The sequence below is a fragment of the Streptomyces sp. NPDC102270 genome (assembly GCF_044766405.1).
Taxonomy (GTDB): domain Bacteria; phylum Actinomycetota; class Actinomycetes; order Streptomycetales; family Streptomycetaceae; genus Streptomyces.
In genome coordinates this window covers 393617-450146 of sequence record NZ_JBIWLX010000002.1, presented here as the reverse complement: position 1 = coordinate 450146, position 56530 = coordinate 393617, and the positions used below count along the sequence as shown (strand labels likewise).

Below are 56530 nucleotides of genomic sequence, written 5' to 3'. Positions count from 1 at the left end.
GTGCGTCCGGCAGGTCGTCGCACATCGCCTCCAGCAGCACCCGGCCGAGCAGCATGGGCGCGCAGGCGGTGTCGAAGGCGAGGCCGGTGCCGACGGCGGCGGGCAGCAGCAGGTCGGAGACCTTGGCGACCGGGGCGAAGGCGGAGTCGGCGACCGTGACGACGCTCAGGCCCGTCTCCTTGGCGTAGGCGAGGGTGTCGACGACCTCGCGGGGATGCCGGGGCAGCGCGAAGCACAGCAGGGCCGAGGCGCCCGCGCGGACGGCGGCGTCGATCCGGTCGTGGATCATCGTGCCGCCCTCGTTGAGCAGCCGTACGTCCGGATGGACCTTGGCGGCGAAGTACGCGAAGCCGTACGCCTGCGAGGCGGCGGCCCGCAGCCCGAGCACCGGCAGCGGGCGGGAGGCGGCTAGCAGCCGCCCGGCCCTCTGCACCGGGCGGGGGTCGGCGAGGACCTCCGCCAGATGCCTGAGGTTCTCGATCTCGGCCTCGACGGCCTGCTGGTACTCGTTGTACGACGCGGAGGCCACGGTCTGTTCGGCGGGCGCGACCTCGCGCAGGTGCCGGCGCAGGGCGGGGTAGCCGTCGAAGCCGAGGGCGACGGCGAAGCGGGTGACGGAGGGCTGGCTGACCCCGGCCAGTTCGGCCAGCTCCACGCTGGACAGGAACGGCACGTCGGCGGCCCGCCGCACCATGCTGTGCGCGATGCGCCGCTGGGTCGGCGTGAGCCGGTGCCCCTCGAACAGTGCCTGAAGCCGTCCCGCGGGCGTGTCCGTCACACCCGCCCCGCCCATCGCCCCGCCCATGTCGCTCATGCCTCGATCCCCCTCCAGATGTCCGTGAACCGGTCGAGCAGCGCGGCCGCCGCCGTCACGTCGCCCGTGAGCGGCCGGTCGGCCGGGTCCTCTTCGAGCACCGCCTCGGCGAGTTCCAGCGCGCGGCCCACCGGGAGGTCCGGGTCGGGCCGGAGGTCGCGCTGGCGCAGCGCCCGTACGGCGGCGACGAGTTCGCAGCCGACGACGAGACGGTACGCGCCGCACGCGCGCAGTGTCTGACGGGCGGCGAGCGAGGCGAAGCTGGCCTGTTCCTCGACGCCCCGGGAGAGTACAGCGTGGCCGAGCGAGGCGGGCGCGGAGAAGGCCCGCAGATCGCCGAGGGCGGCTCCGGCGGCGTACTCCAGGATCATCACGCCGGAGGAGGCGGGCTCCGGGTCGGCGAGGAAGGGCCTGAGGCGGGTGAAGGCAGGTTCGTTGAGCGTGGAGAGCCGGGACGTGGACAGGCGGGCGACCTGGGTGAGGGCCAGCCTGAAGTGGTCCAGGGCGAGGGCGAGTTGGGCCTGGTAGAAGCCGCCGTGGTGGTAGGCGGCCATGTCCTCGGGACAGATGAGGGGGTTCTCGGCGGCCGCGTTGATCTCGATCGCGAGGACCTCCTCCAGGGCGTCGGCCGCGTCGTGGGCGGGCCCGTGGATCTGGGGCAGGCACCGGAAGCCGTACGGGTCCTGGATGCGGCCCAGCGGTGGGGTGGGCCGGTCCTCCGCCCCGATCAACTTCCGCATCCGCCGGGCCACTTCGACGGACCCGCGGTGCGGCCGGGCCGCGTGCACGGGAGCGGCGTACGCCTCGTGCGACCCGTCCACGGCCAGCAGCGACAGCGCCCCGACAACCTGCGTGGCTTCGACGAGCCCGCGCAACTCGTGCAACGCGAGGGCGGCCTGGGCGAGCGTGAGGGCGTTGCTGCTGATGAAGGCGAGGGCGTCGTTGTTGTCGAGGAGCTGGGGCTCGGGGGCGCCGGCCTCCCTCCAGGGATGCTCCCCCGCCAGCGCCAGCCCCACCTGGGCCAGTGCCGCGATGTCCCCGGTTCCCACCGAGCCGAACTCGTTGACGACCGGGTACGCGCCGTTCTCCAGGGCCTCGCACAGGGCCGTGACGACGGTCGGCCGCAGTCCGGCGCCGCCCGCCAGGAGTTGGTTGGCGCGGACCGCGAGCATCGCCCGGACCTGCCGGGCCGGGAGTTCCTCGCCGATCGCGCCGGCGTGGCTGCGCAGCAGCCGCAGCCCGTGTTCGGCGGCCGCCTCGGTGGGCACGTCCTCGTTCCGGTTCGCGCCGACGCCGGTCGAGCGGCCGTAGACGCGTCCGGTCGCGGCGATCTGGCGGGCGGCGTCCCAGGACTCCGTGACGCGCTTCATCGCGTCGGTCCCGGGGACCGGCCGCGCGCTCCCGTCGGCGAGGCGGACCACGTCCGCGACGTCGAGTGCGATCCCGTCGAGGACCACCAGACCGGTGTGCCCGACCGCGACGGGATCCGACGCGTCCACGATCCGAGACGACATCTAGCTCAAACTCCCCTCAAGCGGACATCTGATCTTGCCTGGCGGTCATCCGTTACCTCGGATTAACACCGAACCGTTGACAACCTATTCAGCTACCGAGAACTCTGCATGACGTTATACAGCCGGGCAAGGGACATCTCATGATCCAGTTCGACACGGTCCACAAGCGCTTCCCCAACGGCACGACAGCAGTGCACGATCTCACCCTCGACATGCCGGAAGGCGGCGTGACCGTCCTCGTCGGATCCTCCGGTTGCGGCAAGACGACCACCCTCAGAATGATCAACCGGATGGTCGAACCGACCTCCGGCACCATCAGGGTCGGCGGCAAGGACGTCACCGACCAGGACGCGGCCGAACTGCGCCGCTCCATCGGCTATGTCATCCAGCAGTCCGGCCTCTTCCCGCACCGCACGGTGCTGGACAACATCGCCACCGTCCCGCTCCTGCTCGGCCACGGCCGCAGGAAGGCCCGGGCCCGGGCGGCGGAACTGCTGGAGACCGTCGGCCTGACCGCCGAGGCCGGCAAGCGCTACCCGCACCAGCTCTCCGGCGGCCAGCAGCAGCGCGTCGGGGTGGCCCGCGCGCTCGCCGCCGACCCGCCGGTCCTTCTCATGGACGAGCCGTTCGGCGCGGTCGACCCGGTGGTACGCACCCAGCTCCAGGACGAACTGCTGCGGCTCCAGAAGGAGTTGAACAAGACCATCGTCTTCGTCACCCACGACATCGACGAGGCCGTCCGCCTCGGCGACCGCATCGCGGTCTTCCGCACCGGCGGTCACCTCGTCCAGTGCGCCCCGCCCGCCGAACTCCTCGCACGCCCGGCCGACGACTTCGTGGCCGACTTCCTCGGCGCCGAGCGCGGCCTGAAGCTGCTCTCGCTGAAGACGCTGGGGGAGGTCCCGCAGGGCCCGGCACCGGAGGGGGACACCTGGGCCCTCGTACTCGACGAGGCGGGCAAGCCCCTCCACTGGGCCTCGCAGGTGACCGAGGTCCCCGTACGGCCGCTCAGGGACGGCGACTCCCTGCTCGCCGCCCTCGACGAGTCCCTCGCCTCCCCCACCGGCCTGGTCGCCCGCGTCGACGCCGACGGCGTCCTGACCGGTGTCACCTCCCGCGACGACATCCACCGGCACGCGGGCCGCGCCCACTCGGAAGCCCGGGTGGCCGCATGACCATCGACTGGTCGTGGATATCCGGCCACACCGACGACCTGACCACCCTCACGGTCTCCCACCTCCAGGCAGCCCTGAGCGCCGTCTTCTTCGGCCTGCTGATCTCGCTGCCCCTCGCGGTGGTCGCCCACCGGATCCGCCCCCTGCGCGGCTTCCTGCTCGGGCTCTCGAACGTCCTGTTCACGATCCCGTCCATCGCGATCTTCGTACTCCTGCTGCCGGTCAGCGGCCTGACCCGCACCACGACCGTGATCGGCCTGACCGTCTACACCCTGGTCGTCCTGCTGCGGAACACCGTCGAGGGACTCGACTCGGTCCCCGCGAAGACCAAGGAGGCCGCGAAGGCGATGGGCACGCGCCCCCTGCGCACGCTCCTCACCGTCGAACTCCCCCTCGCGCTCCCGGTGATCATGGCCGGCGTGCGGATCGCGACCGTCATGTCCATCTCCCTGGTCTCGGTCGCCACCTACATCGGCGACGGCGGCCTCGGCCAGCTCTTCACCGACGGCTTCCAGCGCGACTTCCCGACCCCGGTGATCGTGGGCGTGGTCCTCACGCTCCTGCTCGCCGTGGTCGCGGACGCCCTGCTGGTGGCCCTCCAGTACGTCCTGACCCCGTGGCGGCGGAGGCGAGCCTGACATGTACGAACTCATCAAGAACCTCGGCTCCTGGCTGACCAGCGGCTCTCAATGGACGGGAACGGACGGCATCGCCCATCGCCTCGCCGAGCACCTCCAGTACTCCCTCCTCGCGACCCTCGTCGCGGCCGCGATCGGCCTCCCCCTCGGCCTGCTGATCGGCCACACCGGCAAGGGCGCCTTCCTCGCGATCAACCTCGCCTCCTTCGGCCGCGCCCTGCCGACCGTCGGCCTGGTCGTGCTGGTCTTCCTGGCCGGCGGCCTGTCCATGCTCCCGGTCTACGTCGCCCTCGTCGCCCTCGCGGTCCCGGCGATCGTCACCAACACCTACGCCGGCATGACCGCCGTCGACCCGGACGTACGCGACGCCGCCCGCGGCCAGGGCATGCGCGGCCACCAGGTCCTCTTCCGGATCGAACTGCCCCTCGCCCTCCCCCTGATCATGACCGGCCTGCGCCTGGCACTGATCCAGGTCGTCGCCACCGCGACCATCGCGGCCTACGTCTCCTTCGGCGGTCTGGGCCGCTACGTCTTCGACGGCCTCGCCCAGCGCGACCTCGTGCAGGTGCTCGGCGGGGCGGTGCTGGTCGCCGTGATCGCCGTGACCCTCGACCTCTCGCTCTCCGCCCTCCAGCGCTTCCTCTTCCGCCACCGCACCGCGTAAGGACCCCCGATGAACCGACGCACCCTCCTCGGCGGCCTCTTCGCAGCGGCCTCCGTCCCCGCCCTCGCCGCCTGCTCCAGCGGCGTCACCTCCCTCGACGGCGGCGGCACGGCCGCCGGCGGGAGCGGCTCCAGCAAGGGCGGAGTCACCATCGGCACCGCCAACTTCACCGAGAACCAGGTCCTCGGATACCTGTACGCGGCCGTGCTCCAGCAGGCCGGCGTGAAGGTCAAGGTCCGCCCCAACCTCGGCACCCGCGAGATCGTGATCCCGGCCCTCAAGGCGGGCGACATCGACCTGCTGCCCGAGTACCAGGGCGCCCTCCTCAACTACCTCGCCCCGAAGGACGCCTCGTCCGAGCCCGGCACCATGCAGAACGCCCTCACCCTGGCCCTGCCCGCCGGACTCCAGGTGCTCCCGTACGGCCAGGCGGCCGACTCCGACTGCTTCGTCGTCACCCGGGCGACCGCACGGAAGTACGGCCTGACCACCCTCGCCGACCTCGCGAAGCAGAACGGCGAGCTGGTCATCGGCGCCGCCCCCGAGGTCAAGAAGCGCCGGGTGGGCGCGGTCGGCCTCAAGGACGTGTACGGGATCGAGTTCAAGGAGTTCAAGTCCCTCGACTCGGACGGCCCCCTGGTCAAGGGCGCCCTCAAGAAGGGCGACGTCGACGTGGCGAACCTCTTCACCACCGACACCGACATCGCGGCCCACGACTGGGTCGTGCTGACCGACCCCAAGAACCTCATCCCCAGCCAGCACATCGTCCCCCTCATCGCCGACCGCAAGGCCGACGACACCGTCCGCAAGGCGCTCGCCCGCCTCGGGAACGTCCTCACCACCGAGCAGCTCACCCGGCTCAACAGCCAGGTCGACAACGACAAGAAGGACCCGGAGGACGTGGCGAACGCGTACGCGAAGCAGCACGGCCTGACCTAGGAAGGACCCCCGCCGCAACAGGGGGGATAACCCCAGTGCAGCGGGCGTTGCGGCTGCCTACCGTGGGTTCCATGACCCCAATGGATGAGCGGGACCCCGAACTCAAGAAGGAACTCAACGCCACCCTGCAGGCCCGCAGGGAACTGGGCGAGGAGTACGAGTCCGCGCTGGTCGACTCGTTCCTGGAGAAGGTCGACCAGCGGATCGACGGCGCCGTGGACCGCCGCTTGCGCCGGCAGCTCGCCGAGCAGCAGATGGTGACGGCCCGGGGCGCCCGCTCGCCCAGGCCCACCGACTCCTTCGGCGAACGCTTCGGCTTCGCCATCGTCTCCCTGGTGCTGGCGATCCCGCTCTCCGCGATCGGCGGCGGTGTCGCCCACCTGCCCGGCCTGCTGGTCTCCTGGGTCGGCATCGTCGGCGTCAACGCCTTCCAGGCGCTCCGCGTCAACCCGGACCTCTTCCGGGGCCGCCGCGCGAAGCCGTCCTCCCGGAGCAGCGACTGGGAGGGCTGACCCGACGCTCACACCTGCGCGGTCGGCAGCACCATGACCTGCCGCAGATTGACGTGCCGCGGCCGGCTGGTGACGTAGGCGACGAGGTCGGCGAGCTCCGTGGCCGCCAGCGTGCCCATCGCCTCGGCCATCCCGACGACCTGCTCCCGCAGCCCGTCGTCGTCGATGTGCGTGGCCAGCTCGCTCTCCGTCAGCCCCGGCTCGATGTTGGTGACCCGCACCCCCCGCGGCCCGAACTCGTTGCGCAGCAGCGCCGAGAGATGGGTGACCGCGGCCTTCGTCGCCCCGTACACCGCGTAGTTGGTGAAGCTGGTGACGTGCGCGCCGATGGACGAGATGTTCACCAGGTCCGCGCTGCGCCCCTGCGCGGCCGCCTCGTTCAGGTCACCTGCGAGGGCCCCGATGACGCGCAGAACACCGGTGACATTGGTGTCGATCATCCGCTGCCACTCGTCGACACGGGCGCTGGCGATCGGGTTCGGCAGCATCACGCCCGCGTTGTTGACCACCAGGTCGACGGTCCCGTACGCCGTGTGCACACGCTCCACGGCGGCCGCCACGGACGCGTCGTCGGTGACGTCGGCCACCACGGCCAGCGCCTGACCGCCGTCGGCCCGGATCTTCCCGGCGATCGCCTCCAGCCGCTCACCGCGCCGCGCGAGCAGCGCGACCCGCGCCCCCTGCGCGGCCAGCAGCACGGCCGTGGCCTCTCCGATGCCGCTCGCCGCTCCGGTGACGACGGCGGTACGTCCGGCCAGATTCTCGTACGACATCGCTGTGCTCCTCGGTGGGATGTCCGCCGGGGTCGCTCCCCGGCCTCGTCCACCACCCTGCGGCGTCCGGGCAGCCGTACCCAGGGATGCGCTTTTCCTGGGTCTGCCAGTACCAGGTTCGAAACCGGGAGCTCCCCTACGATCGAACCCATGGACGGGGACCTCGGAGACTTCCTGCGCTCACGCCGCGCCCGCATCCGGCCCGAGGAGGTGGGGCTGCCCTCGCACGGCAGGCGCCGCGTGCCCGGTCTGCGCCGGGAAGAAGTGGCGCAACTGGCCGGAGTGAGCGTGGACTACTACATCCGGCTGGAGCAGGGCAGGGGCCCTGGGGGCCCCTCCCGGACGAAGTCCGGGGGAGTTTCCGACGCGGTCCTGGACGCGGTCGCCCGCGTGCTGCGCCTGGACGAGACCGAGCACGCCTATCTGCGTGCGGTGGCCCGGCCGACGAGGAAGAAGGCGGGCCCGCGCCGCGAGGCCGCGCCACGCGTGCGCCCCGGGGTCCAACTGCTGCTCGACAGCATGGACCGCACCCCCGCCTTCGTCCTCGGACCCAGGATGGACGTGCTTGCCTGGAACGCCCTCGCCGACGCGCTGAGCGGCTACAGCCGCATGGCTCCCGCACGCCGCAACATCGTCCGCCAGCTCTTCCTGGAGCCCGAGGGCCGCGACCTCTATCCCGACTTCGCCGCGGTCGCCTCCCAGAGCGTGGCCCATCTGCGCCTCAACGCGGGCGCCCACCCCGACGACCCCGCACTGCGCGACCTCGTCGGCGAACTCTCCCTCAAGAGCGAGGACTTCCGCCGGTTGTGGGCCGACCACCAGGTCAAGGCGTGCATGTACGGCGTCAAACGCGTCCGGCACCCGGTGGCGGGCCTGCTGACCCTGCCGTACGAGTCCCTGGTCCTGCCGGAGACCCCCGACCGGACGCTCGTGGCGTACACGCCGGAGCCGGGGTCGGAGACGGCGGAGAGGCTTGCGCTGCTGGCCAGTTGGGCCGGCACGAGCGCGTAGAAAAGAGCAGCAAAGAGCAGAAAGGATATGCGCGGGGACCGCCGCACCCCCGTTACCGGGGGGCGGGACGACGGCGGTCCCCGCGAGGGACGTGGACCGGGTCAGGCCAGGTCTCACGTCCGGCGTCCATGGAGGTCCGGGAGCCGCTCCGGAGGTCCTTGGACGTTCGGCGCCGGCCGGGGCGGGGAGCCGCTCCCGCCCTGCCGACATCCACCAATGTGCCGGACCCGTGTTAAGCGTGTGCTGCGCGGACGTGACGCCCTCGTACCAGTTCCGCGAAGTCCGGTCGTTCCCCGGCCCGGACGTCAATCCGCGGCACGGCTCGTCACCCGATCTGCTGGTTCAGTCGGCCATCCACTCACCAGCCATGCCCTCCACCTGCATATTTCGAGGTATCCGAACCGTTCATCCCATCTCGAAGAGGTATGCGTATGTCCGGCTGGTCGAGGAGCTTCCTCAATCCCTCACTCGTCTCGGCTCTGGAAGCGGGGCGCAGCTTCGAGGAGTGGCTCGGCGGCCGGATACCCGGAGTGGACTACGCCCGGATCAGTGCCGACCAGAGCACACGGTCCGCCGTCCTGGCCACGGGGCGCGAAGCCGGGACAGGCATTCGTCATCAGCACGAGGAGAACATCGAGACGGCCGACGCGTTCGGGGTGGCCATCGTCCGGTTCTACGAGGACAACGGCCTGACAGCGGCACAACCCGCTGTCGTACGACCGGCGTTCGTGGAGGTGGTCGACGCGCTGCACTGCCGGAGAACCGCCGACGGCCATCCCGTCCAGGCCCTCTGTGCACTGCCCTGGACTGCGGAGGCACCGCTCGCAATGTCCGTGACGTCGACCGCTATCTCGAGGAGATCGTTCTTTCCTTGCTGGGCGAACAGCGCAGCAACGCCGATGACAGGCAGCCGGAGTGGGCCGGTACGGCGCTGCTGCAACGCCTTGTCGGACAGCGCGAATCTCCCGCTGTCGAGATGACCGATCTTGAGGCCCGTATCTCCGGTCTGGAAGCGGCTCGGGCGGAACACCGACGGAACATGCAGGCCGCTTCGGCGGGCAAGGACCCCTCACGATGGCCCGTGATGAGCCTCGCTCAGCGGCGGGCGGCGATCGCCGGCGTCCTGGAATCGGTGACCGTCCTGCCGCTTCCGCCCGGACGGTCGCGTCGTGCCCCGTTCGATCCCGCACTGCTGCGGATCAGGCGCTCGGCATGAGCTGACGGGTCACGACGGGTGTTGCCGTCCTCGCGTGCGAAGACAGTGAGGACGGCGAACACTCCCGCGCGTCACTCCGCCGCGCGCGCCATGTAGGCCAGCAGGTCCTGACGGGTCACCACTCCGGTCGGCTTGCCCTCGACCAGCACCATCGCCGCGTCCGCGCGGCCCAGGATCGACATCAGATCCACGACGGGCTCACCGGAACCCACGAGCGGCAGTGGCGCCGACATGTGCTTCTCCAGCGGGTCCGTGAGATTGGCACGCTGGGTGAACAACGCGTCCAGAAGGTCCCGTTCGACGATGGAACCGACCACCTCTGCCGCCATCACGTCGGGGTGCCCGGCGCCCGGCTTCACCACCGGCATCTGCGAGACGCCGTACTCGTGCAGCACCTCGATGGCCTGGCCGACCGTCTCGTCCGGGTGCATGTGGACCAGGTGGGGAATCGCGCCTTCCTTGTACTTCAGGACGTCCCCGACGCGCGCGGTCGGACCCGTCTCCTCGAGGAAGCCGTAGGACGCCAGCCACTCGTCGTTGAAGATCTTCGAGAGGTACCCGCGTCCGCTGTCCGGGAGCAGGACCACCACGACGCCGTTCTCGTCCAGGCGCTCGGCGACGCGCAGGGCCGCGACGACGGCCATGCCGCAGGAGCCGCCCACCAGCAGGCCCTCCTCCTTGGCGAGGCGGCGGGTCATCTGGAAGGAGTCCTTGTCCGACACCGCGACGATCTCGTCGGCGACGGTCCGGTCGTAGGCGGTCGGCCAGAAGTCCTCGCCGACGCCCTCGACGAGATACGGCCGCCCGGACCCGCCGGAGTACACGGACCCCTCGGGGTCGGCGCCGATCACCTGGACCTGGCCGTCGCTGGCGTCCTTCAGGTACCGGCCGGTGCCGGAGATGGTGCCGCCGGTGCCGACGCCCGCCACGAAGTGGGTGATCTTCCCCTCCGTCTGCTCCCACAGCTCGGGGCCGGTGGAGTGATAGTGCGAGAGCGGGTTGTTGGGGTTGGAGTACTGGTCGGGCTTCCACGCGCCGGGCGTCTCGCGCACCAGCCGGTCGGAGACGTTGTAGTACGAGTCCGGGTGCTCGGGGTCCACGGCGGTCGGGCAGACCACGACCTCGGCGCCGTACGCCCGAAGGACGTTGATCTTGTCGGTGGACACCTTGTCGGGGCACACGAAGATGCACTTGTACCCCTTCTGCTGCGCCACGATGGCGAGCCCGACCCCGGTGTTGCCGCTGGTCGGCTCGACGATGGTGCCCCCGGGCTTCAGCGCCCCGCTCTCCTCCGCCGCCTCGATCATGCGCAGGGCGATGCGGTCCTTCACGGAGCCGCCGGGGTTGAAGTACTCGACCTTGGCCAGGACGGTCGCCTTGATGCCCTTGGTCACGCTGTTGAGCCGCACCAGCGGGGTGTTGCCGACGAGGCTGATCATCGAGTCGTGGAATTGCACCGTTGTCTCCGGATGCTTGCAAAAGAAGTGGTCCTAGTGGTCCAGCCAGCCTATGGCCTGATCGGGCGCCATGACGGCCGTTCACTCACCGTGGGGATTGGGCCACCGTCCGTGCGGGGCAAGGAGTGGGTGTATCGGGTACGACGGAGGTGGCGGCGACGTATGACGAGCATGTCGAGGGCGAGGGTGGCCCGGCGGATCGCGGCCGGCGCGGCATACGGCGGCGGCGGGATCGGTCTGGCCGGCGCGGCGGCCATGGGTCTGCTGCTGGCGGAGGTGCGGCTGGCGAGGCGGCAGGTGGGCAACGGCACGACGCCGCACGTCCCGCAGGCCGAGGGCCGGTACGGCCACGTCTATGCCGGCGCGGGCGATCCGCCCCTGCGGCTGACCATGCTGGGCGACTCGACGGCCGCGGGCCAGGGGGTGCACCGGGCGGGCCAGACGCCGGGCGCGCTGCTGGCGTCCGGGCTGGCGGCGGTGGCGGAGCGCCCGGTGGAACTCCGCAATGTCGCCCTCCCCGGGGCCACCTCGGACGACCTGGACCGGCAGGTGGCGCAGACACTGGCGGACCCGGAGCGGATCCCCGACATCTGCGTGATCATGATCGGCGCGAACGACGTCACACACCGGATGCCGGCGACGCGTTCCGTACGGCATCTGTCCTCGGCGGTACGGCGGCTGCGCACGGCCGGGGCCGAGGTCGTGGTCGGCACCTGTCCCGACCTGGGCACGATCGAGCCGGTCCAGCAGCCGCTGCGGTGGCTGGCCCGCCGGGCCTCGCGTCAGCTGGCGGCGGCCCAGACGATCGGCGCGGTGGAGCAGGGCGGCCGCACGGTGTCGCTGGGCGATCTGCTGGGCCCGGAGTTCGAGGCGAATCCGCGCGAGCTGTTCGGCCCCGACCACTACCACCCCTCGGCGGAGGGTTATGCGACGGCGGCGATGGCGGTGCTGCCGACGGTGTGCGCGGCCCTGAGCCTGTGGCCGGCCGACGAGGACCGCCCGGACGTCTCCCGCCGTGAGGGCTTCCTGCCGGTGGCGAGGGCGGCGGCGGAGGCGGCCTCGGAGGCGGGCACGGAGGTCGCGGCCGCGATGCCGACGGGTCCGACGGGGCCCTGGGCACTGCTGAAGCGCAGGCGGAGGCGGCGGGTGCGGGCGACGGAGCCGACTCCTGCCGCGAACGCCGGTCCGGGCGATCCCCGTCCGTCGGGCGTGTGAGCGGCGGGGGGTTTGGGTGGGGGTGGCGGGGCGGCCGAGGTGAGGAAAGCAAGCGCTTAGACATAGGTCACACCGTCATCCCCGTGACCCAGGCCATACGTACGGGTAACTTCCCAAGCAGCCCAGTCGGAAGAACCCCGTATGCCAATGGAGCCGTGATGCCCGAAGCCGTGATCGTCTCGACCGCCCGCTCCCCCATCGGCCGCGCAGTCAAGGGCTCGCTCAAGGACCTGCGCCCCGACGACCTCACCGCCACGATCATCCAGGCCGCCCTCGCCAAGGTCCCCGAGCTGGACCCGCGCGACATCGACGACCTGATGCTCGGCTGCGGCCTCCCCGGCGGCGAGCAGGGCTACAACCTGGGCCGCATCGTCGCCGTGCAGATGGGCATGGACCACCTGCCGGGCTGCACGATCACCCGTTACTGTTCCTCCTCGCTGCAGACGAGCCGCATGGCCCTGCACGCCATCAAGGCCGGCGAGGGCGACGTCTTCATCTCGGCCGGTGTCGAGACGGTCTCCCGCTACGCCAAGGGCAGCTCGGACGGTCTCCCGGACACCACCAACCCGCTCTTCGACGAGGCACAGGCCCGCACCGCGGCCACCGCCGCCCAGGAGGGCACGACCTGGCACGACCCGCGCGAGGACGGTCTGCTCCCCGACCCGTACATCGCGATGGGGCAGACCGCCGAGAACCTGGCCCGCCTCAAGGGCATCACCCGCCAGGACATGGACGAGTTCGGTGTCCGCTCGCAGAACCTCGCCGAGGAAGCCATCAAGAACGGTTTCTGGGAGCGCGAGATCACCCCGGTCACGCTGCCCGACGGCACGGTCGTCTCCAAGGACGACGGCCCGCGCGCCGGTGTCACGCTCGAAGGCGTCCAGGGCCTCAAGCCGGTGTTCCGCCCCGACGGCCTGGTCACCGCCGCCAACTGCTGCCCGCTCAACGACGGTGCCGCCGCGGTCGTGATCATGTCCGACACCAAGGCCCGCGAGCTCGGTCTGACCCCGCTCGCCCGCATCGTGTCGACCGGGGTCTCGGGCCTGTCCCCCGAGATCATGGGTCTGGGCCCGGTGGACGCGTCGAACCAGGCTCTGCGCCGCGCCGGTCTCACGATCGACGACATCGACCTGGTCGAGATCAACGAGGCGTTCGCCGCCCAGGTGATCCCCTCCTACCGCGAGTTGAACATCCCGCTGGAGAAGCTGAACGTGAACGGCGGCGCGATCGCCGTCGGCCACCCCTTCGGCATGACCGGCGCCCGGATCACCGGCACGCTCATCAACTCCCTCCAGTTCCACGACAAGCAGTTCGGTCTGGAGACCATGTGCGTGGGTGGCGGCCAGGGCATGGCGATGGTCATCGAGCGCCTGAGCTGATTCCCAACTCTCCGTGTACGCACGGGGACTGAGCGTCACTCTTCGGCCCAGAACCTGGGAAACTCCAAGGTTCTGGGCCGATTTGTGATCCAATCTCCCTCAGGATGTGACCTATCTCCCTCCCCAGAGGGATTTGCGCAGCTCAGAGCCGTTTCACCACGAACCCCGGACCCAAAGCCCTGTCCGATTCGTGACGTTACGCACTGACAGCTGGATAGTCCGCCCTTCAAGCTGATGTAGGAAGTCGGGGGTCGACTTTGAACCGGGAGTACGTCAGTGAGCGCCATGCCGATCGCCTTGCTGGTCACCACGGCCGCCACGGGCGCCGTGGGCGTCGCTGTTCTGCGCACCCTCATGGTGCTGCGCCGACAGGTCGCCGCCCTGCACACCGAGCTCGCCAGGAACAACCCCGCCTCGGTACGGGGTCTCGTACCGGCCGCCCGTCCCGCCGCTGACGTCGACGAGATACGCGCCGCCGTGGCCGAGGCCCTCGCCGAGGAGCGCGAGCGCGAGCTCGCCGAGGCGCGGGCGTTCTGGGCCGCCCAGGAGGCCCGTGAAGCCTCCGACGCGCCCTCGCTGCTCGGCCTGCCCGACAGCGAGCTGTTCCTGCCCCGGCAGGCCGATTTCGTGGGCCTGGAGCCGCTGGAGTCGGTGTCGGAGTCCTCGGCCGACGCGGACGAGTTTGCCGGGGAGAGTCCCGAACTGGCCGCGGCCCGGCGCCGCCACCCCTCCCACCCGGACTTCGTGCCGGTCGGCTCACCGACCGTGGGCGACCACGAGCGCACGGTGGCGACCCTGGAGGAACTGGCCGCCTCCGGCACCGAGCTGGCCGATGTCCGCCCGGGTCCGCTCGGCACCTTGGACGTCTACGTCTTCGCCGACGGCACGACCCTCTGCATGACCCCGGGCCACCGCGAGACGGCCGAGCGCCTCTCCGCGGCCCTGCGCGGGGGCGAGACCCCGGTGCTGCTGGGCGGTTCGGGGGTCTCGGGCGCGTACACGCTGACGTTCGCCTGCGGCGAGGAGAACGTCTACATCCTGGCGGACCGGGTCATAGCGTCCCTGTAGGAGGCGGGCTGCGGCGCAGGAGTCACACTCCGGCACGCCGCTGGGCCTGCGCCACCAGTTCCAGTGCTTCTTCCACTTGGCCCTCGTCCGTCAGGACGAGGGCCAAGTCGTGCACGGCCACGGTGATCTGGTCGGCGGCGGCGAACATGCCCACGTCCGGCATCTCGCGCGGCTCGGTCCCGGGCTCCTCCAGGGCCTGCGTCCGGCGGGCGAACTCCCGGGCCAGGCCCAGTGCTTCGGCGGCGGCGCCCCGTTGCAGCCGGCTCTGCGGAGCGGCCCGCAGACGGTCGGCGAAGTGGTCCACAGCCCGGGTCAGACGCGAAGTATCAGCCACCGGCCAACCGTACGTGTCCCACCGGGACTGTTGCCAACGGGCGAAGGCTCAGGCACGGTGACCTGAAGGACCGGCTTACATCCCCTTTGCGTCCGGAGGCGCCGATGTCCCACGTCCTCTCCGAGGAGACCCACCGCAACATGCTCGCCCGCATCCCCCATTGCACCGGTCGTGAAGTCTCCGACTGGCTCCGCACCGTCGACGAAGGCCCGGCGCTCTTCCGCTTCGAGGAAAAGGTCAGCTGGCTCCGCCACGAACACAACCTCGCGTACGGCCACGCCAAAGCGATCATCCACGAGTACGACCTGAGGAGGGCCGCGCGCAGGTACTTCTGAGCTGCGCACATGCCGAAGGGCCCTCGGTCGCGACCGAGGGCCCTTCGCCGTACGAACCGTGCGACCGTCGAGGACTAGTCGCTGCTGTTGAGGATCGCCACGAGTCGCAGGAACTCCATGTAGATCCACACCAGCGTCAGCGTGAGACCGAACGCGGCCAGCCACGCCTCCTCGCGCGGGGCGCCGTAGGCGATGCCGTCCTCGACCTGCTTGAAGTCGAGGGCGAGGAAGCACGCGCCGAGCAGGACGCCGATGATGCCGAACAGGATGCCGAGGCCGCCGCTGCGGAAGCCGAGGCCGTCACCGCCGCCGAAGGCGGCGAAGAGCAGGTTGACCACCATCAGCAGCATGAAGCCGAGCGCGGCCGCCATGACGAAGCCGTAGAACCGCCGGTTGACGCGGATCCAGCCGGCCTTGTACGCCACGAGTACGGCGGCGAAGACCGCCAGCGTGCCGATCACGGCCTGCATGGCCGCGCCGCTCGCGATGCGGTTGTCGACGATGCTGGAGATGACGCCGAGGAACACACCCTCGAACGCGGCGTACGACACGATCAGCGCGGGCGAGGCCTTGCGCTTGAAGGACTGCACGAACGCCAGGACCATGCCGACCAGCGCGGCGCCGATGCCGATGCCGTACGAGCGGCCGATGTTGGCGTCGTCGACGGGCAGCAGCGCCCAGGCGAGCGCGGCGGTGACGATCAGGATGCCGAGCGTGGTGCCGGTGCGCAGGACGACGTCGTCCATCGTCATCCGGCCGGTGGTCACCGGGGTCTGCGGCGGCGCGCCCTGCTGAAGGTCCTGGGCATAGGGGTTGGTCGCGTACGGGTTGCCCTGCGGCTGCGCGTAGGGGTTGCCCTGCGTGCCCACGGCTGCGGCCCCGGCCTGCGGCGCGGTGTTGAAGCCCGCGTAGCCGTTGTCGCGGCTGAACCCCCGTCGCGAGAAGACCGGGTTGCTGCTCCTCATTTCACTCCTCCATGGCCACCGTGTGTGGACCTTGCCCTCAAGAGTAATGGGTAGGCAAAGGAATGACCCTAGTGCTTGAGGAGGATCTTCCCTCGATGTGCTGGCCAACACGCTACGCGTACGCGTGATTCCCGGCACCGGAGGGGCCTCACTCGAAGGGGAAGCCGGTGTAGCCCTCGGCGAGGTCGGTCTCGGCGGCCCGCGACCCGGCGATCCGCTCCAGCCGGGCCCGCTGCATCCGGTCCTCGAAGGGGGTGGCGTCGGGCGCCCGGTGCAGGAGGCTCGTCATGTCGTACGAGAACCGTTCGGCCTGCCAGACCCGGCGCAGGCAGGTCTCCGAGTACGCGTCGAGGCGCTCGGCCGAACCGGTCTCCTGCTGGTGCGTCAGTGCGCTCGCGAAGGTCACGACGTCCCCCACGGCGAGGTTCAGGCCCTTGGCGCCGGTGGGCGGGACGATGTGCGCCGCGTCGCCGGCGAGGAAGAGACGGCCGTGGCGCATGGGCTCGTGGACGTAGGAGCGCATGGGGGTGACGGACTTCTGGGTGATCGGTCCCCTGTCGAGCTTCCAGTCGTCGTCCGTCTCGAAGCGGCGCTCCAGCTCGTCCCAGATCTCCTCGTCGCCCCAGGTCCCGGCGTCCGTGCCCTCCGGGACCTGGAGGTAGAGGCGGGAGACGGACGGGGAGCGCATGGAAAGCAGCGCGAAGCCGCGGTCGTGGCGGGCGTAGACGAGTTCGTCGTGGGAGGGCGGGACGTCGGCGAGGATGCCGAGCCAGGCGAAGGGGTACGTCCGCTCGAAGACCTGGGTCAGTTCGGCGGGGATCGCCTTCCTCGCCACTCCCCAGAAGCCGTCGCAGCCGACGACGTACTCGCACTCCAGGACGTCCTCGCGCCCCTCGTGCCGGAAGCGGACGCGCGGGGTGTCGGTGTCGGCACCCTCGACGGCCAGGGCCTCCGCCTCGAACAGCAGCGGGCCGCCGTCCTTGAGCTGGAGGGCGATGAGGTCCTTGCAGACCTCGGTCTGGGCGTAGACCATCACGGAGCGGCCGCCGGTGAGGGCGGGGAAGTCGACGCGGTGGCGCTTCCTGTCGTGGCGCAGCTCGATGCCGTCGTGCGGGAGTCCCTCACGGTCCATGCGCTCCCCGGCGCCGGCCGCGCGCAGCACGTCGACCGTGCCCTGCTCCAGGATCCCGGCGCGCTGGCGGTGCTCGACGTAGGCGCGGTCGCGGCTCTCCAGGACGACCGAGTCGATGCCGGCGTTGTGGAGGAGCCGGGCGAGGAGGAGGCCGGCGGGGCCGGCTCCGATGATGCCGACGGTGGTACGCACGGGCGTTCCCTTCGGAGACCTCTATGGGCGCTGTTCGCCTGGTGAAGTTTCTTTCATTTTAGTGTGGCGAGTCTGCGCCCGAGGTCTGCCGATGTCAACGGTCTGTGCGGCCGCCGGACCCGCGGAAGGCTGCCGCGGGCCCGGCGGCCGGACGGGTCAGCGGCCGGGCCAGCCGTCCAGGTGGCGGTGCATGGTGACGTCCTCCTGCGCGTCCCCCTTCGGGGCGTGGGCCACGGCGTCCTCGAGGACGGTGTTGACCTCGGCGGCGAGGGCGTCGGCGCGCGTGCGCAGGTCGGTCGCGGGGACGTCGGAGCGGGTCAGGGCGTCCAGTCGGCGGTGGATGTCGGCGAGTTGGCGGCGGTGGGCGGAGTCGAGGGTGAGCGGGGCGGGCGTGGAGACCACGAACTGGTAGGCGCCGGCCAGGGTCTGGCAGCCGGTGCAGCTCTTGTTGGCGGCGTCGCTGAGGTTCACGGCGTTCAGGCGGGTGTGCTCGCCCGCGACGGTGACGATCTGGAACGACAGCGCGACCGAACGGCAGTCGTCGTCGGCGGTGCAGCCCGAGGAGACCGCGTTGGCCTGGTTGCGCACGGAGGCGGCGTTCACCTTGCCGAACTGCCGGATGGTGAACGAGTCCTTCTCCTCGGTGTGGTCGTGGCGGTCGGCGTGGCTGAAGACGTGGTCCGACGCGACGGCGAGCTTGGTGGCCCCGCCGGTGGCGGCCTGCGCCGGCACAGCGGTCGCCACACCGGCGACACCGGCGGCGACCAGCCCCACGCGAACGGCACGCCGGGTCAACGGGCTGGAGGTACGGGGTTTTCGGTGGCTGCTCAAGAGGTCTCCTTGGGTGGATGGATGAGTACGGGCGCGGAGGCGGGGGCGGGTGTGGGGAGGCGGGATACGGGCCGTCGGCCCACGGCGGGGACACGGACTGTCAGCCCACAGCGGGGATACGGACCGTCGGCCCACGGCGGCAGGCGGCCACCGGCCCTCCCCCCGCCGTCCGATCGGTTGTCGCCCTTCCCCCTCAGGACGCCCCCGGTGACCCGCTGGCCGCTGATGGTGACGGCGTCTCGACGGGTGAGGGCGCGATGCTCTCCGACGGGGTCGGGGACGAGACGGGGGTGGCCGGTTCCGTGCCCGGGGAGGACGGTTCCGGGTCCGCCGAGGTGCCCTGCGTCGAGGACGCCGGCCCGCGGGAGGAACCCCCCGACGCCGAGCCCGGTGCTGTCGCCGACGACGCCGGTGCGGCGGACGTCGAGGCGTCGGAGGACGCCCCCGGGGTGGGCGCGACGGAGCCCTGGGAGCGGCCCGCCGAGGGTGAACCCGCACCGGGGCCGGTGCCCGCCGGGTCGTCCGAGGTGTCCGTGTCCGACGTCGAGGCGTCGCCGTCGGGGGTCGTGGCCTGCCGGGGACGTGGTTCCTCCGTCGAGACCCCGGGCTGGAGGATCGGCGCGATCGGGGGCTTCTTCGGGAGCGGCTGGGGCGTCAGGCCGGACGTCCAGGCGTAGCTGAGACCGGTCAGCCCGGCGAGGACCACCGCGCACAGCGCCACCCGCAACCGGGGCCGCCCCGCCGTGGACCGCTTCGCGGCCCGCAGGATCCGCCCCCCGATCTTCACGGTGAGATAGACGACACCGCCCATCGGGATCAGCAGCATGAGACAGCCCAGCACCCCGACGAGCCCCTCGACGATCCGGCCGTCCGCGAAGGCCGACCCGGTGCCGGAGAACTGCTCGACCATGGACCGGGTCATCGTGGCGATGATCCGGGGCAGGTTCCACAGCGCGTAGCCCATCTCGCCGATGATCAGCGGGACCATGGTGAGCACCCACGCGGCGACGATGGTCCGCGCCGACTTCTTCAGCCCGGCGACCTCTTTGCGCGCGGCCCGCCCCCTTCTGCCCGGCACCAGTCCGAGCAGGATCGGCTTGATCTTGCCGTAGAGGTCCGGGACCCCGGCGAGGTCACCGAGGATGTAGTAGCCGTCGAGGCGCACCGCCGGCATCAGCTGTTCGAGGATCTCGAAGTGCCCGAGATACACGGCGGCCAGGAAGAACGGTTCCCCCGTGGCGAAGTACAGCCCGGCCATGCCGAGCATGAAGACCACGTTGAAGTAGACGCCGCCCAGATCGGTCCTGATCCGCCCGCCGCGTCCGATCCGGTACACGTCCGTCACGTCCGTGTACATCGACGGCCAGATGAGGAAGATCCCGCAGCCGATGCACCCGGGCCGTGCGCCGCCGTAGCTGCACGCGGAGGCGTGGCCGAACTCGTGGAAGACGAGCGAGGCCACGGTCAGGGCGAAGACGATGAGGATCAGCACCGGCTGGTCGAGGACCTCCAGGACCGGCTCGATCGCCCCGAAGAAGCCGAACAGCCACACGTCCATGGCCACGGTCGTGAGCAGCACGGCCGCGACCACGACCGGCCGGTGCAGCCACGCGAACATCCGCGCGATCCGGGCCGTGCGCCGCTCGTCGAAGATGATCCGGTGGCCCTTGAGGGCGAGCAGCAGGTCGGAGCGCGGTGCGTCGACCTCGTCGCTCTCCTGGCCCTCGGGGACCGTGACCCCGAGCGGTTCCAGCTTCTTCTCCACCAGGAAGCGGATGTTCTCGCCGCTGACCTCGCGGCCGAATCTCGCGCTCACCCGGTGGGCGATCGACTCGGTGTCGCGTACGCCGTCCACGGACGACGCCACGAGGTACAGCAGCCGCGACAGCTGTACGACCTGCCCGTCCCCCCGACGGGCGATGTACTTGGGTTCGGTGAAGCCCGATCCCTGGTACTCGCCGTGCAGTCGCAGTCCCGCGCTCAGCCGCGGCACGAGCCGCTGGTCGACGACCGGCAGGCTGCCCGTCGCCACCTGCTCGTACGTCACCGGCCAGCCGCCCGGCCCGGGCACCGGTCCCGGGTCGTACAGCGTCGGGGGCCCGTCTCCGAGCACTGTCATATGTGGTCTCCCCCCACGTCCTCCCCGCTTCCCCCCTGGCACGGCCGTCGGGGTGGACCGCACCGCTGGTACGGGCGGCCCACCCCGACGGCCGGATCACGCCGGCGCTACTGCTTGACGACGATCGACTGCGAGGCCTGCGACTCGGCGACCGAGTAGGAGGAGTGGTCGTTGAGCGCCGCGGACTGGTTGTCCGCCTGGATGTTGGCGATGTGCTTGGTGACGTTGGTCGTCTTGTTGAAGCTGAACTTCAGACGGCCCAGGGCCTCGCGGCCCGGCAGCAGCTCGGCGGACTCGGTCTCCAGCTCGTGCATGTCCATGCTCATGTCGGACGTCCTTTCAGGTGATGTGGATCGGGTTCGAGGTGGTGCGCGGGTGTTACTGGGTGACCGTGATGTTCTGGCCGGCCTGCGAGGCGGCGGCCGAGGCCAGGGAGTGGTCGTTGACGGCCAGGGACGAGTTGTGGGCCTCGACGTTGGCGATGTGCTTGGTGACGTTGGTCGTCTTGTTGAAGCTGAACTTCAGACGGCCGAGGGCCTCGCGGCCGGGCAGCAGTTCCGCGGACTCGGCCTCGAGCTCGTGAGCGTCCATCATGATCAATTCCCCCTCAGGGATGGGCATTTCCGGTCGGACCGAGTCAGGTTCCCCCCACACTCTGTCCAACTTGGCCGGACGTGCTGTCCAACGAGATTGGACACTAGGGCCTCGTGGCGCCACTGCGCAACCCGTTCGGGGAATCACCCTTTCGGCGGCGGGTGGGGCCGCCCGTAGAATCGGCCCCGACATGGACGGTTCCGCCGAGCGGCGAGCAGGAAGTGACCCACCCGTGGCCAACGCACTCCAGCAGTTGATCCGTGAGCGCCTGGACCGCAAGGGCTGGTCCTACGGCGACGTGGCGCGCCGCGGCGGCATCCCGCGCTCCACCGTCCACCACCTGGCGACTACCGACCGCGTCGTCCGCATGCCTCAGTCGACGACTCTGGAGGGACTGTCCAAGGGCCTGGAACTCCCGTTGGACACCGTCCGGCGCGCCGCCGCGGAGGCCTGCGGCATCCACGTGTACGGCACCCCGGCCGGCACCGTCGCCCACCCGGCCGACCCCGAGGTGGACCTCCTGATCGCCAGCCTCCAGAAACTCTCACCCGACGACCGCCGCCACGTGGCCGCCCTCGTGGAGTCCCTGCTGGACCGCACCCCGAAGAAGTAACCGCCGCCCCACGCCGGGCGGCCGGCCGGCCGGACCGACGCCGGGCCGGCCCGGCGGGGGCCGAGGCACCCGGCTCCGCTCAGCGCATGCGGGGGGCTGACCCACCCCCGGCCGACCCACGCCGGTGCCACGCCCACCCGGACGCCGCCGAGCGGCCGTTCGAGCCACCCCACCCAGGCCACGCTTCCGGCCCTCGCACCACGCGAGCGACCACCGGAGACCGCCCGCCCGAGGCCGTACCCCACGAGCGCCCCGAGGGACCGACTGCACGCGGCGCATACGGCCACCTGGAGCCCGCCCGTCTCAGCGCCGACCTTCCGGAACAACCCGCCGCGCGCGCCCCTGCGGCCCTACCCCGTAAGGCTCTCGCCGCCCGCACCACACAAGCGACCACCCGAACCCCGGCCCACCCCCCGAGAGGGACCCTCCTCAACCCCGAGCCCACACCCCACCGGCACCCTGCGCCCCCCGCGCCCGCGCCCGCGCCTTCCGAGACCACCCCAAGCGCACAACCCCCCACACCCCGCGCCCCCCAAGTGACCGTCCGGAAGCCGGTCCCGGCGCTCCGCGACCGCGGATGTTCACTCTTCCGAGGAGTCGGACAAAGAATTCGACTGTGCCCGAAAGTGCCGGACTCCCCCGCTAGTCTCTCGTCCTGCCCGAGGAGCGAGAGCCGTACGACCCCGGGCTCCCAGGGGGGAATGTGTTGTTCGTGCATGGCGGGCCGGCCACAGCCGTGGTCCGCGGGCCCGCCGGAGAATCAGTCGTTCTGCTCTCCGGTGAGCTGCCCGAGGTACTGACCGATCAGTCAGTGACCGAACTCGTGGAACTGGCCGCCGCCGTCCTGGACGCGGACGAGCTGCCCCTGTTCCACACCTGTCTGAGAACACTGCGCCGCGACGGCCTGCGCGCCGGCCGCCGGATCGAGATCGACGGTGCCGTACTGACCGTCTACGAGGGATGACGACAGGACAGCCGGCCCACGCGTGAGAACTCGCGTGGGCGGGAAAGTGCCCGGAGCCGGACTTGAACCGGCACGCCCGCGAAGGGGCAGCGAGGTTTAAGCTCGCCGTGTCTGCATTCCACCATCCGGGCAGGCCATGGGCTCCGCGTCGAGGTTCCGAGCCTATCGGGATACATCCCCCGAACAGCGGACGGGCGGACCGATGTTGTCTTATTTTATTGGCGCCTGAGGGTGCATCAGACCGCGGAACACGCCATCCGCACCTGCCAATAGCGTTACGGGCGGCACCCGGCCGCGCATGCGGAATGACGGAATTTCACCGCCCGAACAAGGACGCTCCACCTGTTCTTCGCGCGCGCCCCGGTCAGGGGCCACCGTCATCCCCAGGTATGACACCGAGCGGCGCGGTCCCTCCGAAGTCTGCCTTCGGAACCAGAACTGCGGCTGACTACACGACGGGTTCCGGCGACCACGATGGAAGACGTCCTTCAACGATGTCGTCCCGCTAGGAGTTCCATCCCGTGACCACCACAACCGTCGCCGGCCGGCCCACCACCGTGGCCGCACGCGCCACGGATCTGTCGAAGATCTACGGACAGGGCGAGACCCAGGTGGTCGCCCTGGACCGGGTCACCGTCGAGTTCCGCCAGGCCGAGTTCACCGCGATCATGGGCCCGTCCGGTTCCGGCAAGTCCACGCTGATGCACTGCGTGGCCGGCCTCGACACCTTCTCCTCCGGTTCGGTCCGCATCGGCGACACCGAGCTGGGCTCCCTGAAGGACAAGCAGCTGACCAAGCTGCGGCGGGACAAGATCGGCTTCATCTTCCAGGCGTTCAACCTGCTGCCGACCCTGACGGCCCTGGAGAACATCACCCTCCCGATGGACATCGCCGGCCGTAAACCGGACAAGCAGTGGCTGGAGTCGGTCATCGGGATGGTCGGACTGCGGGACCGCCTCAGCCATCGCCCCGCCCAGCTCTCCGGCGGCCAGCAGCAGCGCGTCGCCGTCGCCCGGGCCCTCGCGTCCAAGCCCGACATCATCTTCGGTGACGAGCCGACCGGAAACCTCGACTCGCGGGCCGGCGCCGAGGTCCTGGGCTTCCTGCGCAACTCGGTCCGGGAACTGGGGCAGACGGTCGTCATGGTGACCCACGACCCGGTGGCCGCGGCGTACGCGGACCGGGTGGTGTTCCTCGCGGACGGCCGGATCGTGGACGAGATGTACAAGCCCACGGCCGACAACGTGCTCGATTTCCTGAAGCAGTTCGACGCGAAGGGCCGCACCTCCTGATGTTCCGCACCGCCCTGCGCAACGTACTCGCGCACAAGGCCAGACTGCTGATGACCGTGCTCGCCGTGATGCTCGGCGTGGCGTTCGTGTCCGGCACCCTCGTCTTCACCAACACCATCTCCGAGGCCTACCAGAAGAGTTCGGCCAAGGGCTTCGACCAGGTTGACGTCGCCGTCACCGCCAAGTCCCGTGAGGACAAGGGCAACACGATCGGGAAGAACCCCGACCTGACCCAGGCGCTGTTGGAGAAGAGCGCCGAGGTTCCGGGCGCCGCGAACGCCATCGGCGTGGTGAGCGGCTTCACCGCCATCGCCGACAAGGACGGCAAACTCGTCGGCGGCGGCTTCCAGTCGCAGGGCGGCAACTACTACGGGGACAAGGACCCCCGGTACCCGCTCGCCGAGGGCGCCGCGCCGCACGGCGCGAACCAGGTCGCGATCGACTCCGAGACGGCGAGGCGGGCCGGCTACAAGGTCGGCGACACCGTTCGCATCTCGGTCGACGGCCCGGTCCTCAAGCCGGTCGTCACCGGCGTCTTCACCACCGACGACGGCAATGTCGCGGCCGGCGGCAGCCTCGCGCTGTTCGACACGGCCACCGCCCAGAAACTGTTCGGCAAGCCGGGGACGTACGACGAGATCGATGTGAAGGCGGCCTCCGGCACCTCCCAGACCGCGCTGCGGGCGGCGCTGGACAAGGCGCTCCCCGCCGATCTGGTGGAGACCGAGACCGGGAAGGAACTCGCCGACAGTCAGGCCGAGTTGATCTCCTCCTCGATGGCCGGTCTCAAGCAGGGCCTGCTGGTCTTCGCCGGCATCGCGTTGTTCGTCGGCACCTTCATCATCGCCAACACCTTCACCATGCTGGTCGCCCAGCGCACCAAGGAGCTGGCCCTGCTCAGGGCGGTCGGCGCGTCTCGCAGGCAGGTCACGCGGTCGGTGCTGATCGAGGCGTTCGTGGTGGGCCTGATCGCCGCCGTGACGGGTCTCGTGGCCGGCATCGGCATCGGGGCCGGGCTCAGGTCGCTGATGGACACGCTCGGGGCGACGGTCCCGGACGGACCGCTCATCATCACGCCGGGCACGGTGGGCACGGCTCTCGCGGTCGGCGTCCTGATCACCATGCTCGCGGCCTGGCTCCCGGGCCGCAGGGCCGCGAAGATCCCGCCGGTCGCGGCGATGAGCAGTGTGCACGCCAAGGCGACCACCAAGTCGCTGGTGCTGCGCAACACGCTGGGCGCGCTGTTCAGCGGGGCGGGGGTCGCCGTCATCCTGGCGGCGACCACCATGGAGGGCTCGGACGGCCAGGCTCCCATGGGCATGGGCGCGGTCCTGCTGATCATCGGCGTCTTCATCCTCACGCCTCTCCTGTCCCGCCCGCTGATCGCGGCCGCGGCCCCGCTGCTGCGTGTGTTCGGCGTCTCCGGGAAGCTGGCCCGCCAGAACTCGGTGCGCAATCCGCGCCGTACGGCAGCCACGGCCTCCGCGCTGATGATCGGCCTCACGCTGATCACCGGCATGACGGTGATGGCGGGCAGCCTGCAGAAGTCGATCGACAAGATGGCGTCGGCGGCCGTCAAGGCGGACTACGTCGTCTCCATGGCGAACGGCAACGAGCTCTCGGCGGACGTCGAGAAGAAGCTGGCGAAGGTCGACGACGTCACCGCCGTCAGCCCGCTGCGCAACGCGGCCTCCCGTATCGACGGCGAGACCGAGTACCTGACGGGCGTCAACGGCTCGGCGATCGGTGAGCTGACCGACCTCAAGGTGGAGGACGGCGCGTTCAAGGTCGGCGGCAGCGAGGTGGTCGTGGACAAGGACAGGGCCAAGTCCTTCGGCTGGAAGGCGGGTTCGTCCTTCACCGTCCACTACGAGGACGGCAAGGCGCAGAAGCTCACGGTCGCCGGGGTCTACGAGGGCAACGAGCTGATCAGCGGCATCATGCTCGACACCGCGACGCTCAATCCGCACCTGAGCGAACTGTCCGACATGCAGGTCATGCTGAAGACGTCCGACGGCGCCTCCGACGCGGCCAAGGACCGGCTGGAGAAGGCCCTCGGCTCCAACCCGGCCATCAAGGTCCAGGACAAGAAGGACCTGTCCGACTCCATCGCGCAGATGTTCACGCTGATGCTGAACATGCTTTACGGCCTGCTGGCGATGGCGGTGATCGTCGCGGTCCTCGGGGTCATCAACACCCTCGCGATGTCGGTGTTCGAACGTTCCCAGGAGATCGGCATGCTCCGCGCGATCGGCCTGGACCGCAAGGGCATCAAGCGGATGGTCCGTCTGGAGTCCCTGGTCATCTCCCTGTTCGGCGGGGTCCTCGGCATCGGCCTGGGCGTCTTCTTCGGCTGGGCGGCCGGTGAGCTCCTCGGCACGAAGATGGCCACGTACGAACTCGTCCTGCCCTGGGCCCGGATGGCGGTGTTCCTGCTGCTCGCGGCGACGGTCGGCATCCTCGCCGCACTGTGGCCGGCCCGCCGAGCGGCCCGCATGAACATGCTGACCGCAATCAAGGCGGAGTAAGCCCAGTCACCTGCACACCAGTAGGGGCCCGCTGCTCACCCACGGGCCCCTCCTCCCTGCCCCCGGCCACACCCATGGGAGTACAGCGACATCCGGCGGCTCCCCGGGCATAGGGCAGTTGCGGCGCCGCCACAGCGAGAGGGGCGGTCCCCTCTTCCCACCCGGCATTCCACCCACGGGAGCACAGCAACTCCCGCCCACCCACGGGCACACGGCACGCTGGGCCGCCACAGAGGTAGCGGCAGGCACCTCCCGCCCGGCACCCCGTCGCCCGACAGGCCGGCCGCGCCGGCACTGCTGTCGCTCCCGTACCCATGGAAGTACAGCACCCCCCGGCCGCGCCCCCGGGCACACGGCACGCGGGGCCGCCACGGAGAGAGCGCTGACCCCTCCCCCCGGCCGCCCGGCAGGGCCGCCGTGCCCATGGGCGGACGGTGGCGTCAGTTCCAGGTGCGGGATCTCAGGGGCAGGCCGGAGGTGCCGGATTCGGGGGTTCTGATGGCGAGGACCTGGTTGACGCCGATGCGGTTGCGTTCGAAGGCGAGGGCGCTCGCGGCCATGTACAGCAGCCACACGCGGGCCCGCCCGGGGCCGGCGATCCGGACCGCGCGCTGCCACTGGGCCTCCAGGTTGGTGACCCAGCGGCGCAGGGTGTGGGCGTAGTGCTCGCGGATCGACTCGACGTCCCGCACCTCGAACCCGGCCCGCTCCAGCATGGTCACGGTGGTGCCGAGGGGGGCGAGTTCGCCGTCGGGGAAGACATAGGAGTCGATGAACTCGTCGACGTGGTACGCCGATTCGTCGGTGTGCGGGCGCCGGGCGATCTGGTGGTTGAGGAGCCGTCCGCCGGGCTTCAACAGCTTGAGCAGGTCCTCGGCGTACTCCAGGTACCGTTCGGCGCCGACGTGTTCGGCCATGCCGATGGAGGAGACGGCGTCGTACGGCCCGTCGGTGACGTCCCGGTAGTCCTGCACCCGGATCTCGACGCGGTCGGTGAGCCCCTCGTCGGCGACGCGCTTGCGGGCGTAGGCCGCCTGTTCCTGGGAGAGGGTGATGCCGACGACGCTCACGCCGTACTCGCGGGCGGCGTGGATGGCCATCGAACCCCAGCCGCAGCCGACGTCCAGGAGTCGCTGCCCGGACGTCAGGCCGAGCTTGCGGCAGACGAGGTCCAGCTTGTCGCGCTGGGCCTGCTCCAGGGTGCCCTCGGGTTCGGGGGCCGCCCAGTAGGCGCACGAGTACACCATCGACGGGCCGAGGACGATCTCGTAGAAGGCGTTGCCGACGTCGTAGTGGTGGCTGATGGCCCGCTTGTCGCTGCGCCGGGTGTGCAGATGGCCGCGGACCCGGCGGACCTCCTCGGGCGGCGGGGCGGGCGGCAGCGGCGGCCCGGCGAGGGCGACGAGTCCGCGTACCGCGGAGCGCACCTCGGGTTCGCGCAGGGCCTGCCAGAGGGTCCTGGTGTCCTCCCCGCGCTCCCACACGAGTCCGGAGATCAGGCCGAGGGCGGTGTAGAGGTCGCCGTCGACCTCCACGTCTCCCGCGACCCAGGCGCGGGCAAGCCCCAGCTCGCCCGGTTTGAACAGCAGCCGGCGTACGGCACGCCGGTTGCGCACGACCAGCGCGGGCGCGTCGGGCGGCCCGGCCTCCGAACCGTCCCAGGCGCGGATCCGCACCGGTAGCGGTACTCCCAGCAACTGCTCGAAGAGGGCTCTGAGCCGCAGCGCGGCACCTGCCATGGCGCACACCTCCGTGACGAGGATCCCGGAATTGTCCACCCGGGTAAACAGCGCCATGCCGGAGCGCAGTCCCTTCGGCGGGTCACGTCTGGGCAAAACACATGTAGCAGCCATGTACACCCGGTGGGCGCGGGAAGCGCGGGAACGCCGAAGGACCTCCCGCACCACGGATGGCGGGAGGTCCTTCGGGGTGGATCAGCGACCCGGGCCGGTCAGGTGACCGGAGTGGGTCAGGAGGCCTTCGCCTCGGTCTTCTTCGGCTCGGCGGCCGGCACGGGCCGCGCGGCCTCGTAGAACTCCTCGCGCGGGTTCTCCATGGCGCCGAGGGAGACGACCTCGCGCTTGAGGAACATGCCGAGGGTCCAGTCGGCGAAGACGCGGATCTTGCGGTTCCAGGTCGGCATGGCCAGACCGTGGTAGCCGCGGTGCATGTACCAGGCGAGACGCCCCTTGAGCTTGATCTTCATCTTGCCCATGACGATCATCGCGACGCCCTTGTGCAGGCCGAGACCCGCTACAGCACCCTTGTTGGAGTGGCTGTACTCCTTCTGCGGGAAGCCCCGCATCCCGGAGATCACGTTGTCGCCGAGGACCCGCGCCTGGCGCAGCGCGTGCTGGGCGTTCGGCGGGCACCAGGCGTTCTCGACGCCGGCCTTGCGGGCGGCGACGTCCGGGACCTGGGCGTTGTCGCCGGCGGCCCAGATGTAGTCGGTGCCCTGGACCTGGAGGGTCGGGGCGGTGTCCACGTGACCGCGCGGGCCCAGCGGGAGGCCGTAGCGGGAAAGGACCGGGTTCGGCTTGACGCCGGCGGTCCACACGATGGTGCTGGAGTCGACCTCCAGGCCGTTCTTGAGGACCACGTGGCCGTCGACGCAGGAGTCCATCGAGGTGGAGAGGTAGATCTCCACGCCCCGGCTCTCCAGGTGCTCCTTGCCGTACTGGCCGAGCTTGGGGCCGACCTCGGGGAGGATCTTGTCGGCGGCATCGACGAGGATGAACCGCATGTCCTCGCGCGAGACGTTGCTGTAGTACTTGGCCGCGTCGCGGGCCATGTCCTCGACCTCGCCGATGGTCTCCGCGCCCGCGAAGCCACCGCCGATGAACACGAAGGTGAGCGCCTTGCGGCGGATCTCCTCGTCGGTCGTGGAGTCGGCCTTGTCGAGCTGCTCAAGCACGTGGTTGCGCAGGCCGATGGCCTCCTCGATGCCCTTCATGCCGATGCCCTGCTCGGCGAGGCCGGGGATCGGGAAGGTGCGGGAGACCGCGCCGAGCGCGATCACCAGGTAGTCGAAGGGCAGCTCGTACGCCTCACCCACGAGGGGGGCGATCGTGGCGACCTTGCGGTCCTGGTCGATGGTGGTGACCCGGCCGGTGAGCACCTCCGCCTTCGGCAGCACGCGTCGCAGCGGGACGACGACGTGGCGCGGGGAGATGTTGCCGGCGGCGGTTTCGGGGAGGAAGGGCTGGTAGGTCATGTACGACCGGGGGTCGACAACCGTGACGGTCGCCTCGCCGTAGCGCATCTTCTTGAGAATGCGCCGAGCTGCGTACAGGCCTACGTACCCACCGCCTACTACGAGGATCCTGGGACGCTCCGTGGTGCTCATGCCATCGAGTATCCACCCGCCTCAGGGGGGTCGCTCGTGCGCCCCTTCACAAGCTCTTGCAAGGGGTGTGTTATCCTCCGCGACTCGCGTGATCCACGTCATGGCGCGGAACGGGAACCAGCGTATCGGGCGACCCGTTGTCAATGCCGCGTGAGCTGCCTCTCCGTGCCGGAACCGGTCCCGTGAGGGCCCCTCGCGGACCCCTCGTGCACGCCTCCCCCGAAGCCCGCATCCCACCGTTTTGAACGTGTTCACACGGGTGTTGAGCCCCCGGAAGGGTCAACCGGACCAGATTCGTCGTCCGACAGGACCCAATTCCTTGTGAAGAACTTCACGAACTTTCTCGGCGACACGTCAAAGAGGGGCCCGAAGGGCCCCCCGAACGCGCTCATACGTTGTTCTGCCTGCTCAGCAGAGGTGCCGACAGCGCCTACGCGATCGACCACGCGATGCCGTCGAGGATGTCGTGCTCGCTCACGACGACCTCCTCGGCCCCGATCCGCTCCATGATCGCGAGGAGTACGAGGGCCCCGGCGGCGATGACGTCCACGCGCCCCGGATGCATGGAGGGCACGGCCGCGCGCTCGGCGTGGGTGGAGTGCAGCAGCCAGTCGGTGATCTCACGGACACGGTCGTGGGAGACCCGCGAGTGGTGGATGGCCCGGGAGTCGTACTCGGGCAGCTCCTGCGCGATCGCCGACACGGTGGTGACGGACCCGGCGAGCCCCACCAGCGTGCGCGCCTCGCACAGCGGGACGGTCTCTTCGGCGAGGTCGAGAGCGGCCTCGATGTCGCTCCTTATGGCGGCGATCTGCGCGTCGGTGGGCGGGTCGCTGACGGCCCCGTCCCGCACCAGATGCCGTTCGGTCATCCGCACACAGCCGATGTCCACGGAACGTGCGGCGCGCACACGGTCGTCGCCCACGACGAACTCCGTCGACCCCCCGCCGATGTCCACCACGAGGTAGGGCCTGGCCAGGTGGTCACTGCCCTTGAGCTCCTTGGTCGCCCCGGTGAAGGAGAACTCGGCCTCCTGGTCCCCGGAGATGACCTCGGGCTCGACCCCGAGGATGTCGAGGACCCCGCGCACGAACTCGTCCCGGTTCTCGGCGTCCCGGGAGGCGGAAGTGGCGACGAACCGCAGCCGCTCAGCCCCGTGTTCCTTGATGACCGCCGCGTACTCCCGGCACGCGGCGAAGGTCCGCTCCAGCGCCTCGGGCGCGAGCCGCCCGGTCCGGTCGACCCCCTGCCCCAGCCGCACGATGGTCATACGCCGGTCCAGGTCGACCAGTTCACCGGTCTCCGGGTCACAGTCCGCGACGAGGAGCCGGATCGAGTTCGTACCGCAGTCGACGGCGGCGACACGGGTCACTTGGGGTCCTCCTGCTGCTCGGTCAGGGTCACGCAGGCCCCCTTGCGCCACCACTCCGGCAGCATCGCGATCGCCTCGTCGCCCAGCGGGTTCACGCCCGGGCCGGCGGCCAGCGAGTGGCCCACCAGCACGTGCAGGCACTTCACCCGGTCCGGCATGCCGCCCGCGCTCGGAAAGCCCTCCAGGACCTCGATGGCGTCGCGGCGCGCGAGATAGTCCTCGTGCGCGGCCCGGTACGCCTTCGCGAGCTCCGGATCGGTCTGCAGCCGCTCCGTCATCTCCTTCATGACGCCGTTCGCCTCCAGCGTGCCGATCGCCGAGGCGGCGCGCGGGCACGTCAGGTAGTACGTCGTCGGGAAGGGCGTGCCGTCCGGCAGCCGGGGCGCGGTCTCCACGACGTCCGGCTGCCCGCACGGGCACCGGTGCGCGATCGCCCGCAGCCCGCGCGGCGGCCGCCCGAGCTGCTGCTTGAAGGCCTCGACATCCGCGTCGGTCGGCTCGGTGCGCGGGGTGGAGGGCGGAGGCGTTTCCATGCCTGTCTTTCTATCGGTCCATCGGTCGGTTCACTGGTCGGAGGCGTCGGACTTGTCGACCCCGTCCCAGACGTTCGCGTACCAGGGGCGGTCGGCCGCGCCCAGGTCGGCGCGGGACTGCCGCGCCGCGTCCGGGTCGACGACGACGAAGCCCGTCTCCCCCGGCAGCACGTAGTGCAGCCGCTGCCGGATCTGCTGCTCCGCGTACGCGTCGTCCTGCCAGCGCGCCTTGAGGTCGCGCAGCTTCTCGACCCGCTCGGCGGCCCGCGCCTTCTCCCGCTGGACATCGGCGATCTCGGCGCGCTGGGAGACGTACTGCCTTATCGGGTACGCCAGCGCCACCACCAGCGTGCACAGCACGAGGGCGAGCAGCGCGGCCCGGCCGGTCAGCCGGGAGCGGCGGGCCTGCCGCTTGGTCTGGGAACGGTAGACCCGGGCCGCGGTCTGCTCGCCGAGCAGCCTGATCCTGGTCGTGGTGGAGAAACGGTCCCGGTCCTTCACGGCCATCGGCTCTCCGCCTCCCCTTCTACGTACGTACGTCCCCGCACACGGTACGGGACCGGTACGGGGACGTACGTACGACTGGCTGAGGCTTAGCCCTGCCGGGGTCAGCCCTTGAAGCTGCTCAGCCCTTGCTGTGCTGATCAGTTCGCAGAGCGAAACCGCGGGAACGCGCTGCGGCCGGCGTACACCGCCGCGTCGTCGAGGATCTCCTCGATGCGCAGGAGCTGGTTGTACTTGGCGACGCGGTCCGAGCGGGCCGGGGCGCCGGTCTTGATCTGGCCGCAGTTCACCGCGACGGCGAGGTCGGCGATGGTGACGTCCTCGGTCTCGCCGGAGCGGTGGGACATCATGCACTTGAAGCCGTTGCGCTGGGCCATCTCGACGGCGTCCAGGGTCTCGGTCAGCGAGCCGATCTGGTTCACCTTGACGAGCAGGGCGTTGGCGCTGCCCTCCTCGATGCCGCGGGCCAGGCGCTCCGGGTTGGTGACGAACAGGTCGTCGCCGACGATCTGGACCTTGTCGCCCAGCTTGTCGGTGATGACCTTCCAGCCGGCCCAGTCGTCCTCGAACAGCGGGTCCTCGATGGAGACGAGCGGGTAGGCCGCCACGAGCTCCTCGTAGTACTCGGTCATCTCGGCGGCCGAGCGGGACTTGCCCTCGAACTCGTACTTGCCGTCCTTGTAGAACTCCGACGCGGCGACGTCGAGCGCGAGCGCGATCTGCTCGCCGGGGACGTAGCCGGCCTGCTTGATGGCCTCGATGATGAGGTCGAGCGCGGCGCGGTTGGACTCCAGGTTCGGGGCGAAGCCGCCCTCGTCGCCCAGGCCGGTGGACAGGCCCTTGGTCTTCAGCACCTTCTTGAGGGTGTGGTAGACCTCGGCGCCCCAGCGCAGGGCCTCGGAGAAGGACTCCGCGCCGATCGGGGCGATCATGAACTCCTGGATGTCCACGTTGGAGTCGGCGTGCGAGCCGCCGTTCAGGATGTTCATCATCGGCACCGGCAGCAGGTGCGCGTTCGGGCCGCCCAGGTAGCGGAAGAGCGGGAGGTCGCTGGCCTCGGAGGCGGCGTGGGCGACGGCGAGCGAGACGCCGAGGATGGCGTTGGCGCCGAGGGAGCCCTTGTTGTCGGTGGCGTCCAGGTCGAACATCGCCTGGTCGATCAGACGCTGCTCGGTGGCGTCGTAGCCGACCAGCTCCGGGCCGATCTGCTCGATGACGGCCAGCACGGCCTTCTCGACACCCTTGCCGTGGTAGCGGTTCGGGTCACCGTCACGGAGCTCGATGGCCTCGAACGCGCCCGTGGAGGCGCCGGAGGGAACGGCGGCACGACCGGTGCTGCCGTCGTCGAGGCCGACCTCGACCTCGACCGTGGGGTTGCCTCGGGAGTCCAGGATTTCCCGGGCTACGACGACGTCGATGGACGGCACGAGCATCTCCTTCTTGGGATGTGACACGGTCCGCCGGGACCGCGGTGGGTTCTGCGAGACCGAGCCTAACCGGCTCCGGGGGTTCGGCCACCGTGTGGACCGCCCCCTGGACAGAACCGAGAGTAAATTGTTTCTGAACTGAACAAAGACATGCCTCGACGGGGCATGAAAAGCCCCGCCCCGGTGCGTACGGGGGAAGACGCACCGGAGCGGGGAGCCCGTGGGGACGGGGGGTGACCCTCACGAGGCCTTCATCCTGAAGGACACGGTTGTGAGGGCGCTGTGGTTCAGCTGGGTCCTACTTGAGGTGCAGCTGCTGACCCGGGTAGATGAAGTCCGCGTCGGTGATGATGTCCTTGTTCAGCTTGAACAGCTTCTGCCAGCCGCCCTTGACCTTGTGCTTCTCGGCGATCGAGCTGAGGGTGTCACCCTTGACGACCTTGTACTCGCCGTCGCCCTTCTTGACCTTCTTGCCGGTCGGGGTGGTGACGGTCTTCTTGGCGGCCGGACGGTCCGCCGAACGCGAGGCGCTCTGCTTCTCGGTCGAACGGCTGCTCGTGTTCGAGGAGCTGGAGTTCGAGGAGCTGGAGTTCGAGGAGCTGGAGGAGGACGAGCTGCCGCCGCTGTAGCCGGCGCTGGACAGGCCCTTGCCGCAGACCGGCCAGGCACCCTTGCCCTGGGAGGCGAGGACCTTCTCGGCGACGGCGATCTGCTGGGACTTGCTGGCCTGGTTGGCCTGCGCGGCGTACTGCGTGCCGCCGTACGCGGCCCAGGTGGAGGCCGAGAACTGCAGGCCGCCGTAGTAACCGTTGCCGGTGTTGATGGACCAGTTGCCGCCGGACTCGCACTGGGCGACGGTGTCCCACTCGGAGGCGGTGGCGGCGGAGGCGTTGCCGGCCGCCATCAGCGGGGCGGCGATGGCGACACCGGTGACACCGGCAAGCGCGGCGGCACGGGTGGCCTTGGACGGACGACGGTGCTTGCCCTTACCGGAAAACAGCATGGTGGATCCCCTCACCGACGCCTGCGAGGTGAGCTGTCGGGTTCGGGCCGGTTGAGTTGCCCGGCCGCACATCTCGCGATGCGCGGCTTCACCCCAAGCCGGTCCAGCGTGAACTGCTGGGCCCGGCACTTACCTTGGGTCCCCCGCTCCTGCCTACGGCGCTTGACGCGACGACTGTTCCCGTACGGCCGCTGGCAGGATTCGGCGTTGCGACAGACGGGGCTCGGGTTGCCGAGCGGTCACGACCGTAGACACGCGCTCGGCGGAATTTCAAAGACGATCAGGGCTTCTGAGACTCATCCCACACTTTCACTAAAGTGGACATTCAGTGGCGAAGTGTGACGTGAACTCCCGCTGTTTTTCAGGCCTTTTCAGCCCTATTCAACCCCTGTGTCGAGGGTCTGACCGGCGACGATGCCGCTCGGGTCGGCCCCGATGCGGTCCTTGTTCTCGGCATAGAGGGCACGCCATCCGCCGTCGAGGCCAAGGGAGTCGGCGATGGAGGCGAGCGAGTCGCCCTCCTGGACGGTGTAGGTGCCCGCGGCATGCCGGCCGGCCGGGGAGGAGGCTGTGCTCTTCGTCGCACTCTCCTCGGCGCTGCCGCCGCGGTGCTTGCCGGAACCGAGGGCGCCGACGTCCACGAGGGCCGAAGAGCTGCCCTGCTGCCACGACTTGTCCGCTTCGTCCTCTTCCGGGCTCACCACGGGCGAGCTGTCGGAAGGCTGTGCGTCCTCCGCGGTGGAGTCCCCGGAAGGCGAAGAGTTCTTTTTGCCCGACTTGGCGGAACTGTCGCCATTGGAGGCGGTGGCCGACGGCGAGGGAGTGGCGGACGAACCGTCCAGCGCGCCGAGCAGACCGGAAGACTCCCCGGCGCCCGACGAGTCGGAGGAACCGGACGAGCCGGATGAACCGGATGATGCCGACGAGTCGGACGCCGAGGGCGAGGGCGTCTCGCTCCCCACCCCCGTGTCCACGTCGGCCGCACTCGAGTCCTTGCTGAGACCGCCGAGCAGACCGCAGGTGGGCCAGGCGGCGATGCCCTGGTCCGCGAGGAGCTTCTCGGCCACGGCTATCTGCTGGTTGCGGCTGGCCAGGTCCGCCGTCTCGGCGTATTCGAGGCCGCCGTACTTCTCCCAGTTCTCCTGGGACATCTGGAGGCCGCCGTAGTAGCCGTTGGCGTCGTTGGCGCTCCAGGAGCCGCCGCTCTCGCACTCCGCGACCCGGTCCCAGGTGGTGCCGGTGGCGGCGCTCGCTCCGGTCGCTCCGAGCAGTGGGATCGCGATGGCAGAGCCCGTCACACCGGCCGCCACGAGGAGAGCGGGAGCCTGACGGGGGCGACGGTGACGACCGTTCCCGGAGAGCATGAGGGGACCTTTCCCGAGACAGCAAATACCGGCGCGGCGAGTGGTGCGGGGCACCGCGCTGGTCCGTGAACGTATAGGGGTTCGATCACTTGTCACAAGTTAATGCCGCGTAGATCACGTGAGGATCACAAACTTGAGGACTCGTCATGTTTACCCGCTCCATGCGGGGACAGGACGGGCCTCTCGGCCGATTACCGGACGGGCGTGAACTCCACGGGCAAAGTGCGCAGTCCACGCATGATGAGCCCCCCGCGCCACCGCAAATCAGCCGAATCGACCGCCAGTTGGAGATCCGGGAGACGGGTGAGGAGGGTGGCGATCGCGGTCTGGCCCTCCAGGCGGGCGAGCGGGGCACCGAGGCAGTAGTGGATGCCGTGGCCGTAACCGAGGTGCTGATTGTCACGGCGGGACAGATCGAGCACGTCGGGGTCGGCGAACCGCTCCGGATCCCGGTCCGCGGCGGCGAGTACGACGAGCACCGGGTCACCGGCGGCGATGTCCTGCCCGCCGATCCGCAGGGGTTCCGTGGCGAACCGCCAGGTGGCCAGTTCCACCGGGCCGTCGTACCGCAGCAGTTCCTCCACACCGGTCTCCAGGAGGCCTCTCTCCTGCCTGGCCAGGGATTCCTGCAGCCGGTCGCGCTGCTCGGGGTGGGTGAGGAGGGCGTAGGCACCGTTTCCGATCAAATTGACGGTGGTCTCGAAACCTGCGAACAAAAGAATGAAGGCCATGGCCGCGGCTTCGTTCTCGGTGAGGTGCTCCCCGTGGTCGGAGGCGCGGATGAGCGCGGAGATGAGGTCCTCGCCGGGAGGGGGCTCGTCGGGCAGCGCTTCCCGCTTCCGGTGGATGAGCTCGGCGAGATAGCCGCGCATCTTCTTCACGGACCGCGCCACCCCGCCTCGCGGCCCACCGCCGTGACGGATCATCATGCCCGCCCAGTCCCGGAAGTCGTCCTGGTCCTCGCGCGGGACGCCGAGCAGGTCGCAGATCGCGTAGATGGGGAGCGGGAAGGCGAACTCGTGGATCAGGTCGGCGGTGCCCGCGGCCGCGAAACCGTCGATGAGACGGTCGGTCAACTCCTGCACCCGGGGCGCGAACTCGGCGACCCTCCGGGGCGTGAACGCCTTGCTGACGAGCCGTCGGAGCCTGGTGTGGTCCGGTGGGTCGATGTTCAGCAGATGCGTCATCAGCTCCGCCTTGCGCTCCCCCGGGATACCGGTCTTGCCCTTGGCGTGCGCGGGCTCGTCGTGATGCGCCGGGTTCTTGCTGAGCCGCTGGTCGGCGAGGGCCTGCTTGGCATCGCCGTACCGCGTGACGAGCCAGGCCTCCACCCCACTCGGCAATCGGGTCCAGTGCACGGGGGCGTGTTCCCGGAGCCAGGCGTAGGCGGGGTAGGGGTCGGTGGCGAACTCCCAGGTGAAGAGCTCGGGGGCGGAGGAGGCGGGCGGGGCAGGGGTGGCGGGGGGCTGGTCGGTCACTCCTCGACGTTATCCGGCGGGGTGAGGGGGTGTTCTCGTTGCCGTTTCCCGCACGTGCCGAGGGCCCTCCCTCCTCCCACCTGCCAGGCCCCTCCCCCACCCAACCGGCGCTACTTCCCCCCTCTCACCCCCTCACCCCTCCACCTCCCGGATCGCATCCCGATACACCCGTGCCGCAGCCCTCAGCGCCGCCTCCGGGTCGACGCCCTCGGCCTCCGCGCGGGTGGCCAGGGCGAGGAGTTCGTAGCCGATGCCCTCGGTCTTCGGGAGGGGGACGTCCAGCCCCGCCGTCCGCACCCGGGACGCCAGCTTGGCCGCGAGGGCGAGGCCGGGCTGGCCGAGGGGGATGCCCTCGGTCACCGAGGTGCGCTGTTTCTCTATCGCCTTGGTGCGCAGCCAGTGGGCCTTGACCTCTTCGGGGGTGCTGGCGGTCTCGTCGCCGAAGACGTGCGGGTGGCGGTGGATGAGCTTGGCGACGATGCCGCCGGCGACATCGTCGACCGAGAAGGGTGCGTCCGGGTCCTCCTCGGCGATCCGGGAGTGGAAGACGACCTGGAGCAGCACGTCCCCGAGTTCCTCGCGCAGTTCGTCGCGGTCGCCCTCCTCGATCGCCTCGACGAGTTCGTACGCCTCCTCGATGCCGTACTTCGCGAGGCCCTCGTGGGTCTGCTGGGAGGACCACGGGCACTCGGCGCGGATGCGGTCCATGACCTGGACGAGGTCGAGGAGCCGGGCGCCGGGCAGGTCGTATGAGGCAGGGAGCAGTTCCAGCGCGGGCATCTGCACGCGTCCGGATCCGGCGAGGCGGGCCAGACCGTCCGTGAGGGCCGGCTCGCCCTCACCCGTGGCCACCACGACCACCGTGTATCCGCCCGCGCACGCTCGGACCAGTTCCTGCGCGGTCGGGGACGTCTCGTCGACCGGTATCCCCGCCTCCCGCAGATACGGCAGCTGAGGGTGGGCACCGTCCGCGCACAGAACTCGGTCGGCTTCGTGCAGCGCCTGCCAGGCGGGCCAGGACAGCAGGCCGGGGGCGACGCGGTGGCTGGTGGTGAGCAGGACGATGCGGCCGGGGGCGGACGCCGGGTCGGTGTCCTGGTCGGGGGCGGGCTCGAAGCCGGTTGCGTTCACAGTTCGAAGCTAACGCACGGCGCCGACGGGGCGATCAGGTTGTCCACAGGCAGGGGGTGGCGGGGTGATCGTACGATCATCCGCCCGCCGCGCACTCTGCCTGCTGCGCCCTTTTCCGCTGCGCGCTCTGTTCGCTGCGCGCTCGGTTCGCTAAGCGGTCTGTTCGCTCCCCGCCGCCGTGACCTCCCGTACCCACGGGGTCTTCGCGTCGACGCGGGTGCTCTTCTTGACGTCCCAGGTGCCGTAGCGCGGGTTGAGGTCGACGGCGAGTTGCCTGGACGCCTTGCTCAGGGCGTTCCAGAAGGCGGGGTCGCTGGTGTCGGTGCCGAGCTTCCCGGCGAGTTTCTGGGCCTCCAGCTGGAGGCGGAGGTTGTCGTCGAGGCGTTCGGGTGCGATGCCGTACCGCTGGAGCCAGGTCGTCTCCAGGCCCTTGGCGCCGCCCGCCTGCTCCTCCAGGCCGGACCGCAGCTCCTGGACCTCCTTGCGGGTCACGGACACGCCCGCGTCGGCGGCCGCCTGGTGCAGTACCCGGTCCAGGACCATGCCGTGCAGGACGTCACGGGTGAGGGTGCCGGTCTTGGCGATGGCCTGCTTGTACTGCGTCTCGTCCGTGACGGCGGCCCGCTGTGCGTCACGCACCTCGGTCACCCGGTTCTCCAGCTGGGAGACGGTGATCCGCTGCCCGCCGACGACGGCCGCAGCGCCGGGATGCGCGTCGTTTCCGCAGGCGGTGAGCAGGGGTGCCGCGGCGGCGAGGGCGGCGGAGAGGACGAGCGCGGTGCGACGACGGCGGTGCAAGGAGGCCTCCCGAGGAGATTGTGCAGGCAAGCAGGTGCGGCGCGAAGCGCCTCGTTGAGGGGCGGTGGTCGGGTGACGGGCGGGCGCACAAGGTCTTGCGGTGATCGATGGTAGGCAGGGGACCGGCTCTGGCCAACCCATTCGACCAACGATTCGCCGGGACTTCGGGCACCGCCGCGCATTCACCGCACGCACGCGCGCGTGCCAAGGTCAGCCGGTGAGGGCCACCGGGCCGTCCCAGGCGTCGCGGTCCACGGTGATCGTGTAGCCGTTCCGCGTCTCCTTGCTGTTGACCATGTACTGGTGGCCGCGGCTGTGATCGGTGTACTGGGTCTTGCCGAACGGCCAGTCGGCCGTCGTGGTGTTCTGCTTGTCCCACAGCGCGTACCAGAGGTTGCCCGGCAGGTCCGTCTTGTCGGTCGCGTTGGCGATCGCCTTGGCACTGGAGCTGGTGAAGCCGTAGTAGCCCGCGCGGTACGTCTTCGCGCGCAGGGTCTTGCCGAAGGCGCGTACATAGGTGAGCACGGCGTCGTTGCACGCCTTGTTCGTGATGTCGTAGGCCTCCATGTCCAGGTAGATCGGGCTGCCGGTCTTCATGCCGAGCGCGGAGGCCTTGGCGACCGCGTCCGCGCCGTCCTTCGCGCCCAGGGAGGCGGCGGTGGAGGCGGTGAGCTTCTCGGGGCTGGAGCCGCTCTGGCAGGGCGGCTGGGCGCCGACGTAGAGCGGGATGAGCTTCCAGCCGGCCGTGCTGACGGACTTGACCCAGGAGGCGGTGAGGTTGGGCTGGGAGCAGCCGCGGTTCTTGCCGCCGACGTAGACGGCGGCGGCGCCGTAGAGGCCGCCCTTCCATGCCTTCATCGCGGACAGGGAGGGGGCCGCGCAGGTGTCGAAGGCGCGGCCGGTGTACGTCTTCTGCGCGGGCCAGGTGGTCGCGGCCATCGAGCTCTGCGCGGCGAGGCCCGCGCCGGCGACCACGGCGGCCCCGGCGACGCCCCACGTGATGTATCTGCGCTTCTTCGACTGCCGATGGCTGGACCTGGACGACATGGACTACCCCACCCCTGGATGTGCTGTTGATCGTGCCGGTGATTGTGCTGTACATGCGTACTTGTGGAAACGAAGCGTAGAGCCAAGCGGCGGGGCCTTGTGACCCGCCCCTAACCCCGCACCTGTCCCAGCCACTGGAGCGTCCGGCGGACCTCCACCGCGAGCGGGTGACCCGGTCCCTGGAGGCGCTCCACGTCGTGCAGCAGCCGCACGAGGGTCTCGTGGGCGGCCGCGCGGTCGCCGACGGCGAGCAGGAGGTGGCCGATGCGGCGGCGGACGTCGTGGGCGAGTTCGGGGTCGCCGGCCACGTACTGGTTCTCGTAGTACGGCAGCAGGGCCCGGTACTCGGCCAGCGCGGCCGCGGGTTCGCCGAGTTGTTCCAGGCACTGGGCGGCGTCGTAGCGGAAGCGCAGGGACTGCGGGTCGGCGTGGCCGGCCTCGGTGGCGCGTTCGTCGGCGAGGCGGCGCAGTTCGGGCAGGGCGCGCCGGTACTGGCCGTCGTCCATGAGGGTGGCGGCGTACTGCTTGCGCAGGGTGCGTACGACCGGGGAGTTCGCGCCGTGCTGTTCGGCGGCCGCGGGCAGGATGGCGCCGAGGATGTCGACGGCCTGGGTGATGCGGCCCTCGCCGAGGAGCTGCTTGACCTCGTCGACCGCGCGCGCGACGTCCGGCTTCTCGGCCTTGTCGGGGACGGGTGAGACGGGGGCGGGCTGGTGCGCGGGCGTGCGCGCGCGGTCCGGCCAGGGGGCGTGCGGACGGAGGAAGGGGCGTGTGGGGTCGAGGGGTGCTCCGGTGGGCGTTCCGCGCGCGGGCAGGAGCAGCGCCAGGTCCTCGTAGACGTCCTGTGCGGAGGCCGGGCGGTGCTGCGGGTCCTTGGCGAGCAGCCTCAGGACGAGCGCTTCGAGGGCCTCGGGGACCTCGGGGCGGGTGCGGCGCACGGGCAGCGGAGGTTCGTACAGGTGCCGGTGCAGTACGCCGAGCGCGGTGGAGCCGGCGAACGGGACGTCCCCGCTGAGGAGTTCATGGAGCAGTACGCCGAGTGCGTACAGGTCGGTGTACGGGCCGACCGCGCCGCCCATGGCCTGCTCGGGCGCCATGTAGGCGGGCGAGCCGATCGGTGAGCCGGTGTGGGTGAGACGGGTGGTGTCGGTGTCCATGACGGAGGCGACGCCGAGGTCGAGGACGGTGACCGTGCCGTCCTGTTTCACCATCACATTGCGCGGCTTGAGGTCGCGGTGGACGATCGGCACGGCGTGCACGGCGCTCAGTACGGCGCACAGTTGCGCGGCGATCGCGACCGCCCACTGCCAGGGGTACGGGTCGTGCTCGGCGAGATGGTCGGAGAGGTCCGCGCCGTCGACGTACTGCATGACGAGGAACAGCTCCTCGCCCTCGCTGCCCGCGTCGTGCACGGTGACGAGCCCGGGGTGGTCGACCTGCGCGGTCACCCGGCACTCCCGCACGAACCGGCGGCGCAGTTCGTCGGCCTCCTGTCCGGCCACCTTGTCGGGGCGCAGCAGCTTCACCGCCACGCGCCGGTCCAGCCGTTGGTCGTAGGCCGTCCACACCTGTCCCATGCCGCCCTGCCCGATGAGCGTGGACAGTGCGTAGCGGTCGGCGACGACACGTCCTGCCGCCGCGGTCACCTGCCGCCCTCGGGGTTGCCGTCGTGGCTGCCGCCTTGGCTGCCTTCGTGCTTGCGCAGATAGTCGCTGAGCTCGTCGAGTTCGGCGCGCACCTGGTCGATGCGGGCGGGCGCGGGGCGCTGCGGCGGCGGGGGCGGGACGACGCCGGGCGTGGGGGCCGGAGGAACCAGTGGCTGCGCATGAGGTTGCGGCTGCGGCTGATGCAGGAGCGCGGAGGTGGACGGCGGCGTCGGCTGCGGATAGCCGTAGCCGCTGTGGACGGTCGGGCCCTGGGGCGGCGGGTAGCCGGCGAACCGCCTCTGCTGGTGCACCCGGATGTCCATTACCAGGAAGTAGACGCTGCTGAAGAGGCCGAAGAGCATGACCAGTGCCATGGCGACGTCGGTCCGGGGGTCGCTCTCCGGCAGGGTGCCGACCACCGCGAAGCACGCGATGGACAGCGGAAGGCTCGCCCATGCCAGCACCCAGTCGACCGACCGTCCGCGCAGGAAGGCGACCCGGAGCAGCGGAGCGCAGGCGAGCAGGCCGCACGAGAGGAAACCGGCGGCGGCGAGCAGCACGCGCAAGGTGATGACGGTGCCTGAGCTGCGGGCGGGCGGCACCGCGCCGTGGCCGTACATGAACGCTCCTGAACCGGGATTCGATGTGGGGTTCGAGCGTATAGGCCGATACCGACAACCGGTCACGGGTTGTACCGAACCGTTGTCGTCCTGATCAGTCGGGCGCGACCGTTCCATCGGTGAGCCCGTCGTACATCCCGCGCACGAGCTGCTCCCCGAGCCGGCCCGCGTGCCGGAGCGCCCGCTCGAACTCGTCGAGCGTGCGGAAGCGTTCGCCATAGCGGCGTTGTTCGTCGAGCGGGAGGCGGGGCAACTGGAGCCTGCGCACGTCCAGGCGGGTCGCGGTGGAGGCGTAGCTGCTGGCCTGGCGGTTGTTGGCGGTGCCGCGCAGGAAGCCGGCGAGGAACCAGGGGTCGAGCGCCGCGGGATCGGGGCGCAGCAGCACGAGGTTGCGGCCGAGGGCGGCTCCCCCGGTCGCCGCGTCGATCACGCGCGCCATCGAGCCCCCGCCGAGCACCGGTACGACGACATCGCCCACTTCGGTCAGCACGGCCTCCTCGTCGCTCTCGGGCAGCGTCCCGGAGGGGGCGGCGCCGGAGAGGACGTCGTGGTCGGTGAGGACGGGCACACGTGCGTGGCCGCCGCTTCCCCCCGTGCGCAGCATCAGGGCGCCCCCGCGCGCGAGTTCGCCGATGGTGATGAGCGGCCACCGTGCGGGGTGCGCGGTGTCGGCGCGCGGCGGGGCGAGGTCCGCGGTCAGGCGCAGGGTCTCCCCGAGCAACTCGCGTACCGCCGTGAGCTGTTCGGCGCCGTCGGCCGCCGAGGGGGGCGGCAGGTGGCGGGCGGGGGCGAGGTCCACGTCGTCGTCGAGGAGGTCGATGACGGGCACCGCGCGTGCCAGACCGGGCCGTTCGGTGAAGCGGCCGGGTCGTCCGAAGGCCTGCCAGGCGTCGAGGACGGCTTCGCGCACGGTCCGCCAGTCCGCCCCGCCCCGCCCCTCACCGGCGAACTGCCCCACGTCGACGAGGAGCACCTCCGGCTGCGCGGGCGCCCTCTCCGGGCGGCGCAGCACCCACAGGTGCAGGGGGATGTTGTACGGCGGTGCCGCCCCGACCGGCAGGGCGATCACGGCGCGCAGGGCACCGCGGCGCAGCAGGTCGGCGCGGATACGGCGGCCGGAGCGGCGGGACGCTGCCGCGGGCGGCATGAGCAGGACACCGGCGCCGCCGTCCTTGAGGCGGGCGAGCGCGTGCTGGACCCAGGCCAGCTCGGACTCGGTGCGGGCGGGGAAGCCGTACTCCCAGCGGGGGTCGTAGGCGAGTTCGTCGTGGCCCCAGTTGCGCTCGTTGAACGGCGGGTGGCACAGAACGACGTCGGCGCGCAGGTGCGGGTGAGCGTCGGCGCGCAGGGTGTCGCCGGTGGCGCCGCGCACGGTGGACCAGGTGTGCAGGGCGAGTCGGAGCGTGGTGAGCGCGGCGAGTTCGGGGGCGCTGTCCTGTGCGTAGAGCTGCTGGTCGGGGCGGGTGGCGGCGGCCCGCAGGAGGGCGCCGGTGCCGCAGGCCGGGTCCAGGACGGTGCGGGCGGGGCCGGCCAGGTCGGCCATGAGACCGGCCAGGTCGGCGGGGGTGAGCGTGTACTGGCGCGGGTTGGCGTCGAGGTGGCGGCCGAGCAGGAACTCGAAGGTCTGGCGGGCGCCCAGCTCGGCGGCCAGCTCGGCGACGCCGCGGAGGAGGGGGGCGGAGGGGAGGAGTTCCGGGCCGGTGGGGGTGTGGACGGCGGGCTGAACCGACTCCAGGGTGTTCACAGTGGAAGAGCTGCTCTTGACCGACGCGCTGCTCGTTGCCGACTCAGCCCCGAATCGTGGTGTGAACACTTCCCGCAGCGCCCCCGGGAGCATCTCCGCCAGGCGCTCGTCGGAGCCGGCGCTCACCTCCAGCCAGACCGGCGGGCGGTCGTGGATCAGCAGCAGGACGCAGCCCGCGTGGATCAGCGCGGTGACCGGGCCGTCGGGGTGGCCGGAGAGCTGCTGCCAGACGCGTTCACGGAGCGGGACCTCGGCGAGTTTTCCCTGCTTGCGCAGCCAGGACTCGACCTCGGCGAGCGCGAAGGAGGGGCTGGTCTCGGTACCGCCGACGGGCCTCGGGAAGTCGGCGTGGCGGCGGCGCCAATTGCTGACGGCCGCGCGGCCCACACCGGCCAGCCGTGCGATACCGGCGGCGGTCACCTCAGTCGCGTTGTCCTGCACCCGCCCGCTCCCCTCGTCGTACCGCACCAGCCCTGCGACCGCGTGTGACGCCGAGCATACCGATGCACGCAAGATCCACCCATTCACGCTGTGTACCTGACGGTCGGCGTGAATCGTGTTGACTCGGTTCACAGCCTCTGATCTTATTGACCCAGCGAACGAGCGACTGCCGCGTGACGGTGGTCGCCCCGTGGCCGCGCCCCACGCACGGCGCGCTCCGCACCTCGTCACCTGACCTCACCGCATCCCCACCAAGGAATCGCCATGCGTCGTACCGCACTCGCCGCTCTCTGCATCGCCGCCGCGGCCACCGCAGGACTCACCGGCTGCCAGCCGGGCCAGGACAAGGCCGACAGCGGGACGAGCGCGTCCAGCGCATCCGCCGCGCCGGGCAAGTCGGCCGCCAAGAAGGAGCCCTTCGCCGGGCTGACCGGCGGCGAGATAGCCGACCGGGCCACGAAGGCCACGACCGGCGCCTCCTCCCTGCGGATGAAGGGTGACATCCCCGATGACGAGAGCGGCGGCACCATCAGCCTCGACGTCCTCCTGAACAAGAAGGGCGAGTGCGCCGGCACCATCGGCATGGGCGGCAAGGGCAAGGCCGACCTGATCAAGACCGGCGACACCGTGTACATGAAGTTCGACGAGACGCTTCTGCGCGAGCAGGGCAAGGGCGAGTCGAAGGCGGACACCGACGCGGCCGTGGCCATGCTGGCCGGCAAGTGGACCAAGTCGAAGGCGACGGGCGCGGACGCCAAGGAGTTCGAGGGCTTCTGCGACCTGGGCGCGGTGCTCGACGACACCGGAGACACCGGCTCCGATGCCACCCGCGGCAAGGCGGCCACCGTCGACGGGACACCGGCGATCACACTGCACGAGAAGGACGGCAAGGAGCGCTACACGCTGTACGTCGCCACCGAGGGCAAGCCGTATCTGCTGCGGATGGACAGCACGGCCGGAGCGGACCAGGGGTCCGTCACCTTCAGCGACTTCGACGAACCGGTCCCGGCGCAGAAGCCGGCCGGCGAGATCCTGGACCTCGACGCCCTGGGCGGCTGAGCCACCGGGACCGGCACGGCACGCCTGGATACGGCACGCCAGGACGCGGCACGCTCAAAGGGCGTGCCGCATCCACAGGTTGGGCTCGACATACACCGCGTACCCGCGCTCCGGCTCGCACCGCACCGGCACCAGCGCCCCGGGCACCTCGATGTCGCCCTGGGTGTCGAAGGGCAGTCCGGTCCAGCGGCGCCACTGCTCCAGCGAGCCGGACACCGTCATGGAGGCCGGCGCCACGGCGTGCACCTGGGCACCGGCCCGGACGTGCACGCGCAGCCAGGGATCGTGCGGCAGGCCGTCGGGGCGTACGCGACGGGCGTACTCCTCGATCGGAGTGTGCGGTTCCAGGTGCTTGGCGCTGGGGCGGACGGGGGCGACGACCTCGCCGAAGCCCTGGGCGCGGGCGTTGTCACGCATCGCCGAGAGCATCCGGGCGGACAGCCCGTGGCCCTGGACGCGCGGATCGACGACGACCGAGATCGCGCTGACCGTGTCGGGCCGTACGCCGCGCCGCAGGTCGCTGAAGGCCCACACCAGTATCTCGTCCCAGCCGCGGGCGGGCAGTTCGCCGCGGTCCTCGGCGTGGAGGGCGAAGGGCACGCTGTGGCCGTGCGCGACGACCTCGCCCCGCTCGTCCTCGGCGAACAGCACGTACTCGGGGAGTTCGCCGGAGATCCGTACGTAGTGGGCGTTGCCCACGAGGTCCTCGGTGACGAACTCGGGCCAGCTGCTGGCCATGCCGAGAACGCGCTCCCGCATCTCGGGACGCTCGGCGAGAGTCGATACCTTCAGCTCCATACGATCACCGTAGACACGGCCCCGCCCCGCCGGAAAGCGCGTTTCCCCGCCTGGGGACTGCCCGACCCTCAGTCGGCGTGGAACCGCGGCGGCGCCGCCGTCGGATTGCCGCCGGCCGGGAGCTTCTGGCCGGGGCAGCCCGAGAGGACCTTCTCCATCGCGGACTTCTCGGCGGCCGTGACCCACAGGGCGTACTTCTTCTTCACGGCGACCTGGGCGGCCACATACGTGCACCGGTACGCCTTGTTCGGCGGGAGCCAGGTCGCCGTGTCGCCGTCCCCCTTGGAACGGTTGGTGCTCGCGTCGACGGCCAGGAGGTTGAGGGGGTCGTTGGCGAGAGCTATCCGCTTGCTGGGGTCCCAGTACTTGGCCCCCTTCTGCCAGGCGTCGGAGAGCGCGACCACGTGGTCGATGTCCACTTGGCTGCGACCCCGCCGGTAGGTCACCTCCTTGCCCGAGTACGGGTCCGACTCGAGCACGCCGTAGGAGACCTTGCAGTCCCCGCGGGTGAACTTCACGTCCTCCAGGTCACGTTTGAGTATGTCGTCGCGGGTGTCGCACTCGTTCGAGTCGGTGTCCGCCCACGCGGTGCCGAACTTTTCCCGCTCGTAACCCGTCTTGGGGGCGCGCCCCTTCACGGTGAGCGACTCGGCGGCGCTCAGGGCCGCACCCGAACCGCCCGCGCCCCCGGCTTCCTCGGGCCCGCCGGATCCTGTGGTCGTCTCCGCCTTGCATCCGGCCACGGCGAACACCAGCACGGCGGCGGCCGCAGCCCCGCCCCTCAGACGCATCACGTGCGCCCCTCCCCTTGCAACCCGGTCCGCCCCCGCAGGAAGCGCCTTCCCTCGAACGACGTCACGCACACCGTAGCCAGCGGGCGCACCGCGGCATTCAGGAGGTCCAGGGCGTCAACGACCGAACGGGCAACACAGCCCCACGGGCGGCTTCGCGTGCCCGAGGGGTCATGCCGGTGGACCGGCCGGCCACGGCAGCACCGTGAGCTCCGGCCATTCCTCCTTCCAGCGCGCGGTCTTGGCCTCGTAGACCTCTCTCGGAGCGAGCACCGGGTTGGGCCGGACCACGAGGTTGAACACGTCGGACAGCCCATGAGGCGCGTAGACACGCCACTGTCCGTCGGGCTCCAGTCGCACGCCCAGACAGCACGTGGTCGCGGCGAAGCGGTCGATCGCGGACTCGGTGGAGTCGTGCGGCGGGCAGGGCACTTTGAACTTCCGCTCGTACCAAAGGTGCACCCGGGCCTCGTTGCGGATCTCCACCTCGGCCCGCAGGCCGTCGAACACCTCCTGTCCTGCCCTGATCACGGCGTCCTCGGCCTGCCAGGAGAGGTCGGTGTCGTCGAAGTAGAAGACGTCGTAGTCCCTGATGCCGTGGGCCGGGGGTCGGCCGGTGACCACGTTCCACACCGTCTGGAACAGGCAGCCCGCCGTCACGTACCAGCCCGGCAGGTCAAGCTTCGCCGTCCTGGCCATCACCTCGGTCAGGATCTCGTTCCGGCCGAGCGTGGAACGGAACGCGTCCAGTTGTTCCGCGAGGGGGAGTCGTCCGAGCATCCGTCCTGACTACCACGGTCAGATGTGGCGATGCCCAGGTGGCCGGGAGCAGTCCGGAGGAGAGCACCGCGGCCCAGAAGTCGCCGAGCAACCGCCATGGGGCGGCGGCGAGTTGGCCGGTGTGGTGTTCCACGCGGTGGCGGAGGTCGCGGTCGGCGTCCGTGGCCTCGCCGTGCTCGCCGACCACACCACGGGCCGTCGGACGCCCGCGCGCGGACGGCCACTCCCCGGCGCTCCAGCCTCGGCTCTCGAAGCGCTCCACGGACGCGGCGCCGATCGCGGCGAGCGACTCGACCGGCTCGCGGCCTGAGCGAGGGGACTTGGCCGGGGCCTCCCCGCGCCGGGGAGGCGACCATGGGCGGCCGTCCCCGCAAGAGCAGGACCGGCCGGAGACATCACCCGACACACGCCCACCGACAAGACCCCTGACGACGGCGCCGCGTCGAGCAACCGGCACGCCCGAACACGACCCGCCGCCCCGCCCACCCCCGACTCACCCCGTCAAGACCCCAGAATCGACGTGAGGAACTCCCCCACCCACCCCAGCAACTCCCGCCCGACCAGCGGCTTTCCGCCCACCTTCGCGGTCTTCGGGCGGGGTACCAGCACCTGGTGCGCGGCCGGCTTGATGACGGTGCCCGGGTAGAGCCGCTTGAGCCGCAGTTCCTGGGACTCCCGCAACTCCACCGGTGCGAAGCGGATGTTGGTGCCCTGGAGGACGATCTCGCCGACGCCACACGCGCGTGCCAGCATCCGAAGGCCCGCCACCAGCAGCAGGTTCTCCACCGGCTCGGGCAACTTGCCGTAGCGGTCGACGAGTTCCTCGCGTACGGCCTTGATGTCCTCCTCGGTGTTCACCGAGGCGATCGCGCGGTAGGCCTGCAGGCGCAGCCGCTCGCCCGGCGCGTAGTCGTGCGGGACGTGCGCGTCGACCGGGAGTTCGATCTTGACCTCCAGCGGCGGCTCCTCCTCCACACCGCCCTCCAGGGAGGCCCGGTAGTCCGCGACGGCCTCGCCGACCATGCGGACGTACAGGTCGAAGCCGACGCCCGCGATGTGCCCGGACTGCTCGCCGCCGAGGAGGTTGCCCGCGCCGCGGATCTCGAGGTCCTTCATCGCGACGTACATGCCCGCGCCCATCTCGGTGTGCTGGGCGATCGTCGCGAGGCGTTCGTGCGCCGTCTCCGTCAGCGGCTTCTCCGGCGGGTACAGGAAGTAGGCGTAACCGCGGTCGCGGCCACGCCCGACCCGGCCGCGCAGCTGGTGCAGCTGGGACAGGCCGAAGTTGTCGCCGCGCTCCACGATCAGTGTGTTCGCGTTGGAGATGTCGATGCCCGACTCGACGATCGTGGTCGACACCAGCACGTCGAACTTCTTCTCCCAGAAGTCGACGACGACCTGCTCCAGGGCCTGCTCCGACATCTGGCCGTGGGCGATCGCGATGCGCGCCTCGGGGACGATCTCGCGCAGCCGCGCGGCCGCCCGGTCGATCGACTCGACCCGGTTGTGGATGTAGAAGACCTGGCCCTCGCGCAGCAGTTCACGGCGGACGGCCGCGCCGATCTGCTTCTCCTCGTACGGCCCGACGAAGGTGAGCACCGGGTGGCGCTCCTCCGGGGGCGTGGTGATCGTCGACATCTCGCGGATGCCGGTGACCGCCATCTCCAACGTCCTGGGGATCGGCGTCGCGGACATGGTCAGCACGTCGACGTTGGCGCGGAGCTTCTTCAGCTGCTCCTTGTGCTCGACGCCGAAGCGCTGCTCCTCGTCGACGATGACCAGGCCGAGGTCCTTGAACTTGGTCTCCGAGGAGAACAGCCGGTGGGTGCCGATGACGACGTCCACCGAGCCCTCGCGCAGCCCCTCCAGGGTGGCCTTCGCCTCGGTGTCGGTCTGGAAGCGGCTGAGCGCCTTCACGACGACGGGGAACTGGGAGTACCGCTCGCTGAACGTCCCGAAGTGCTGCTGGACCAGCAGCGTGGTCGGCACCAGCACCGCGACCTGCTTGCCGTCCTGGACGGCCTTGAAGGCGGCCCGTACCGCGATCTCCGTCTTGCCGTAGCCGACGTCGCCGCAGATCAGGCGGTCCATGGGGACCGACTTCTCCATGTCCTCCTTGACCTCGGCGATGGTGGTGAGCTGGTCGGGCGTCTCCGCGTACGGGAAGGCGTCCTCCAGCTCGCGCTGCCACGGGGTGTCCGGGCCGAAGGTGTACCCGGGGGCCGCCATGCGCGCGCTGTACAGCTTGATCAGGTCGGCGGCGATCTCCTTGACGGCCTTCTTCGCGCGTGCCTTGGTCTTGGTCCAGTCGGCGCCGCCGAGCCGGTGCAGCGTGGGGGACTCGCCGCCGACGTACTTGGTGATCTGCTCCAGCTGGTCGGTGGGGATGTAGAGCCGGTCGCCGGGCTGGCCGCGTTTGGCGGGGGCGTACTCGACGACGAGGTACTCGCGCGTGGCGCCCTGCACGGTCCGCTGGACCATCTCGATGTAGCGGCCCACGCCGTGCTGTTCGTGGACGATGTAGTCGCCCGCCTCCAGGGTGAGCGGGTCGATCGTCTTGCGGCGCCGGGCGGGCATCCGGGCGCCGTCCTTGCCGGCCGCCTTCTGCCCGGTCAGGTCGGTCTCCGTCAGGACGGCGAGTCTGAGCGCCGGGTCGACGAAGCCGTACTCGATCGAACCGCACGCCACGTGCACGACGGACGGGCTCAAGGACGCGAGTTCCGGGTCGAGGCGGGCCGCGATGCCCTCGCTGCCCAGCACCTCGACGGTGCGGGCCGCGGGGCCGTGCGCCTCGGTCACGAAGACCGCGCGCCAGCCGTCGGCGAGCCAGCCCTTGGTGTCGGCGAGCGCCTTGGCGGTGTCGCCGCGGTAGGTCTCGGGCGCGTGCATGCCGAGCTTGAGGGTGTCCGCCTCCAGTTCGAGGTCCGCCGCGAACGGCGAAACCGACCACCACATCATGTCCAGCTCACGCGCGCGGTCGCGGACATCGGCGATGGACCACAGGGAGGCCGCGCCGACGTCGATGGGTGCCTCGCCGCCGCCCGCGGTGGCCGCCCAGGACGCCTGGAGGAACTCCTGCGAGGTGGCCACGAGGTCGGACGCACGCGTGCGGACCCGCTCCGGATCGCACACGACGGCCATGGAGCCCTTGGGCAGGACGTCGATCAGCAGCTCCATGTCGTCGACGAGGACCGGAGCCAGGGACTCCATGCCCTCCACGGCGATCCCCTCGGCGATCCTGCCGAGCAGGTCGCCGAGCTCCGGGTGCTCCTCGGCGAGGGCACGCGCACGTGCGCGTACGTCGTCCGTCAGGAGCAGTTCGCGGCAGGGCGGGGCCCACAGGCCGTGATCGGCGACCTCCAGGGAGCGCTGGTCGGCGACCTTGAAGTAGCGGATCTCCTCGACGTCGTCGCCCCAGAACTCCACGCGCAGGGGGTGTTCCTCGGTGGGCGGGAAGACGTCGAGGATGCCTCCTCGTACGGCGAACTCGCCCCGCTTCTCGACGAGCTCCACGCGCGCGTACGCGGCGGCGGCGAGGGCCTCCACGATCGCGTTCAGGTCGGCGGTCTGGCCGGTGCGCAGGGCCACCGGTTCCAGGTCGCCGAGGCCCTTGACCTGCGGCTGGAGCACGGAGCGTACGGGCGCGACGACCACGGAGACCGGGCCGGTCTCGGGGTCGTCGGGGCGCGGGTGGGACAGGCGCCGCAGGACGGCCAGACGGCGGCCGACGGTGTCGGAGCGGGGGCTGAGACGCTCGTGCGGGAGGGTCTCCCAGGACGGGTACTCCACGACCCCTTCCGAGGGGAGCAGGGAGCGCAGGGCGGCGGCCAGGTCCTCCGCCTCGCGGCCCGTCGCCGTCACCGCGAGCACGGGCCGGCCGGCCTCACGCGCGAGTGCGGCGATCGCGAAGGGGCGGGCCGCCGGGGGGCCGACCAGGTCGACGTGCATGCGGTTGCCGTCCTGGGCCGCCGTGATCGCTTCCGCGAGGGCGGGATCCTTGACGACGGCGTCGAGCAGACCGTGCAGGCTCATTCGGGGCGGCTTTCGTCCGGGGGTTTTCGGGGGGTGGGCAACGCGAAGGACCCGACACAACGAAGGGCCGGGGGGTCTCCAGCCTACGACGGCGTCGGCCCCGCCGTCGGAGCCTGTGGACAACCCTGCCCCGCCGGCGAGTGCCCTGTGGACAACTCCGTCTCACCCCCGGGTGCCCGGTGGACGGCGAAGAACCCGCGAGCTGCTCCCCGGGGACGGCAAAGAACCCGGCGCCGAGAAGTCCCCCGTGACTTCTCGGCGCCGGGCGTTCCCCCGCGTTCCCCCGTCCCCAGGGGTGGCTACTCGGTCGCGATGGCGTTCAGGACGTTCATCCGGCCCGCCCGGAACGCCGGGACGAGGGCGGCGAACAGGCCCACGAAGGCCGAGCCGATGAAGACCCCGATGATCGTCGGCCAGGGGATGTCCAGGACCTTCAGGCCCTGCAGGGCGAGGAGCTTCTGGGCGGTGGCGCCCCAGCCCATGCCCAGCCCCAGCCCCAGCAGTGCGCCGAAGAGGGCGATCACCACCGACTCCATGCGGATCATCCGCCGCAGCTGGCGCCGCGAGAGGCCGATCGCCCGCATGAGGCCGATCTCCCGGGTCCTCTCGACCACGGAGAGCGCCAGGGTGTTCACGACACCCAGGATCGCGACGATGATCGCGAGGGCCAGCAGGCCGTAGATCATGTTCAGGAGCTGGCCGATCTGGTCCTTGAACGCCTCCTTGTAGTCGGTCTGGTCGCGCACGGTGTACTGCGGGTAGTCGTGCAGCGCCGACTTCAGGGACTTGTACGCGGCGTCCTGCTGCCCGTCCTTGGCGTTGGCGAAGACCAACTGGTCGAGCGGCATCTTGTCGGCCGGCACGTACTTGGCGAGCGTGGCGATCGAGATGTACTTCGAGCCGGCGTCGATGACGACGTCGCTGCTGGTGATCGCCCGGACCGTCAGCTCGGCGGTCGCGCCGTCCTTGAAGGCGACCTTGATCTTCGAGCCCAGGTGGACGCCGTGCGCCTTGGCGAACTTCTCGTGCACGGACATCGAGTCGGGCTTGTAGGCGTCGGCGAGCTCGCCCGCCACCGTCTTGGTCTGCAGGTCGGTCGCGTACGTCGGGTCGGCCGCCGTGATGTCGGTGTCCTTGAGCGTCTTGCCGTCGGGGGTCGTGTAGTCGGCCTCCGTGGTCCTGTACTCGGTGACGTGCGCCAGGCCCGGAGTGTCCTTCACGGCCTTGACCGCGGCCGGGGTGACCAGCTGCCCGCTGTCGGACCGGATGATGAAGTCCGTGCCGACCGTCTTGTCGAGCTCGTCCGTCGCCGAGGCGACCAAGGACGAGCCGACGACCGACAGACAGGCGACCAGCGCGAGGCCGATCATCAGGGCGGCGCCCGTGGCACCGGTACGGCGCGGGTTGCGCAGGGCGTTGCGCTCGGCCAGGCGGCCGATCGGGCCGAACATCCTGAGGACGATCGCGCCCAGGACGCGCACCACACCTCCGGCGAGCAGCGGGCCGATCACGACGAAGCCGATCAGGGAGAACACCACGCCGAAGCCCAGCCAGGCGGAGCCCTCCTTGGCCTTGTCGGCGGTGGCGGCCAGGTAGAGCAGGCCTGCACCGACGCCGGTCAGCACCGTGCCCATCAGGGCCCGTACGCGGCCCGCCTTGGCGTCGGCCGGGGCGCCCGCGTCGCGCAGGGCGGCCATCGGGGAGACCTTGCCGGCGCGGCGGGCCGGCAGCCAGGCGGCGAGGACGGTCACGACCACGCCGAGGAGCAGGCCGACCACCGGGGTCGTCCAGGCGATGGTCAGGTCGCTCGCCGACAGGTGTATGCCCAGGGAGCCCATGAGCTTCATCAGCCCGACCGCGAGGCCGACGCCCGCGCCGACCCCGAGCACCGACCCGAACACGCCCAGGAGGAGCGCCTCGACCAGCACGGACCGGTTGACCTGGCCGCGGGAGGAGCCGACGGCCCGCATCAGCCCGATCTCCCTCGTCCGCTGCGCGACCAGCATCGAGAAGGTGTTGATGATCAGGAAGATGCCGACGAGGAAGGCGATCCCGGCGAAGCCGAGCATCGCGTACTTCATGACGTTCATGAAGCCCTCGACGTCCTTCTGGTTGGCGTCGGCGGTCTCCTTGGCCGTCTGCACCTTGTAGGTGCCGCCGAGCTCGGCGGCGACGTTCTTCTTGAGCTGTGCGTCGGTGACCCCGGACGCGGCCGTGACGTTGACGTTCGTGAACACGTTCGACTCGCCGACGAGCGTCTTCTGGGCGGTCTTGGTGTCCAGGTAGAAGATCGCCGCACCGGGGTTGGTGACCTCGAACTCGGCGACGCCGGAGATCTTCGCGGTGTGCGTGCCGACCGCGCTGATGACGCCGATCTCGTCACCGAGCTTCAGGTGGTGCTTGTCGACGGTGTCCTTGTCGACCATGACCTGGCCGGAGTTCTTCGGCGCCGCACCGGAGGTGATCTTCATGGTGCGGGCGTCGTTGCCGTTCCAGCTGCCGACGATGGTCGGGCCGCCGCCGGACGGCGAGAGGCTGTCCTTGTCGGCGTCCACGACGGTCACCGAGGTCGAGAAGACGGTCCCCTCCGCGGTCTTCACGCCCTGCGCCTGGCGCACCTTGCCGAGCACGGAGGCCGGCATGACCGGCGGCTTGCCGTTGTCCGAGGTCGTCTCGCCGCTGTCGGAGGCGCCCCCCGCGCTCACCGTCACGTCCGAGGACGTGGCCGCGAAGAGCTTGTCGAAGGTGGTGTTCATCGTGTCGGTGAACACCAGCGTCCCGCAGACGAAGGCGACCGACAGCAGGACCGCCACGGCCGACAGGGCCATGCGTCCCTTGTGCGCGAAGAAGTTGCGCATGGAGGTCTTCATGACGGTCATGACGTGCGCCCCCGGGCGTCGAAGTCCTTCATGCGGTCCAGGACGGCCTCGGCGGTCGGCTTGTGCATCTCGTCGACGATCCGGCCGTCGGCGAGGTACAGCACACGGTCCGCGTACGAGGCGGCCACCGGGTCGTGCGTGACCATCACGATGGTCTGCCCGAGCTCGTCGACGGAGCGGCGCAGGAAGCCCAGTACCTCGGCACCCGCGCGCGAGTCGAGGTTTCCGGTCGGCTCGTCACCGAAGATGATCTCGGGACGCGCGGCCAGGGCGCGGGCCACGGCGACCCGCTGCTGCTGTCCGCCGGAGAGCTGGGTGGGCCGGTGCTTGAGCCGGTCCGAGAGACCCACGGTGTCGACGACCCGCGCGAGCCACTGCTTGTCCGGCTTGCGCCCGGCGATGTCCATGGGCAGCGTGATGTTCTCGAGCGCGTTGAGCGTCGGAAGCAGGTTGAAGGCCTGGAAGATGAACCCGACCCGGTCCCGGCGCAGTTGGGTGAGCTTCTTGTCCTTCAGGCCGGTGATCTCGGTGTCGTCGAGGTAGATCTGACCGCTGGTCACGGTGTCGAGTCCGGCGAGGCAGTGCATGAGGGTGGACTTGCCGGACCCCGAAGGGCCCATGATCGCGGTGAACTGTCCGCGAGCGATGTCCACGTCCACATGGTCCAGGGCGACGACCCGGGTCTCCCCGGACCCGTACGCCTTGACGACCTGCCGCGCCCGCGCGGCAACGGCCGTACGCCCTCCAGTGCCCCCGTGCCTGGTGATGGTTACAGCCGATGTCACGGTAAGTCTCCTATATCGGTCAGCCAATGAGCCGCCGGGGCCGCCCGGCGTTCGGTAAGTACTGGTGCCTGCTTGGGTATGGCGTCAGTCTGGTGCCGCGAGGCGGTGCGGCGCCCTGGTGCTCAGCACCCTCTTCTACGGGGGAAAACCCCACCCCCCGTCGATCCGGTCGCCCCTCCCCCCACCGCTCCCCAGCGGCGTAAAGCCAGGTTAAGGACGGGCCGTGGCCCTTCTCCTCCTCCGGCGGTACGAACCCTCCCCCAGCCGTAGTGCGGAGATACCCCTAGGGGCAGTCCACCGACGGGTGGAGGCGATCTAGGGGTCGGCTCCACCCTCGGCCGCACCGAGACTGCACCCTGCCGCCGCGTGAGGGGCAAGTGGGAGAGTGGTCGCCGGAAGATGGATGCAGGGGGAAGGAATCCGCGTGGACGACACGAAGCCGGCGATACGGGAGCCGGCGCGGCACGTCTCCACGTACCGGCGCGGGGCTGTCGTGGCCGCCCTGATGCTCGCGATGGCGCTCGCGGCCCTGGACGCCACCATCGTCTCCACGGCGGTCCCGCAGATCGTCGGTGACCTGGGCGGCTTCTCGGTCTTCTCCTGGCTGTTCTCCGGCTACCTGCTGGCCGTGACGGTGACGCTGCCGGTGTACGGCAAGCTGTCCGACACCTTCGGGCG

General features: G+C 70.5%; 50 protein-coding genes, 1 tRNA gene, 1 pseudogene and 1 riboswitch (2 of these 53 cut by a window edge). Of the genes and pseudogenes, 18 read left to right on the top strand and 34 right to left on the bottom strand.

The annotated features are described in order from the left end of the window. Positions 1-805: the 5' portion of a MurR/RpiR family transcriptional regulator gene (locus ACIRP7_RS04960; RefSeq protein WP_403654268.1), read on the bottom strand. Its footprint begins 59 nt before the window's first position; the window shows 805 of its 864 coding nt (coding positions 1-805); its start codon is at positions 803-805; the stop codon falls past the left edge of the window. Between the two features lie 5 nt (positions 806-810). Further along, entirely contained in the window at positions 811-2328 is a 1518-nt protein-coding gene (locus ACIRP7_RS04955) for an aromatic amino acid ammonia-lyase (RefSeq protein WP_403654029.1), read from the bottom strand. Positions 2329-2468: 140 nt separating this feature from the next. On the opposite strand from ACIRP7_RS04955, the gene ACIRP7_RS04950 reads away from it, so the two are divergent. The 5 genes from ACIRP7_RS04950 (at position 2469) to ACIRP7_RS04930 (ending at position 6256) form a co-directional block, all read left to right on the top strand. Further along, entirely contained in the window at positions 2469-3503 is a 1035-nt protein-coding gene (locus ACIRP7_RS04950; protein WP_403654023.1) for an ABC transporter ATP-binding protein, read from the top strand. After that, positions 3500-4141 (top strand): ABC transporter permease, encoded by a 642-nt coding sequence (locus ACIRP7_RS04945; RefSeq protein ID WP_266518422.1) that lies wholly within the window; start codon positions 3500-3502, stop codon positions 4139-4141. The genes ACIRP7_RS04950 and ACIRP7_RS04945 overlap by 4 nt, the downstream gene beginning before the upstream one ends. A gap of 1 nt (position 4142) precedes the next feature. Continuing rightward, complete coding sequence (locus ACIRP7_RS04940; protein ID WP_352388217.1) at positions 4143-4805, top strand: ABC transporter permease; 663 nt, start codon at positions 4143-4145, stop codon at positions 4803-4805. A 9-nt stretch (positions 4806-4814) separates the two neighbouring features. Then, the gene (locus tag ACIRP7_RS04935) at positions 4815-5744 is read left to right on the top strand and encodes an ABC transporter substrate-binding protein (RefSeq protein WP_403654018.1); all 930 of its coding nucleotides are present in this window, start codon (positions 4815-4817) and stop codon (positions 5742-5744) included. An 80-nt stretch (positions 5745-5824) separates the two neighbouring features. Next, on the top strand, positions 5825-6256 hold the full coding sequence (locus tag ACIRP7_RS04930; RefSeq protein ID WP_403654266.1) for a hypothetical protein: 432 nt from the start codon (positions 5825-5827) through the stop codon (positions 6254-6256). Between the two features lie 8 nt (positions 6257-6264). Here ACIRP7_RS04930 and ACIRP7_RS04925 read toward each other — a convergent pair whose 3' ends face one another. Next, entirely contained in the window at positions 6265-7029 is a 765-nt protein-coding gene (locus ACIRP7_RS04925; RefSeq protein WP_403654015.1) for an SDR family oxidoreductase, read from the bottom strand. 150 nt (positions 7030-7179) lie between these two features. Here ACIRP7_RS04925 and ACIRP7_RS04920 point away from each other — a divergent pair, with 150 nt between their 5' ends. From ACIRP7_RS04920 to ACIRP7_RS04910, 3 genes are all read left to right on the top strand, one after another. Further along, on the top strand, positions 7180-8040 hold the full coding sequence (locus tag ACIRP7_RS04920; RefSeq protein WP_403654012.1) for a helix-turn-helix transcriptional regulator: 861 nt from the start codon (positions 7180-7182) through the stop codon (positions 8038-8040). 431 nt (positions 8041-8471) lie between these two features. After that, on the top strand, positions 8472-9020 hold the full coding sequence (locus tag ACIRP7_RS04915) for a hypothetical protein (protein ID WP_403654009.1): 549 nt from the start codon (positions 8472-8474) through the stop codon (positions 9018-9020). Beyond that, a complete protein-coding gene (locus ACIRP7_RS04910) occupies positions 9017-9256 on the top strand; it encodes a hypothetical protein (RefSeq protein WP_403654006.1) in 240 nt (79 codons plus the stop codon). The genes ACIRP7_RS04915 and ACIRP7_RS04910 overlap by 4 nt, the downstream gene beginning before the upstream one ends. Positions 9257-9327: 71 nt before the next feature. Here the strand turns inward: ACIRP7_RS04910 and ACIRP7_RS04905 are convergent, their stop codons facing one another. Further along, the gene (locus tag ACIRP7_RS04905) at positions 9328-10713 is read right to left on the bottom strand and encodes a cystathionine beta-synthase (RefSeq protein WP_403654003.1); all 1386 of its coding nucleotides are present in this window, start codon (positions 10711-10713) and stop codon (positions 9328-9330) included. Between the two features lie 162 nt (positions 10714-10875). On the opposite strand from ACIRP7_RS04905, the gene ACIRP7_RS04900 reads away from it, so the two are divergent. The 3 genes from ACIRP7_RS04900 to ACIRP7_RS04890 all read left to right on the top strand — a co-directional run bounded on the left by ACIRP7_RS04900 (position 10876) and on the right by ACIRP7_RS04890 (position 14375). Then, positions 10876-11928, top strand: a complete 1053-nt coding sequence (locus tag ACIRP7_RS04900; protein ID WP_403654000.1) for an SGNH/GDSL hydrolase family protein — start codon at positions 10876-10878, stop codon at positions 11926-11928. A gap of 158 nt (positions 11929-12086) precedes the next feature. Further along, the gene (locus tag ACIRP7_RS04895; protein WP_403653997.1) at positions 12087-13307 is read left to right on the top strand and encodes an acetyl-CoA C-acetyltransferase; all 1221 of its coding nucleotides are present in this window, start codon (positions 12087-12089) and stop codon (positions 13305-13307) included. A 285-nt stretch (positions 13308-13592) separates the two neighbouring features. Then, positions 13593-14375 carry a hypothetical protein gene (locus ACIRP7_RS04890; protein ID WP_403654264.1) on the top strand — a complete coding sequence of 261 codons (783 nt, stop codon included), beginning with the start codon at positions 13593-13595 and terminating at the stop codon, positions 14373-14375. Between the two features lie 22 nt (positions 14376-14397). Here ACIRP7_RS04890 and ACIRP7_RS04885 read toward each other — a convergent pair whose 3' ends face one another. Beyond that, on the bottom strand, positions 14398-14709 hold the full coding sequence (locus ACIRP7_RS04885) for a hypothetical protein (RefSeq protein ID WP_352388231.1): 312 nt from the start codon (positions 14707-14709) through the stop codon (positions 14398-14400). A gap of 104 nt (positions 14710-14813) precedes the next feature. On the opposite strand from ACIRP7_RS04885, the gene ACIRP7_RS04880 reads away from it, so the two are divergent. Beyond that, on the top strand, positions 14814-15044 hold the full coding sequence (locus ACIRP7_RS04880; protein ID WP_020120819.1) for a DUF4287 domain-containing protein: 231 nt from the start codon (positions 14814-14816) through the stop codon (positions 15042-15044). 74 nt (positions 15045-15118) lie between these two features. Here the strand turns inward: ACIRP7_RS04880 and ACIRP7_RS04875 are convergent, their stop codons facing one another. From ACIRP7_RS04875 to ACIRP7_RS04850, 6 genes are all read right to left on the bottom strand, one after another. Next, positions 15119-16009 (bottom strand): Bax inhibitor-1/YccA family protein, encoded by an 891-nt coding sequence (locus tag ACIRP7_RS04875; RefSeq protein WP_403653993.1) that lies wholly within the window; start codon positions 16007-16009, stop codon positions 15119-15121. Between the two features lie 148 nt (positions 16010-16157). Continuing rightward, a complete protein-coding gene (locus ACIRP7_RS04870) occupies positions 16158-17333 on the bottom strand; it encodes a 4-hydroxybenzoate 3-monooxygenase (protein WP_403653990.1) in 1176 nt (391 codons plus the stop codon). Positions 17334-17489: 156 nt separating this feature from the next. After that, positions 17490-18164 carry a hypothetical protein gene (locus ACIRP7_RS04865; RefSeq protein ID WP_403653987.1) on the bottom strand — a complete coding sequence of 225 codons (675 nt, stop codon included), beginning with the start codon at positions 18162-18164 and terminating at the stop codon, positions 17490-17492. Positions 18165-18357: 193 nt separating this feature from the next. Continuing rightward, the gene (locus tag ACIRP7_RS04860; RefSeq protein ID WP_403653984.1) at positions 18358-20283 is read right to left on the bottom strand and encodes a hypothetical protein; all 1926 of its coding nucleotides are present in this window, start codon (positions 20281-20283) and stop codon (positions 18358-18360) included. A 107-nt stretch (positions 20284-20390) separates the two neighbouring features. Next, complete coding sequence (locus ACIRP7_RS04855; RefSeq protein ID WP_007382551.1) at positions 20391-20609, bottom strand: hypothetical protein; 219 nt, start codon at positions 20607-20609, stop codon at positions 20391-20393. Positions 20610-20661: 52 nt separating this feature from the next. Next, positions 20662-20877 carry a hypothetical protein gene (locus ACIRP7_RS04850; RefSeq protein WP_352388241.1) on the bottom strand — a complete coding sequence of 72 codons (216 nt, stop codon included), beginning with the start codon at positions 20875-20877 and terminating at the stop codon, positions 20662-20664. Between the two features lie 232 nt (positions 20878-21109). Here ACIRP7_RS04850 and ACIRP7_RS04845 point away from each other — a divergent pair, with 232 nt between their 5' ends. Together ACIRP7_RS04845 and ACIRP7_RS04840 are read left to right on the top strand one after the other, a co-directional pair. Beyond that, entirely contained in the window at positions 21110-21490 is a 381-nt protein-coding gene (locus ACIRP7_RS04845; RefSeq protein ID WP_352388243.1) for a helix-turn-helix transcriptional regulator, read from the top strand. An 811-nt stretch (positions 21491-22301) separates the two neighbouring features. Continuing rightward, the gene (locus ACIRP7_RS04840) at positions 22302-22454 is read left to right on the top strand and encodes a hypothetical protein (RefSeq protein ID WP_328639077.1); all 153 of its coding nucleotides are present in this window, start codon (positions 22302-22304) and stop codon (positions 22452-22454) included. 47 nt (positions 22455-22501) lie between these two features. On the opposite strand, the gene ACIRP7_RS04835 is transcribed toward ACIRP7_RS04840, so the two are convergent. Further along, positions 22502-22585: transfer RNA gene (locus ACIRP7_RS04835), tRNA-Leu, on the bottom strand. Between the two features lie 390 nt (positions 22586-22975). Between ACIRP7_RS04835 and ACIRP7_RS04830 the strand changes: the two genes are divergently transcribed. Together ACIRP7_RS04830 and ACIRP7_RS04825 are read left to right on the top strand one after the other, a co-directional pair. Next, positions 22976-23746 (top strand): ABC transporter ATP-binding protein, encoded by a 771-nt coding sequence (locus tag ACIRP7_RS04830; RefSeq protein WP_352388246.1) that lies wholly within the window; start codon positions 22976-22978, stop codon positions 23744-23746. Continuing rightward, positions 23746-26274, top strand: a complete 2529-nt coding sequence (locus tag ACIRP7_RS04825) for an ABC transporter permease (protein WP_403653978.1) — start codon at positions 23746-23748, stop codon at positions 26272-26274. The genes ACIRP7_RS04830 and ACIRP7_RS04825 overlap by 1 nt, the downstream gene beginning before the upstream one ends. A 440-nt stretch (positions 26275-26714) precedes the next feature. Here the strand turns inward: ACIRP7_RS04825 and ACIRP7_RS04820 are convergent, their stop codons facing one another. From ACIRP7_RS04820 to ACIRP7_RS04750, 15 genes are all read right to left on the bottom strand, one after another. Continuing rightward, a complete protein-coding gene (locus ACIRP7_RS04820; RefSeq protein ID WP_403654261.1) occupies positions 26715-28013 on the bottom strand; it encodes a class I SAM-dependent methyltransferase in 1299 nt (432 codons plus the stop codon). Between the two features lie 230 nt (positions 28014-28243). Then, positions 28244-29620 carry an NAD(P)/FAD-dependent oxidoreductase gene (locus ACIRP7_RS04815; RefSeq protein ID WP_352388250.1) on the bottom strand — a complete coding sequence of 459 codons (1377 nt, stop codon included), beginning with the start codon at positions 29618-29620 and terminating at the stop codon, positions 28244-28246. A gap of 430 nt (positions 29621-30050) precedes the next feature. Next, entirely contained in the window at positions 30051-30992 is a 942-nt protein-coding gene (locus ACIRP7_RS04810; RefSeq protein ID WP_403653976.1) for an exopolyphosphatase, read from the bottom strand. Beyond that, entirely contained in the window at positions 30989-31525 is a 537-nt protein-coding gene (locus ACIRP7_RS04805) for a DUF501 domain-containing protein (protein ID WP_403653973.1), read from the bottom strand. The genes ACIRP7_RS04810 and ACIRP7_RS04805 overlap by 4 nt, the downstream gene beginning before the upstream one ends. Before the next feature lie 30 nt (positions 31526-31555). Further along, positions 31556-32032, bottom strand: a complete 477-nt coding sequence (locus ACIRP7_RS04800) for a septum formation initiator family protein (RefSeq protein WP_403653970.1) — start codon at positions 32030-32032, stop codon at positions 31556-31558. A 137-nt stretch (positions 32033-32169) separates the two neighbouring features. Then, positions 32170-33462, bottom strand: a complete 1293-nt coding sequence (gene eno, locus ACIRP7_RS04795; protein WP_403654258.1) for a phosphopyruvate hydratase — start codon at positions 33460-33462, stop codon at positions 32170-32172. 292 nt (positions 33463-33754) lie between these two features. Continuing rightward, the gene (locus ACIRP7_RS04790) at positions 33755-34459 is read right to left on the bottom strand and encodes a transglycosylase family protein (protein WP_403653967.1); all 705 of its coding nucleotides are present in this window, start codon (positions 34457-34459) and stop codon (positions 33755-33757) included. Between the two features lie 3 nt (positions 34460-34462). Beyond that, a riboswitch (cyclic di-AMP (ydaO/yuaA leader) is annotated at positions 34463-34630 on the bottom strand. Positions 34631-34836: 206 nt separating this feature from the next. Then, positions 34837-35823 (bottom strand): transglycosylase family protein, encoded by a 987-nt coding sequence (locus ACIRP7_RS04785; protein ID WP_403653964.1) that lies wholly within the window; start codon positions 35821-35823, stop codon positions 34837-34839. Between the two features lie 191 nt (positions 35824-36014). Then, positions 36015-37301 (bottom strand): cytochrome P450, encoded by a 1287-nt coding sequence (locus ACIRP7_RS04780; protein WP_403653961.1) that lies wholly within the window; start codon positions 37299-37301, stop codon positions 36015-36017. Between the two features lie 132 nt (positions 37302-37433). Beyond that, positions 37434-38432 (bottom strand): nucleoside triphosphate pyrophosphohydrolase, encoded by a 999-nt coding sequence (locus tag ACIRP7_RS04775; RefSeq protein ID WP_403653958.1) that lies wholly within the window; start codon positions 38430-38432, stop codon positions 37434-37436. Between the two features lie 150 nt (positions 38433-38582). Further along, positions 38583-39230 (bottom strand): SurA N-terminal domain-containing protein, encoded by a 648-nt coding sequence (locus tag ACIRP7_RS04770; RefSeq protein WP_403653955.1) that lies wholly within the window; start codon positions 39228-39230, stop codon positions 38583-38585. 210 nt (positions 39231-39440) lie between these two features. Beyond that, positions 39441-40277 carry a glycoside hydrolase domain-containing protein gene (locus ACIRP7_RS04765; RefSeq protein ID WP_403653952.1) on the bottom strand — a complete coding sequence of 279 codons (837 nt, stop codon included), beginning with the start codon at positions 40275-40277 and terminating at the stop codon, positions 39441-39443. Between the two features lie 110 nt (positions 40278-40387). After that, positions 40388-41881: a protein kinase gene (locus tag ACIRP7_RS04760; protein ID WP_403654255.1), complete on the bottom strand. Its 1494-nt coding sequence runs from the start codon at positions 41879-41881 to the stop codon at positions 40388-40390. Positions 41882-41919: 38 nt separating this feature from the next. After that, entirely contained in the window at positions 41920-42543 is a 624-nt protein-coding gene (locus ACIRP7_RS04755; RefSeq protein ID WP_403653949.1) for a hypothetical protein, read from the bottom strand. Positions 42544-42637: 94 nt separating this feature from the next. Next, positions 42638-44728 (bottom strand): N-6 DNA methylase, encoded by a 2091-nt coding sequence (locus ACIRP7_RS04750; RefSeq protein ID WP_403653946.1) that lies wholly within the window; start codon positions 44726-44728, stop codon positions 42638-42640. 264 nt (positions 44729-44992) lie between these two features. On the opposite strand from ACIRP7_RS04750, the gene ACIRP7_RS04745 reads away from it, so the two are divergent. Next, positions 44993-45787, top strand: coding sequence for a hypothetical protein (locus ACIRP7_RS04745; RefSeq protein ID WP_403653943.1), 795 nt, complete (start codon positions 44993-44995; stop codon positions 45785-45787). A 54-nt stretch (positions 45788-45841) separates the two neighbouring features. Here ACIRP7_RS04745 and ACIRP7_RS04740 read toward each other — a convergent pair whose 3' ends face one another. From ACIRP7_RS04740 to ACIRP7_RS04710, 7 genes and pseudogenes are all read right to left on the bottom strand, one after another. After that, positions 45842-46585, bottom strand: coding sequence for an N-acetyltransferase (locus tag ACIRP7_RS04740; RefSeq protein ID WP_403653940.1), 744 nt, complete (start codon positions 46583-46585; stop codon positions 45842-45844). A 68-nt stretch (positions 46586-46653) separates the two neighbouring features. Further along, positions 46654-47376, bottom strand: a complete 723-nt coding sequence (locus tag ACIRP7_RS04735; protein ID WP_403654252.1) for an HNH endonuclease family protein — start codon at positions 47374-47376, stop codon at positions 46654-46656. Between the two features lie 171 nt (positions 47377-47547). Continuing rightward, positions 47548-48156, bottom strand: coding sequence for a nucleotidyltransferase family protein (locus ACIRP7_RS04730; protein WP_403653937.1), 609 nt, complete (start codon positions 48154-48156; stop codon positions 47548-47550). Positions 48157-48196: 40 nt separating this feature from the next. Then, positions 48197-48466 (bottom strand): annotated as a pseudogene (locus ACIRP7_RS04725) (hypothetical protein); the annotation flags it as partial. A 191-nt stretch (positions 48467-48657) separates the two neighbouring features. After that, a complete protein-coding gene (gene mfd / locus ACIRP7_RS04720) occupies positions 48658-52188 on the bottom strand; it encodes a transcription-repair coupling factor (RefSeq protein ID WP_403653935.1) in 3531 nt (1176 codons plus the stop codon). A 299-nt stretch (positions 52189-52487) separates the two neighbouring features. Continuing rightward, on the bottom strand, positions 52488-55067 hold the full coding sequence (locus ACIRP7_RS04715; protein ID WP_403653932.1) for an ABC transporter permease: 2580 nt from the start codon (positions 55065-55067) through the stop codon (positions 52488-52490). Further along, positions 55064-55852 (bottom strand): ABC transporter ATP-binding protein, encoded by a 789-nt coding sequence (locus tag ACIRP7_RS04710; RefSeq protein ID WP_403653929.1) that lies wholly within the window; start codon positions 55850-55852, stop codon positions 55064-55066. The genes ACIRP7_RS04715 and ACIRP7_RS04710 overlap by 4 nt, the downstream gene beginning before the upstream one ends. A 424-nt stretch (positions 55853-56276) precedes the next feature. Here ACIRP7_RS04710 and ACIRP7_RS04705 point away from each other — a divergent pair, with 424 nt between their 5' ends. After that, on the top strand, positions 56277-56530 hold the beginning of the coding sequence (locus ACIRP7_RS04705) for an MFS transporter (RefSeq protein WP_403653926.1). Its footprint extends 1255 nt past the window's final position; the window shows 254 of its 1509 coding nt (coding positions 1-254); it begins with the start codon at positions 56277-56279; the stop codon falls past the right edge of the window.

Coding starts and splice junctions, on each gene's coding strand:
- ACIRP7_RS04955 (WP_403654029.1), bottom strand. CDS start 2,328: ATGTCGTCTCGGATCGTGGACGCGTCGGATCCCGTCGCGGTCGGGCAC.
- ACIRP7_RS04950 (WP_403654023.1), top strand. CDS start 2,469: ATGATCCAGTTCGACACGGTCCACAAGCGCTTCCCCAACGGCACGACA.
- ACIRP7_RS04945 (WP_266518422.1), top strand. CDS start 3,500: ATGACCATCGACTGGTCGTGGATATCCGGCCACACCGACGACCTGACC.
- ACIRP7_RS04940 (WP_352388217.1), top strand. CDS start 4,143: ATGTACGAACTCATCAAGAACCTCGGCTCCTGGCTGACCAGCGGCTCT.
- ACIRP7_RS04935 (WP_403654018.1), top strand. CDS start 4,815: ATGAACCGACGCACCCTCCTCGGCGGCCTCTTCGCAGCGGCCTCCGTC.
- ACIRP7_RS04930 (WP_403654266.1), top strand. CDS start 5,825: ATGGATGAGCGGGACCCCGAACTCAAGAAGGAACTCAACGCCACCCTG.
- ACIRP7_RS04925 (WP_403654015.1), bottom strand. CDS start 7,029: ATGTCGTACGAGAATCTGGCCGGACGTACCGCCGTCGTCACCGGAGCG.
- ACIRP7_RS04920 (WP_403654012.1), top strand. CDS start 7,180: ATGGACGGGGACCTCGGAGACTTCCTGCGCTCACGCCGCGCCCGCATC.
- ACIRP7_RS04915 (WP_403654009.1), top strand. CDS start 8,472: ATGTCCGGCTGGTCGAGGAGCTTCCTCAATCCCTCACTCGTCTCGGCT.
- ACIRP7_RS04910 (WP_403654006.1), top strand. CDS start 9,017: ATGACCGATCTTGAGGCCCGTATCTCCGGTCTGGAAGCGGCTCGGGCG.
- ACIRP7_RS04900 (WP_403654000.1), top strand. CDS start 10,876: ATGACGAGCATGTCGAGGGCGAGGGTGGCCCGGCGGATCGCGGCCGGC.
- ACIRP7_RS04895 (WP_403653997.1), top strand. CDS start 12,087: ATGCCCGAAGCCGTGATCGTCTCGACCGCCCGCTCCCCCATCGGCCGC.
- ACIRP7_RS04890 (WP_403654264.1), top strand. CDS start 13,593: ATGCCGATCGCCTTGCTGGTCACCACGGCCGCCACGGGCGCCGTGGGC.
- ACIRP7_RS04880 (WP_020120819.1), top strand. CDS start 14,814: ATGTCCCACGTCCTCTCCGAGGAGACCCACCGCAACATGCTCGCCCGC.
- ACIRP7_RS04875 (WP_403653993.1), bottom strand. CDS start 16,009: ATGAGGAGCAGCAACCCGGTCTTCTCGCGACGGGGGTTCAGCCGCGAC.
- ACIRP7_RS04860 (WP_403653984.1), bottom strand. CDS start 20,283: ATGACAGTGCTCGGAGACGGGCCCCCGACGCTGTACGACCCGGGACCG.
- ACIRP7_RS04855 (WP_007382551.1), bottom strand. CDS start 20,609: ATGAGCATGGACATGCACGAGCTGGAGACCGAGTCCGCCGAGCTGCTG.
- ACIRP7_RS04850 (WP_352388241.1), bottom strand. CDS start 20,877: ATGATGGACGCTCACGAGCTCGAGGCCGAGTCCGCGGAACTGCTGCCC.
- ACIRP7_RS04825 (WP_403653978.1), top strand. CDS start 23,746: ATGTTCCGCACCGCCCTGCGCAACGTACTCGCGCACAAGGCCAGACTG.
- ACIRP7_RS04820 (WP_403654261.1), bottom strand. CDS start 28,013: ATGGCAGGTGCCGCGCTGCGGCTCAGAGCCCTCTTCGAGCAGTTGCTG.
- ACIRP7_RS04815 (WP_352388250.1), bottom strand. CDS start 29,620: ATGAGCACCACGGAGCGTCCCAGGATCCTCGTAGTAGGCGGTGGGTAC.
- ACIRP7_RS04805 (WP_403653973.1), bottom strand. CDS start 31,525: ATGGAAACGCCTCCGCCCTCCACCCCGCGCACCGAGCCGACCGACGCG.
- ACIRP7_RS04800 (WP_403653970.1), bottom strand. CDS start 32,032: ATGGCCGTGAAGGACCGGGACCGTTTCTCCACCACGACCAGGATCAGG.
- eno (WP_403654258.1), bottom strand. CDS start 33,462: ATGCTCGTGCCGTCCATCGACGTCGTCGTAGCCCGGGAAATCCTGGAC.
- ACIRP7_RS04790 (WP_403653967.1), bottom strand. CDS start 34,459: ATGCTGTTTTCCGGTAAGGGCAAGCACCGTCGTCCGTCCAAGGCCACC.
- ACIRP7_RS04785 (WP_403653964.1), bottom strand. CDS start 35,823: ATGCTCTCCGGGAACGGTCGTCACCGTCGCCCCCGTCAGGCTCCCGCT.
- ACIRP7_RS04765 (WP_403653952.1), bottom strand. CDS start 40,277: ATGTCGTCCAGGTCCAGCCATCGGCAGTCGAAGAAGCGCAGATACATC.
- ACIRP7_RS04755 (WP_403653949.1), bottom strand. CDS start 42,543: ATGTACGGCCACGGCGCGGTGCCGCCCGCCCGCAGCTCAGGCACCGTC.
- ACIRP7_RS04745 (WP_403653943.1), top strand. CDS start 44,993: ATGCGTCGTACCGCACTCGCCGCTCTCTGCATCGCCGCCGCGGCCACC.
- ACIRP7_RS04740 (WP_403653940.1), bottom strand. CDS start 46,585: ATGGAGCTGAAGGTATCGACTCTCGCCGAGCGTCCCGAGATGCGGGAG.
- ACIRP7_RS04735 (WP_403654252.1), bottom strand. CDS start 47,376: ATGCGTCTGAGGGGCGGGGCTGCGGCCGCCGCCGTGCTGGTGTTCGCC.
- ACIRP7_RS04730 (WP_403653937.1), bottom strand. CDS start 48,156: ATGCTCGGACGACTCCCCCTCGCGGAACAACTGGACGCGTTCCGTTCC.
- mfd (WP_403653935.1), bottom strand. CDS start 52,188: ATGAGCCTGCACGGTCTGCTCGACGCCGTCGTCAAGGATCCCGCCCTC.
- ACIRP7_RS04715 (WP_403653932.1), bottom strand. CDS start 55,067: ATGACCGTCATGAAGACCTCCATGCGCAACTTCTTCGCGCACAAGGGA.